Genomic DNA, 55,177 nt, shown 5'->3' on the forward strand with positions numbered 1-55,177 from the left:
ATGCGCAACTCGACCTGCTCGCGCACCAGCCGGTGCGGCACGCTGTAGTAATGGCCGTCGAGTTCAACGTGATAGTCGATGTTGACCCGGGCGCGCTTGAAGCGGGCGATGGGCATGCGAGCCACAGGCAGGGGTTTGAGCAGCGGCCGATCCAAGGCCGCGAAAGCGCTGGCCCGGCAGCCGGGCAGTTTCTTGAACGGGCGAGCGTTCAGGTCCGCCAGCAAGGCTCGGACAGCGGCGTTGAGCTCAGCCAGGGTGAAGAAGCGCCGATGCCGCAGCCGCGCCAGAATCCAACGCTCGACGATCTGCACGCCGACCTCCACCTTGGGCTTGTCGCGGGGATGAGCCGGGCGCGCCGGCAGCATCGCCACGTCGTAGTGGTCGCAGAACTCCTCGACCAAGCGGCCGGGCGTGGCCTCGTAGCGGTCGGGCCTGGCGATCAGGGCGCGAGCCTGGTCCGGCACGATCAGCCGAGGCACGCCGCCCATGAACTCGAGCGCATCCATGATGGCGCCGACCCAGTCGGCGGCGGTCTGTGTCGGTGTGGCGCAGGCGAAGGTGTAGTTCGAGGCGCCGAGCACGGCCACGAAGATCTGCGCAAATCGGATCTCGCCGGTGGCCGCATCGACCAGCGGCACGGTCTGGCCGGCGTAGTCAATGAACAGGCGCTCGCCAGCCGGGTGAACTTGGCGCATCGAGCGTTTGAGGCCGGTGACCCAGGCGCGGTACTTCACGCAGAAGCTGGTGTACTTGTAGGCTTGCGAGCCGGCGTCGGTCAGGCCGCGTTGGTACTCCTCCCAGAGCAACTGCAGGGTGACGCCGGGGCGCTTGAGTTCCTGGTGGATGAGAGCGAAGTCGGGTTCAAGCTGGGTGCTGGAGCGAGGTACAGCGGGGCCGTACAAGCGGGCCTCCAACGCGGCATCGTCCAGCGTCTGAGCGACGGCCCAATCGACACCGGCGGCGCGGGCCTTCATAACGACGCTGTTGACGGTCGACTTGGCGATGCCCAGAACGCGCGAGCATTCGCGCATGCTCAGGTTTGACTCTAGGTGAAGCCTTAGGGTTTGTCGTAGTTGGCGCATGTGAATCCTGGGAGTGGGCATGAGAGACCGAAAAATCGGTCAGCATGCCCACGGTTCAGGTCACTTGCGCGCGCTCGGGGTGTCCGGGATCAGTTTGAAACGCTGTCCGCGATCAGCCTGAAATGGTGTCCGCCTTCGTCTGAAACGCTGTCCGCGTTCCGCTGAAATGGGTGGCCGCGATGGGCTGAAATACGCACCCAAAGCCGAAACTCGAGATTGGTGACGAAGGGCGGGACCATTCTTCCCTTCCTGATCGAAGCGCTGCTGAACCTCGACCAGGCCGAGGAAGCCCTGGCACAGATCGACGCCTGCCTGCCCAAAGCACGTGAGCGCCAGGAGCTCTACCTGCTGCCCGAACTCTGGCGCATACGCGCCCAGGCCTTGGCGGCCCAAGGCGCGCCGCGCATCGAGATTGAACTGGCACTGGACCAGGCCGTGACATGGGTGCCAAACTGCTCTTGCAACGCAGTGCCGCCCAAGCCCTGGCACTCATCAATGGCAATTCAACGCAAATTCAACGCTAGGCCGGCAAACTCTCGCTCAATTTCAGGCCCGTCGACAACGACGCGGGTCACAGCGAGGGGATGCATTGATGCTGACAAGACCAAGACAACACAGGAGGCGAGCAGCCGCCTTGGCGCTGGCGGGCCTGAAAAGGCCGGGGTCGGGTCTCAAGTCTAAAAGCCTCCCGGCCTTTAGACGCCTCTCTTGCCAACGGGAAAAAGGTGATCCCGGCCGCAATGTGTCCTGGTCAAGTTTTTTCGCACACGCTGATAAAGACGCTATCCGTAGCGCGTCTCCAAGGAGCTGCTCAGCCACCTGGCGGACAAAGTGAGCAGCCAGTCCATCGGCGCAGGCCATGCGGTGCTGCGGCTGCACTTCGATCACTGAATGACACCCTTTCAACCACTTGCAACAAGGTCATCTGCCCATGAAATTCCTCGCCCGCCCCTTCACCCTAACGAACCTGCCCGCCCTCAGCGCGGCCGCGAAATAACCCATGAACAGCTTTATGAAGAAGACCTTTAAGACGGCCGCCTTGCTGGGCGCAATGACCTTGGTGGGGGGCGCGCAAGCCGCCGGCGTATCCGGCCAAGGCTCTTGGCAATCCACGCTGCTAGCGCGTGACCTGGACGGCAACCTCGCCAATGGCCCGGAAGCCTTCTACGACACCACGCTGCAGATCACTTGGCTGGACAAGGTGAAGCAATATGGAGACTCGTGGGATAACGCCAAGACTTGGGCAGCTGGTTTAAACGTCAACGGCGTGACCGGTTGGCGCTTGCCCACCATCATGGACACCGGTACAGCCGGTTGCGACCTTAGCGGAGCCGGTGGCACCGATTGTGGCTATAACGTCCAGACCAAGAGCGGCGCGCCAACCCAGTACGAATCCGGCCAGACTGTCTACAGCGAGATGGCGCATCTGTTCTACGTCACACTCGGCAACAAAGGCTACCGTGCTCCCGGCACTGGATATGCCCAAGATGGCTGGGGCCTGACCAACACCGGCAATTTCCAGAATCTGAAGGCCTCCCACTACTGGTCCGGTACGGGGTACGCGCCGTATCAGAATAGCGCGTGGCGCTTCAATACCCACTACGGCAACCAGGACTTCGACGTCTATTTCATGAGTGCCTACGCGCTGGCTGTACGGCCCGGAGATGTGGCCGCCACGGTGCCGGAGCCTGAGACCTATGCACTGATGCTGCTGGGTTTGGGGGCAGTGCTGGTGGCACGTCGTCGGCGGGCACTTTGAGGCTTTGACGCTTTGGTCTCTTTGGGTCTTTTGAGGGGGTTTGGGGGCGCTAGCCCCCAATCTTCTTTGTTGCACAGTCATGGCACGTTACGAACATCTGCCGATTTACAAGGCGGCGCTGGACTTGACGGTGCATGTGGAGAAGCTGGTGGCGGGTTTCTCGCGTTACCACAAGTCAACGCTGAGTACGGTGTTCAGATGTGCTTGCTCGGGAGAGCTGGCACATCCTCTTACCCTTTAACGATGGGTTTGAAGCTTGGCGGCGAATGCCCGATATGGGCACCGAGTTGCCAAGTAGCCAGAGCCCTCAAAAAGTCCGGCACTGCGCCAAGCCTACAGGTCGAATAGGCGCCGTCTAGCTGACGTTCGGTTCGCCGACCGTCTTGGCCAACAATGGTTTACCGTCGATCATGCGGCCTCAAGTTCGCGCCCCAGTACAGTCCATCGCAAAGGTCGCCTGCACGGCTGCGTCGCCCGTTCCACTTACCGGCCGCACCCTTGCTCGGAACTCGTCTCCGCTCGGGGTATGCTTTTACGCAGCTGCTCGGGAATCTCTATGTTCAATCGTCCGCCTGATGACCTACCCATCTATCGCCTTCTGACTGGCAAAGACGACGCTGCGTTTTGCCGACGGGTGAGCGAAGCGCTCGCGCTGGGTTACCGGCTGTACGGGTCGCCTTCCGCCACCTACAACAGTGAACACGTCGTCGTTGCTCAAGCAATCGTCTGGCCTTGTCCGGAGAGCGATCGGTAGCAGTCAGACCTTACGCTCTGATTCGCAGCCCGCGCTACTTAATATACGTAGACTGGCACGTTTGAGGTCTGCCCTGAGCTGGCCGCTCCGGGCCCTGAGTTACCACGCAGCCAGAGACCCTGAAATGCGCTTGCATGCGCCAGGCCAACTTAGAACAAGAAGCGCGCCTACCGCCGGATAAATAGCCGGCTCACTGCTTAGCGACTCAGCTCGCGCGGTGACGGCGAGCAACAAAACCCATGGCCAACAAGCCAGCCATGAGCATGGCGTAGCTTGAGGGCTCAGGTACGGCTGTGACGGCGGCGGTGAAAACGCGCACATGGTCACCGGGGTTGCTGGCAGACCAGTTCAGGCTGAGTTGGCTGCCTGAAAAACTGGTGTTCTTCTTGTCGCCGCTTTCCAGGCCGACGGCGTCCGGATATTTTTTGCCGTAATGCGGGGCGCCGATGAGACTGCTCTCCGAGTTCAAGAGCTCTGACTTGGATTGAAAGAGGTCGGTGATCGTGGCGTGAAAGTCGACCGTTGCCTTGATGCTGCCGCTGTTTTTAGGGTCAAAGAACAGGAACCAGGAGTCCTTGCCACCCAGCACCGATCCCTCGTAAACCCAGTACAGAGTCTTGTCTTTTTCCGCCGCGAGCGGGTCCGTGCCTGTGAATTCAGCAAACGAAGTACCGTTCTTCATGCCGGTGGCGGTAGGTGTTGAGGCGGCTTGAGCGGCGCCGGCCAGCAAGAGGCCAAGGCTCAGGGCAGAAAGGGCAACGGTCTTGATCATGATGGAGTCTTCCGGGTGGTTTTGATGCAATTTCAAAGCGCCAAGAACTTGTCGAACAAGCGTTTTGCGCACTGGAAGAATGATGCAATGCCCACTCCAAAGGCAGTACCCCCCATCTCAATGGCGGGGCACGGACCTCTGTGAACTAGCTCACAGGAATCGTCAATAAGATCCGTTGAGGCTGCGAACCAGCAGCCCTTCAGCGTTCGCCGTCCCAATAGTCCAGGGTGTTGCCGCGCCGCTGGATGAAGCCGGGGTCCTTGGAGAAGAGCGCGATCTTGCCGGAGTCGGGGTACTCGCAGACCTCGAGCCGGTCTTGCGTACTGATGGACAAATACTTCAGCTCGGCGTCGGAGGTATTGATGATGTGATGCAGGAACTCAGGGCCACAGGGAATGCAGATTACGTCACCGGCTTTGATGCGTAGCAATCGCCCATTGAAGGCCAAGGCATTGGCGGCAAAGCCTTTTGGGACGAGGCCGCCCCTGTAGTTGCTCACAATGTCAGCTATGGGGAGGCCAATCTTGCGATTGCTGTGTCCGCTTCGCATTCTCTTTGGTCGGCCTAAGGCCTGCATCGAATGGCAGCTACGGGCACCGTGCTGGCGCCACCCACTGCGCATCCGAATAGCAGCAGCTGACCTAGAGCGTGAGGCCGCAACATCGCCCATAAGCCGACGTTGACCAAAACGGCCGGCGAACCGAATGTCAGCTTTGCGGCGCCTGTTCGAACTGTAGGCTTGGAGCAGGCCCAGACATTTCGAGGTCACTGTCCGCGTAGCAACTCGGTGCCCTGAGCTGACTTGCACCGCAGCCTGATTTGGCCCTTCGGCTGACCAAACTTGCCGGACCAACACGTAAAAGAGACTAGCCCCCCTCAGTTGAGGTGTACAGGTGACGTTAAATACCAATTACAGTCCAGCCCGTAGCGGGCATGGGGCAATAAGTCAAAGGTGAGGCACCCCCCAAGAAGGGCTCGCGTTGGTGACATCACTGCCTCACGATCTCAGGGATTTCTGTCAAATGCACTTCAAAACCACCCTCCTCGCAGCCGCCGTGCTGCTCACCGCAGGCAGCGCACACGCTGCATTGTTTGACCGTGGCAACGGCATGGTCTACGACAACACGCGCAATATCACGTGGCTGGCCGACATGAACTACGCCAAGACCAGTGGTGCCTCTAGTGACGGTCTGATGACTTGGGAAGCCGCCACGAAATGGGCTGGCACGCTGAGCTACGGTGGTTATAGCGGCTGGCGCCTGCCGACCCTCAAGAGTCCGGATGCCAGTTGCAGCGGCTCGAGCTCGACCTTCGGTTATAGCTATGGGTACAACTGTACCGGTGGTGAATTGAGTGGCCTGTTCGTCGCCGAGCTGGGCATCAAGCGTGGAGAGTCCGTCTTGAATCCGACTGGGGATACGGACGAGCAGAAGGCCAACCTGAAACTGTTCAAAAATGTACCGCCACTGTTCACAAATTTTAAGCCCGTCATTTACTGGTCCGGGTTGATCTTCTGTCCTGATTGCGCGTTTCCTGGCGCTTTTGACTTCAGCGCCGAAAGCGGCGCGCAGAATCTCGTCTCAATAGCCGCATCCCGGTATGTCGTAGTCGTTCGCGATGGCGATGTGACCTCTGCGGTGCCGGAGCCTGAAACCTATGCGCTGATGCTCGCCGGTCTTGGCCTTGTCGCTGGCATTGCTCGCCGTCGCAGCAAACTGCAGTAAGCCTTGGGCTTGCCCTGCGTATGAAAAAAACCGGCCCAAGTGGTCGGTTTTTTTATGCGCGGATGCGAAGTTCAATTCCTGCCAATTCATCCCTGCCCAATACCGATTCGTTCGACTGCTTCTGGAACCCTGCCGGCGCCCACTCTGTGCATCCGAATGACAAGAACTGGCCGGAACCGTGAGGCCGCATCGTCGCCAGTAAGCTGCCGTTGACCAAAACGGTTGGCGACCCGAACGTCAGCTATGGGGCGATTGTTTAAACTGCTGGTCTGACGCAAGCGGGGACATTTCGAGGACCGCCACTGCGTGGCAATTCAGTGCCCATTGCTGTCGCCCATCGCGCGAGACCGTTTGACGCTGGTAGGCACATAGCGGCTGTAGCACATTTCTATCTGCCGACTCCAGAGCGGTCGGTGGCACCGGGGATCAACGCCTTCGCCCGCATGGAGCCCGTGGGAATGGGCTTGATGCTGAAGGCAGCCACATCAGGTAGCGTGTTGACCAGCGCCTGCGCATCGTGCAGTCGGCTGCTGGAGATGAGTGCGTTGATCTGGCCCAGCTCTACTGCCGGCACCGCGCGATCTTCGTAGACGGTTTTCAGGGAGGCATTGGTTTTTTCCAGCCCGTACAGCCCCAGAGCACCGATAGTGACCAGCAGCGCACACGGTGTACCCACCAAAATAAGCAGGCGTGTGGAAATTTTCTTGGTTTTGGGTAACTCTGAAGCAGTGATTGGGTAACTCTGAAGCAGTGATTGGGTAACAGCCTCTGCTATTCTTCAACGTATTCTCCGCATGCACTACATAACACTTGCATGACACCGGTTGTTCCCTTTCAGACGCTGCTTGACTGCTTGCCTTACAGCATTTTCATCAAAGATGCTGGCAGCTGCCTGCTCTACGTCAGCCCAGCTTGCGCTGAAACGTGGGGTGTGAAGGCCAGCGAAATCGTGGGCACCCGCGGCGAGGGCTTTTTCCCGGAGGACCAGCTGGAGAGTTTTTGGGCGCTAGACCGCCAGATACTGGCGGGAGGGAACCCAGTCTCGTTGCGGGAAGTTTTTTGGTCTGCGCGCTACCAGAGCAACCGGCTTGGTTTCACCACCAAATCACCGGTCTGCGATGTGCATGGCTCTCCACAGTACCTTGTCTGCACCACGCTGGACATTACCGATGAAGGTCAGGCGCAGGAGCGCGCCAAGCTGCTGGAAACCGTGATGCAGGCAGCATCGGTGGGAGTGGTGATCACCGGGCCGGACCGCCGTGTTCTGTCGAGCAACCCGGCTTTCTCAAAAATCACGGGTTATGACCCTGAAGAGGTGCTGGGGCGTACCCTTGCATTTTTGCAGGGTGAAGACACTGACGCGCAGGATTTGGCGCGCCTGAGTGATGCATTGCGGACTGCTGTGCCTTTTGAGGGTGTTTTACGCAATTACAGCAAGGACGGCAAGGGTTACTGGAACGAGCTCAGTATTGCCCCGGTACTCGCAGAGGACGGGGCGCTCACCCATTTTGTAGGCGTGAACCGGGACATTACCGAGGGTCGCGAGGCGCGCCACTTGCTGGAAACCCGCGAGCGGCAGTACCGCGAGCTGGTGGAAAAGCTTCACCTCGGGCTGGTGGTGCATGAGCCGGATGGCCGGATCAAGCTGGTGAACCCCCGGGCCCTGCACTTGCTGGGCCTGTCCGAGGCGCAGATGCTGGGCACCACTCCCATACACCCGCAGTGGCAGCTCAGCACCACCGATGGCGCGCCATACCCGCCCGACCAGATTCCCTCCACACTGGCCGCTGCCACCGGCAAACCGGTGCGCAATGCCATTTTGGGCGTTTACCGTCCCGTGCGACAAGACACAGTGTGGCTGCAAATCAATGCAGACCCGGAATTGGACATCCAGGGTCAGGTGGTGCAGGTTGCGGTCACTCTGGCAGACATTACCGAAATGCGCGAGACGCAGAGCAATTTACGCGCTGCTCAAGAGCAGGCAGAGCAGCTCGCAGGGCATTTGCAGGCGGTTTTGGACAACATGGGCGACGGTGTGATCACCATCGATCCGCAAGGATGCATCCTGTCATTCAACGTGGCGGCTTCCGCCATTTTTGGCTACACGACGCAGGAGATAGTGGGTCAGCCCGTACACAACCTAATGCCACCACCGCACAAGGAGCTGCACGACAGTTACATGGCGCATTACGCCGATACGGGTGCTCCGCGCGACTTGCACGGCCAGCGCAAAAACGGCCAGGTGTTTCCCATGAACCTGCGGGTGTCCCAGATCGATCGGGCAGGAGTGCAGTTGTTTGTGGGAATCGTGCGCGACATTACCGAACGCAAGAAAGCAGAGATTTCCTTGCGGGCGAGCGAGACCCGGCGCAAGGTGGCTACCGACTCGGGCCGATTGGCCGTCTGGGAGGTTGACATCGCGTCCAACCGGCTGATCTGGGACGACAACTGCTTCGTGTTGTACCGGATGAGCAAAGAAAACTTCACAGGCAAATTTGAAGAATGGGCGAGGACCATCCATCCGCAGGACTTAGACGCGGTGATGCAAACCTATCAACAGGCAATAGCGGGTATCCGCGGCTACCACCTCACTTTCAGAATTTTGTGGCCCGATGGATCTGTGCGTTTCATTGAGGCTCACGGGGACGTCATACGTGGTGACGATGGCGTTGCCACGGGCATGATTGGCGTCAACTGGGACATTACGGAGCAAAAGAGCAGTGAGGACGCGCTGCGCGCCTCGGTGGTCGAGAAGTCCGCACTCCTCAAAGAAGTCCACCACCGGGTCAAGAACAACCTGCAAGTCATCACCAGCCTGCTGCGCATGGAGGCCGGTCGCAGCTTGGTAGCCGATACCAAAGAGGTACTCGGTGACATGCGAGGTCGCATCCGCACCATGGCGCATTTGCATGAGTCTCTGTACCGTTCTGGCACCTTTGCGTCAGTGGATTTAGGGGTCTATCTGAGTCAAGTAGCGACGCAGGCGTTCAAGGCTCAAGAGCTACACCGCGACTCGGTGCGGCTCACTTTGAGCTTTGGCTCCGTGCAGTCTGGTATGGACCAAGCCCAAGCGACGGGGCTGCTGCTCAACGAGTTGATCTCCAATTGCCTGAAACATGGTTTCCCCGAGGGACAAACAGGTGAAGTGAGCGTGGAGTTCCAACCAGCCAACGACCAAGCAAACCCCCTTGATGTCCGCTGGTGCTTGTGCGTGCGGGACACTGGTGTGGGCCTTCCGGCAGACTTTGAGGAAAAGAGACAAGCCTCGCTCGGTCTGCAACTGGTAACTGACCTGAGCAATCAGCTCGGAGGAACCTTGGTGATTGACTCGGTTCCCGGTGCGGGCGCTCGGTTCAATCTTGTATTTACTGTTCAAACCCCCGCAGCGCTGGTGATGCCGACATGATCAAGCGCAAAATTTTGGTGGTTGAAGACGAACGGCTCATTGCCCGGGACATTGTCATGCAACTTCGCATTCTGGGCTATGAACCCCTTGGCCCTATAGATACCGGCGAGCAAGCCATCGAAATGGCTGGAGTTTTGAGGCCAGACTTAGTGCTGATGGACGTGCACCTGGGCAACGCCATGGATGGTATTGAAGCGGCCCAAGCCATTCGCACACAGTTTGAGGTTCCAACGGTTTTCCTGAGCGCTTTTTCTGGTGAGGCGAATAGCGTCAGAGCCGAACTCGCAAAACCCGTTGGCTATTTGGCAAAGCCCTTTGAGGACTATGAGTTGCGCGAAGTTATCGAGGCGGCGTTCAAATTGGGCTGACCACGCGGTTCGGCTCCAGCCTGAATGGGCATGTGCACTTTCATGTGTGCGCGGTCGTTGGTGTGCCGAGACCTTTGGGCTTCCCTGAAGCGGGTATTCGTGGCCGTCAGCAAACGCTGCATCGTTGACTTAGCGGTCGGTACTTTGGATGCCCGCAATGGGCATATTCTGTTGAAAAAGTCCCCACCTCGATCAGTCTTAATGCCGTACAATTTGGACGTTAGTAAAAGTGATCTTGGAGGGCGCCGAGATGATGGGACGACAAGCGAGTGGGCAAGATCGGTTGTTCTATTCGTTCAACCTCGAAGACCACATTCCCCAGAATCACCTGCTGCGCGGCATTGACTGTTGCCTTGACTTCGCTGGCCTGCGGGAGCACTTGGCCGAGCACTACAGCCAGATCGGCCGCCCGTCCATTGACCCCGAGTTGATGCTGCGTATGCTGGTCGTGGGGTACTGCTACGGCATCCGCTCCGAGCGCCGGCTGTGCGAGGAGCTTCACCTCAACTTGGCTTACCGTTGGTTCTGCCGCTTGAGCCTGGAAGACGCCGTTCCCGATCACTCCACCTTCTCGAAGAACCGCCATGGGCGCTTCCGTGACAGCGGCGTGTTCCGTTGGTTGTTCGATGAGGTCGTGCGTCGCTGCATGGCAGCCGGGCTCGTCAAGGCCGAGGGCTTTGCAGTAGACGCCAGCATCGTGGCGGCCGATGCCAGCAGCCAGCGTGGTGTGGCTGGCACCGAGTCGGTTGACTGGAAGGATCCAGCACTGAGCACACGCGCCGTGCGCGAGTACCTGGAAGGATTAGACGCCGAAGCCCTTGGCAAGGTGCTACCCAAGAAGATTTCACTGACCGACCCGCAAGCAAGCTGGACGGCAGCAACGGGCGGCCCCGCGTTCTTCGCCTACTCGACGAATTACCTCATCGATGCCGAACACGGCGTGATCATGGACGTCCAGGCCACGCCGGCCCACCGCACCGCCGAGGTCGAGTCGACCAAACTGATGGTTGATCGAGTGCAGGAGCAGTTCGGCCTCAAGCCCGAGCGATTGATCGGCGACACGGCCTACGGCACGGCGCCCATGCTGAGTTGGATGGTGGACGAAAAGGGCATCGAACCCCATGTGCCCGTCTGGGATCGCACGCAGCGCGATGACGGCACGCTCTCAAGCAACGAGTTCACTTGGGACGAGCAGGCCAAGGAATACACCTGCCCACAAGGCCGCCCGCTGCGCAGCCAGTGGCGCGTCTTCAAGATTGAGCGCAGTCACATCACCAAGGCCGACACCGTGATCTACCGCGCCAGCCAACAAGATTGCTCAAACTGCTCCGAGAAGCAGCGCTGCTGCCCCAACACTCCTATGCGCAAGATCGTTCGCAGCGTTCACGAAGCCGCCCGAGATGTAGCGCGCAAGATTGCCACCACCGAGCAGTACCGGCGTTCACGCTGCCAACGCAAGAAGGTGGAAATGCTGTTTGCCCACCTGAAGCGAATCCTGCGGCTGGATCGCTTGCGCCTGCGAGGACTCAGTGGCGCGATGGACGAGTTCACGATGGCTGCGGTGGTGCAAAACCTGCGTCGTTTGGCGATGCGAGTGCCGCAAGGCCCACCGCAACAAGGCACAGGTGCGCCCGCTTGAGGCGAAACCCCACCGAGTAACCTCAAAACCGGGTCTAAAGACCTGGTTCAGACGAAGAAAAGGTGAGTTGCGCGCCTTCGCCTTCACGTTGGCAGCAGCACGTTCGTGCCCATCAACGACTTTTTCAACAGAATAGGCACGCTGCTGCCACTGACTATGAAGGACCGCGCGACTCCTATCGAGTCGTTAGCGCACATTCGGCGGGTCAAGCAGCGGCCATTCGGCTGAAGTTGACCGAGGACTTCGTGAACTCCTCACCTGAATGACCGCTGCACATTCGAGACCCAACACCTACCAGCATGGCTCGGACCGAATCGAGCCATACTCCTGCCGCGTAGACATGGCTGGAGGGGAGTAGGTCGCTCGCCCAAAAGTCGTTTTGGTTCAACGCGTTTTGAGACTATGTTTTGCCATGGGTCGTGTCCCGCAAACGCAGTTTTGAAACTATGTTTTCAGTTTTGAAACTTTGTTATCCGACTCCTGCTCGCTCATGACGCTTCGCTACCAAACCATTCCCGTCACCGCCTTTCAGCAGAACTGTTCTTTGGTTTGGTGTGATGAAACCATGGAGGCGGCCGTCATTGATCCAGGTGGCGATTTGCCGCGTATCCTGGCTGCGGTGCAGCAGCGCGGCCTGACGCTCAAGGCGATCTGGTTGACACATGCCCATATCGACCATGCCGGCGGTACGGGGCAGCTCGCGCGCGAGCAAGCTTTACCCATCATCGGCCCGCATACCGGCGATCAGTTCTGGATCGACGGCCTGGCCAAGCAGAGCCAGATGTTTGGCTTCCCGCCGGCCGAAAGCTTCACGCCGACGCGCTGGCTGCTTGACGGTGACAGCGTCAGCATCGGCAAGCAAACTTTGCAAGTGCGCCATTGCCCGGGTCACACGCCGGGCCATGTGGTGTTCTATTCGCCCGAGATCCAGCGCGCCTTTGTTGGCGATGTATTGTTTGCGGGCGGCATCGGCCGCACAGACTTCCCCGGTGGCGACCATGCGACGCTGATTACGTCGATCAAGCAGCGCCTTTGGCCCATGGGCGATGCGACGGTGTTCATTCCCGGCCATGGCCCCGAGAGCAGCTTTGGCGAGGAGCGGCGCAGCAACCCCTATGTGAGCGAGCGCTGAGTCGGCATCAATCGTTCGTCGCCAGCTGCGCCTCGGCGATCACGGCCGCCAGCCAGTCCATCACGACCCGCACGCGCCTGGATAGATTTCGGCGATTGGCGTAGAGCAGATTGATAGGCATGGGCGGGGCCGTGAGCTTGGGCAAGACAGCGACCAAGGTGCCGCTGCGCAGCGCGTTCCTCAGCAACGCATCGCGTTCGCCCAGCACCGGCACCTGTATCAGGCCCAGGCCGGCCAAGCAGGCGGCTTGATAGGCATCGGCATTGTTGACGGTGATAGCGCCCGGCAGCGCCAAGCTGCGCGGCTGGCCGCGCTCGTCGAGGTAGTCAAAGCCACCCGGCTTGGCGCCCAGCGTGTTGACGAAATGCACCAAGCGGTGGTCTTGTCGTGGGTCCGTCAGGTCGGCCAATGAGGCGGGCACACCATGCCGGGCCAGATAGGCGGGGCTGGCGCAATTGAGCATGCGCATCAGGCCCAGCGGCCGCGCGATCAAGCTGGTGTCGACCACGCTGCCGACGCGCAGCACGCAGTCAAAACCTTCGCGCACCAGGTCCACCCGTCGCTCGGTGCTGCTGATCTCCAGGCTTAGCAAGGGGTGTGCCTGCAAGAGCTCTGGCAGGCGCGGGATGACAAGATCGCGGGCGATGCTGCTGCTCATATCGACCCGCACGCGGCCGCTCAAGCCCATCGCTCCGGGCTGCTGCGCGAACATCGCCTGCAACTCCTCCATATCGGCCAGCACATCCTTGCTGCGCTCGTAAAAGGCTTGCCCGTCCTGAGTCAGCTGCACGCGCCGCGTCGTCCGGTGCAGCAAGCGGGCACCGAGCTGGCTTTCGAGTTGCTGCACGGCACTGGACGCGCTCGCTTTGGGCAGGCTCAGGCTCAGTGCTGCCTGCGTGAAGCTGGACAGCTCGGCCACGCGGTGAAAGATTTGCAGGCGCTCAAGCGGGTTCATTGGTCGATTTTTGGATAACAGACAAATTGAATTTTCTGAGTTTATGCTCAAACTTGACTTCAATAGACTGCGCTGCATCCCAATGTAGGAGTCACCAATGAACGCAAGTAGCAGCCCCATCAACCCCATCAATCCGATCAACCCGATTGCCCTGATCACCGGCGGCAGCCGCGGCCTCGGCAAGAACACCGCCCTGCATCTGGCCGCCCAGGGCTGCGACATCATCCTGAGCTACCGCAGCGCCCGCGCCGAAGCCGAGGCGACCGTCGCCGCCATCCAGGCGCTCGGCCGCCGCGCCGTGGCGCTGCCGCTGGACATGGGCAATAGCGCCGGCTTCCCGGCCTTTGCCGTCGCCGTCAAGGCCGTACTGGCGCAGATCTGGCAGCGCGAGCGGTTCGATCACTTGGTCAACAACGCCGGCATGGGCCACCACGCCAGCCTGATGGAGACCAGCGAGGCGCAATTCGACGAGCTGATGAATGTGCACCTGAAGGGGGTTTTCTTCCTGACCCAGAAGCTCTTGCCGCTGATCAATGACGGTGGGCGCATCGTCAATATCTCCAGCGGCCTGACCCGCTTTGCGCTGCCCGGCTACGCCGCCTATGCCGCGATGAAGGGCGGGGTCGAAGTGCTGAGCCGCTATCTGGCCAAGGAGCTAGGCCCGCGCGGCATTGCCGTCAACACCTTGGCGCCGGGCGCAATTGCGACCGACTTCGGAGGCGGCGCTGTGCGCGATAACGCGCAGCTGAACAGTTATGTGGCGGCTCAGACCGCGCTCGGCCGCACAGGGCTGCCGGACGACATCGGCGGCGCGATTGCGGCGCTGCTGGCGCCCGGCAGTGGCTGGATCAATGCCCAGCGCATCGAAGCCTCGGGCGGCATGTTTGTGTAGTCCTGCGGGCGATCAAGCGGCCGCCCATTGCGGCGTCTACTTCTGCAGCCCCTTGGGCGAGGACGCCAGCCAGGATTGAAACAAGCTGTTGAGCACGAGGTCAAAAGCGCCACCGACGAAGTCTTTGGACTCACTGTTTTTGGCGTCAAGGCGCTGCTTATCAGCGAGTCGGCGCAGCTCGGCGCTTTGGCGGCCGGCACCCACCTGCTGCAACTCGCGCGCGCGCTGGTCGTAGCGATCGGCCTGCTCCTTCATGGAGTCACTGGCGCTTTCAATCACGATAGGGCCTCTGGACGCGCAAGCGCTCAAGTTGAGGGCGAGCAAACAGGCTGCCAGCGTGGCTGCCGTTGACTGCTTGGGCTTTGTGCGGGAGGGGCTGATTTTTCTCATGGTCATGTGATGCTAGCTCCCCTCGCGCTCAAGCGTAAGCCTGGGCTGACGTGTGCTGCAGGGCGCTCCTTTCAGGTGCGGACGGTGCTACTTTTCACTCGCGTGGCCTGCTGTTGCTGGGCATCCTCTATGCTTGAGGGTGTTTTTGTTTCAAGCTTTACTCGCGAAAGTTCTTGCTCCATGTTGTTCGCTATTCGTTTTGTTGACAAGGCCAACTCCCTGCCGCTGCGCCAGCAGATGATGGCGGCCCATATCGCCTGGTTGGATCAGGAGCGTGAGCATGTGTTGGTGGGCGGCTCCTTGCGGCACTCGCCGGAGCAAGCACCGGTGGGCGGGCTGTGGGTGGTCGAAGCCGACAGCAAGGCCGCCGCCGAGTTGCTGTTGAAGCAAGATCCGTTTTACACCGCCGGCCTGCGGGAAAGCTGGGAGATCTTGCATTGGAGCAAGGCTTTTGAAGATCGCAAAGTGCCGGTCTGAGCTTGGCAGCTTGCCTATTGGCCCACTTGAAAAACCAGACCCCCGGAAAGAGAGCCGTCATGAAGCCTGTTTATCAAGCCAATTCGAGACTCGATCTCAGTTTCACTCGCGTGGTGGACGTGCCCAGGGCTTTGGTTTGGCGCGCTTGGACCGAGCCGGCGTTGCTCAAGCCCTGGTTTTGTCCACTGCCGTGGACGACGATTGACTGCGAGATCGACTTGCGTCCTGGCGGCGTCTTCCGCACCGTGATGCAGTCCCCAGAAGGTGCTCAATTCCCCAACCAGGGTTGTTACCTTGAAGTCGTGCCGAATGAAAAATTGGTATGGACCAACGCCTTGCTGCCAGGGTTTCGTCCCAGCTTGCCGGCGGCCACCTGTGGCAGCGAGGACGCAAACTTCATGTTTACCGCCATGCTAGAGCTCGCCGATGACGCGGCCGGTACGCGCTACACCGCGACCGTCATCCATGCGGACGAAGCCGGCAGCAAGAAGCACGCCGAAATGGGTTTCGAAGCTGGTTGGGGGGCCGCGCTGGATCAGTTGGTCGCGATGCTCAAACGCGGCGTTTGAGCGGGCCTAGCTTGGCAAGCCGCTTCAAGCGGCCAGCCAAGCTCTTGGACTTTTTTACCCAGCGTGTCTTTAGCGGGCGCAGCATCTCTACTGGCTAAGTACCCATTTTGCGAGTTGCTTGGCCTCAGCCTCGCTGACCAAGGGCCGTTCGGCTTGGTCGGGCATGGTGGCCTTGTTCCAATGCGGTCCCCCGGTGGCGTTACTGCCTTGGCGAATGGTCGCGACCAGCTTGGCTTCGGCATCTTTGTTGCCTTTCCAATGTTGGGCTATTTTTTGGAATGAAGGCGCGGCGCCATCCGGCTTTGTGCTGTGACAGCCGAAGCACTGCTTGTCCTGCGCCATCTTCTCGCTGGACATGGCGTCCATTGGGAAGGCCGATGCCATTGCGAGGCAAAGAATCAGAGGAGTTTTCATCAGTAATCTCCGTTGGTCTGTGGGCCTTGATCAGCGTAGGAGTGCCAGTTTTTCAAGCTTTGAGCAAGATCAAGGAAGCTGACATTGCTTTCAGGCGTTGCGGCAAAGCAGGCTAGGACAGCGGTGCTTAAAAAAGCAGCAAAACAGGTTTTCGCCGATGGCTGCTGGGTTCTGGGCATCGCTCAAGTGGCGCTCCCCAGACTTATCCACAGCAGGCAGGGATAAGTCGGGCTTGGGTGCTGCGCTTGAGCTACTTGGCAAACTCCAAACTTGCACGGGGCTCTTGGATTTCAGCGGCTTTGGCATTGCGCCCGCATTGCCAGGCAGCCCTGAATTGCTCAAGACTGGAGTCCGGCCGGTCCAGCGCGCGCACGAGGCAGGCTGCGGCCGCGCCGGTCGCTGCGCAGGCTTCGACTTGCTCGGCCTCCAGCAGGCCGCCGATCGCCACCACCGGCCGGCCGGCCATGTGCACCCACCAGCCGAGGTTGCCCAGACCCTGCGGCCGCCAGGGCATGTCTTTGGTGGTGGTGGGCCAGATGGGGCCGCAGGCGATGTAATGCGGATTGAGTCCACGGGCGCGCGCTAACTCCCAAAGACTGTGGCTGGAGATGCCGAGTTTGATGCCGACCTTCAAGAGCAGCTTTCTTTCGTCGGTAGCCAAGGCCGCCCAATCTTCCTGACCCAGATGCAAGCCGACGCCCGGCTCCTCAAGCGCCAAGCGCCAATGATCATTGATCCAGAGCTGGCAGCCGAGATGGTCTGCGACCGCTGTTTGCGCCTCGGCCACGGCAGCGCGCAGCTCCGCCTGGGTGTTCTCAGACGTGGCAGGCTTGATGCGCAGTTGCAGCTGCTTGATGCCGGCGGCGGCCAACTCGGCCGCTCTTTGCGGCCGCTCGGTGATCGCATACAAACCCCAATCGAGCGCGTCTTGTGCCGGCGCGTTCAGAACCTGCGCCCAGCGAGCGAGCGTGCCAGCATCCAACTGCTCACCGTCAAAGCTCATCACCGGCATGGCCGCTGGCTCGAAGACGAAGTTGGCCGAGGCCCGCACAGGCCCAGCGCCCGCGCCGGCCGCATGGCCCTCGCGCACCGCCACCCAGGTCGCCATTTTCGCCAGCACCACCGCATCGGCGCTGACAAAGCCGCGCGCCATAGCGGCGGCAGCGGCTGTGGCGAAACTGCAGCCGCTGCCGTGATGATGGCCTTGACGTAGGCGGGGCAGGGCCAGATGGCCGCTGGCCTGGGGGCTGTTCAAATAGTCGAGCGCCAAATCATGTTGAGGGCCGGCGTCGTCGCCGCCGGTGATGCATATCGTCTCGGCACCCAGCTCCTTCAAACGCTCGGCCATCAATGGCCGACTCAGTGCATGGCTGGCCAGGCCCAAGAGCAGCTCGGCCTCGCGGCGGTTCGGCGTGATCAGCTGCGCACGCGGCAACAATTGTTCGCGGTAGGCCCGCAGCAATGAGGCGTTAGCAAAAATCGAGGCCGGACCACCGGCGCTGGCGCCCAATACCGGGTCCACAACCAAGGCCACCGGCCTGTCGCGGCGCAGCTCATCCAGCACTTCGCAAAGTGCATGCACGGCGTCGACCGAACCCAAAAGGCCGGTCTTGATCACGCTGGGCCAAAGATCGACGGCCAGCGCCTGCATCTGCGCCAGCAGTTGATGGCGCGGTAGGGGGAAGACAGCCTCGACGCCGCGGGAGTTTTGCGCCGTCACCGCCGCCACGATTGGGCAGAGGTGCACGCCGAAAGCGGCCGCCGCGCGTGTGTCGGCGGACAGGCCGGCGCCGCCGCCGCTGTCGGTGCCGGCCACGCTCCAGATGATGGGCGGCTGCGGATCGTCAAGCCAGCTCATTTCGGATCTCCCAGCAAAAAAGCGTGGCCGCTGACGGGCGTTGACGGTACGGCAAAGTCCTGGCTGCTCATCAAGCCCGCGCGAAAACCCTGACGGCCGGCCCGTACGGCATCGCGAAAGGCGGCGGCCATCAGCACCGGCTCGCGCGCCTGCGCCACCGCCGAGTTCAAGAGCACCGCGTCGAAGCCCAGCTCCAGCGCCCGCGCCGCATGCGAGGGTGCGCCCAGGCCGGCGTCAACGATCAGCGTTGCGTCCGGCAGGCGCTCGCGCAGGCTGCGCAAGGCAAAGGGGTTGAGCAGGCCCTGGCCCGAGCCGATCGGTGCGCCCCAGGGCATCAAGACTGCGCAGCCGGCGTCCAGCAAGCGGCGGCACAAGACCAGGTCGTCGGTGCAGTAGGGCAAGACGGTGAAGCCGTTTCTGACCAATTCAGCGGCGGCGGCCAGCAGCTCGAAAGGGTCGGGCTGCAGCGTGTGCTCGTCGCCGATCACCTCTAGCTTGATCCAGGCGGTGTCATAGAGCTCGCGCGCCATGCAGGCCAATTGCACCGCCTCTCTAGCTGTGCGGCAACCGGCGGTATTGGGCAGCAGGCGCGCACCCTGGGCCTTTGCAGTCTGCAGGGCGCTGGCGACAAAGCCGTTGTCACCGGCCTGCAGGCTGCGCTTCAGCCCGACCGTCAAGACTTCGGTTTGTGAGGCCTGGATCGCCTCGCTCAAGGTCTGCGGATTCGGGAAGCCGGCGCTGCCCAGCAGCAGCCGGCTGTTCAGAGAGAAATCGCCAATCTTCCAAGGGTCAGGTTTTGCCTCGTGCAGCATTTGAATCAACCTCCTACGATGGGTTTGAACAGCAGCACTTGGTCGCCATCCTTGAGCAAGGCAGCGGCGCGCGCCGAGCGGGCGATGAACTGGCCGTTGAGCGCTGTCGCGACGCTCTCGGGCGCCAGGCTCAGCTGCGTCAACAGGTGTTCCAAGGGCGTTGCGGCGGGAATTTTTTGGAGCTGACCGTCCAGCGAGACATTGATTTCTTCTGCGTTCATTGCGTTTCCAAATTGGCCAGTCCGCTGGCCAGCAACAGCTCTTGCACCAAGGCCGGCGCTAACAGCCAGCCGTGGCGGTACAGACCATTGAGCTGCAGCAGGCCCGGCTCAGCATGAGTGAATGGGCGGTTGTCGTTCAAGGCGGGGCGCAGATTGACATCGAGCCGGCTGATGCGGGCCTCGGCCAGCGCCGGCATCACGCTGTGCGCGGCCGCCATCAACTCGACGGCCGATTGCAGGCTAACGGGGCTGCGATCCGCGCTCTCGATCTCGCTGGCGCCGAGCACGAGTTGATCGTGGCTGCGTGGCACCAGATAGACGCGGTGGCGCGGGTGCAGCAGGCGGACCGGCCGCCTCAGGCCATGGGCGGCCAGGCTCAGCGTGATCACTTCGCCACGCACACCGCGCAGCGGCAATTGGGGCTTGGCGCCGAGGCCGCGTGCGTCGATGACGCAGTCGAAGTTCAGGTCATTGCCGTCGGCCAGTCTCAATCGGCCGGGTTCGACTGCAGTCACAGGTCGACCCCAATGCCAGTGCGCCTTGCTGTCTTGCTGCATGGCCGCCATCGCCTCGACGGGGTTGATGAAGCCTTCGCCGGGCAGCCTCCATGCACGGAGGCCGGGCAGCAACGCCGGCTCCAGCAATGCCAACTCGGCCTCGGCCAAGCTTTGCGCGGCAGGGAAGCCGCTCACCTGCAGGCGCGCCAAGACGCGCTGGGCAGCACCCAGGTCCTGACGATGCGCGAGCAGGAGGCTGCCATCCATTTGCAAGGTTAGCGGGCCGGTGAGCCGGGCGGCGATCAGCGGCCACAGGCGCAGCGACTCGAAGCCGCGCGCTGCCACCTCGGGCTCGGCCGCGTCCAACTCGGCCAGCGGGCTGAGCATGCCGGCCGCGCTGAAGGCGGCCGCACCCAGGCCGTCAAAGCGCGGCTCGGGGCCGGGGCCGGCCTCGAAGACCTCGACAAGGTGGCCGGCGCGACCCAATGCCCAGGCGAACAAGCGCCCGACCAGCCCCGCGCCGGCAACGCCAATCGACAGACTCATACCGCCTGAATCGGGATGTAGATCTCGCTGCCCAAGGCCTTGAACTCGGCGCTCTTCTTGTCCATCTCCGCGGTGTACTCGCGTACATCCTGGGTGATCTTCATCGAGCAGAACTTCGGCCCGCACATCGAACAGAAATGCGCCACCTTGGCGCTGTCCTTGGGCAGGGTTTCGTCGTGGAAGTCGCGCGCGGTTTCGGGGTCGAGACCGAGGTTGAACTGGTCGGTCCAGCGGAAGTCAAAGCGCGCCTTGGACAAGGCATCATCGCGCGCCCGCGCCCCCGGATGACCCTTGGCCACATCGGCCGCATGGGCGGCGATCTTGTAGGCCATCAGTCCGGCCTTAACGTCGTCGCGATTCGGCAGGCCCAGGTGTTCCTTGGGCGTCACATAGCAAAGCATCGCGCAGCCAAACCAGCCGATCATCGCCGCGCCAATGCCACTGGTGATGTGGTCGTAGCCGGGCGCGATGTCGGTCGTCAAAGGGCCCAGCGTGTAGAAGGGCGCCTCGTCGCAATGTTTCAATTGCTCGCTCATGTTTTGCTGGATCAGGTGCATGGGCACATGGCCGGGGCCTTCGATCAGCGTTTGCACCTCATGCTTCCAGGCGATCTTGGTCAGGTCGCCGAGCGTGCGCAGCTCGGCAAATTGCGCCTCGTCATTGGCGTCGGCCAAGCTGCCCGGGCGCAGGCCGTCGCCGAGCGAGAAGGTCACGTCATAGGCCTTCATGATTTCGCAAATCTCTTCGAAATGCGTGTACAGAAAGTTCTCTTTGTGATGCGAGATGCACCACTTGGCCAGGATGGAGCCGCCGCGCGAGACGATGCCGGTGCGGCGCTTGACCGTCATCGGAATGAAGGGCAGGCGCAGGCCGGCATGGATGGTGAAGTAATCAACGCCTTGCTCGGCCTGCTCGATCAGCGTGTCGCGGAACAGCGCCCAAGTGAGGTCTTCAGCCACGCCGCCGACCTTCTCCAGCGCCTGGTAAATCGGCACGGTGCCGATCGGCACCGGGCTGTTGCGGATGATCCAGTCGCGCGTGGTGTGGATGTTGCGGCCGGTGGAGAGGTCCATCACCGTGTCGGCGCCCCAGCGCGTGCTCCACACGAGCTTCTCGACTTCTTCTTCGATCGAGGAGGTGACGGCCGAGTTGCCGATATTGGCGTTCACCTTGACCAGGAAGTTGCGCCCGATGATCATCGGCTCCAACTCGGTGTGGTTGATATTGGCCGGGATCACGGCGCGGCCACGTGCCACCTCGTCGCGCACGAACTCGGGCGTGATGACGGCCGGGATACTGGCGCCGAAGGAATTGCCGCGCAGGCGGGCCTCGCGCTCGGCGTCTTGCTCGTATTCGCGCATCCAGTCCAGGCGCTGGTTCTCGCGGATCGCGATGTACTCCATCTCTGGCGTGACGATGCCGCGGCGCGCGTAGTGCATTTGCGTGACGTTGGCTCCGGGCAGGGCGCGGCGCGGCTGGCGGCGCAGGCCGGCACTCATCTGCATCAAGGCCTCTTGCTGGGCGATGTCGCGCAGGCCGTCGTCGATCAGCTGGATGGGCCGGCCCTGGTACAGCTCGGTGTCGGCGCGCGCCGCCACCCAAGGTGCGCGGGTGGCGGGCAGGCCTTGCTTGACATCGATCTTGGCGGTGATGTCGGTGTAGGGGCCGGAGCAGTCATAGACCGTGATCAGCTCGCCGTTGGTCAGGGCAATCTCCCGCATCGGCACGCGCAGCTCGGGGTTGCGCTCGCCCTTGAGGTAGGTCTTGCTGGAGCCGGGCAGGGGCGCGCGGGTCAACTCTAGGCTGCTGGCTAGGCTGTTCAGGCCCGGTTCGGTGATGCTGTTCATGGTCGGTTCTCGCGGTGGCTGTGAAGCGCTGCGAGGGCCGGCTCGAGGGTCGCTGTGGCGTTGCGAGGAGGCCGGTTGCCCCAGGGAGTTCGGCCGGCATCCTCAGGCGGGAGGCGTGGCGGAACGGGTCTGCGGGCGGGCTCTTCTTACGCCGGTATCAACCGGATCAAGTTCAGCGGGTCTATGGCTTCCACCACATCTCAGCCCGGCGCATAACGAATTACCTCTATATGCGCAGCAGGGCACCCCGGAGCGAAGCGCAAGTATAGATGAGCCGTGAATTACTTCGCGTTCCGCAGGCGCCTCTACGGACAAACCCGCAGCTCATTTGCGGGGGGCTGCTCCCTACACTGCCAGCCTTGGCGTCGTCGTGTCGCGCCCTCTTTTCTGGAGTGTTCTTCATGAGACGCTTGAGCTGCCTGGGGCCGGGCTTGCCCTGCTTGATGATGGTTCTGCTGCTTGCGGCCGGCAGCGCTCGCGCTCAGGCTGATGGGCCGCTCAAGCCTGAACTCAGCGCCGAGGAGCGTGCGCAGCGGCAGGCCGAAAAGGTCTTTACTTTCATCAAGCTGCAGTCGGTGAAGCCTGCGGCCAAACGGGCGAGCACGGATGCCCTGCCGGCCACCACTTCTGCCAACGCGCCGGCCAGCCCGCCGCTTCAGCCTGCCAACACCGCGCAGGCCAAACCCGCAGCGAACAAGCCGCTGGCCAAGCCGGCCGTCGCGGTGGCAGCCGCAGCGGCTGGCGCAACTAGCGCTGCCGTCGAAGCACGTCCTTCGGCGCATGCCGGCCCTGAGTCGCCGCCGGTACTCTTGGCTGCGGCCCAGCTGACAGCGGCGGCGGCGCAGCCGGAGCCCTTGCCACAAATGCCCAGTGAGCCGGCCGAGCCCGAGCCGCCTGCCTTGCAACTGCTGAGCAAGGTCGAGCCCGAGATCCCGCGCCAGCTGCAGGCCGACTTCAGAGGCGGTGCGGTGACGGTGCGTTTCATGGTGCAGGCCGACGGCTCGGTCATGCAGGCGCAGGCTCTGCAAGCATCACACAAACGGTTGGCGCTGGCTGCGGTCACGGCGGTCAATCAATGGCGTTTTGCGCCGCTGCCTTTGCCTCGCGAGGCCACGGTGGAGATTGCGTTTGCGGTGGAGTAGTGCTGCGGCTTAGGCCGAAGCAGCCGCTCAAGACGCTCTGAGTAAATCGGCCAGCACGGCCGCAATGCCAGCCGATGTGGCCGCCAGCAACACCAGACCAATGAAGCTGCCGATAGCTTTGCCGCGCTGCTCGCTCGGCCGGGATTTCGCCAGATAGTAGGGTATGGCAAGCACCGAGGCCATGATTATCGCGCCGCCTAATAAGCTACTTCCACGGTACTGGCGTGCCTGGGCATCCTGGCGGTACCAGAGGTAGCCTATCAGCATGAACAACAAGGACGAGACGACATCGAAGGGTTTTTGCATCACCAGGCCAAAACTTCCCGCCGTGCCTTCGGCCAAGCCGCACAGCACTGACAAGGCCAGCAGGGCGAAGACGCTATTGCGCAGACTCATGGCATGGCATGGCAGGGAAGTTGTTGACGAGGCAATTTTGCACTAGGCGACCCCGACTGTTTACGGACAGGTTCTAAGACTCAGTTCCGGGCTTGGCAATTCGATAGAGCAAGCGCCAATGCGTCCAGAAACACCCGGGTGCGCAAGGGCATCAAGCGTCGCTCAGGGAAGAATGCCCAGCAGGCGGCGGCAGGCAAGCACCAGTCGGGCAAGATGCGCAACAACTCGCCGCGAGCCACATAGTCTTGCGCGAAAAGCTCAGCCACTGCACCTTGCCAGCTTTGCGCCATCGCCGTTGTTGAACAAGGCGAGGCGGCGCGCGGCCAACTGGCTTTTTCACAAGCGGCTCGTCGTGGCTGTGGTCAGCGCAGTTCAGCAGTGGCAATTCGCGCCCTTGTCCACTGCACGCGAGGCGTCAATGGCCATTGCCTTTCAGGTCGAGTATCGACCCCCGCTCCCTAGTATTAGGGGCTGTTTATTGATGCTCGGCGGCTAATATATGGTTCGCCAAAATAACGAGTTAGCTGTGACTTATACCTTTGGCTTTCGCTCGACGAGGCGTCCGATTAAATAAAGAAGGTGTTGCCATGAAGTGTATGAATCGACTCACGTGCTCGGTGCTGATGGGGGCAGTGGCTGTGCTGGCCTTGCCCGTACAGGCTGTTGTTGCGCTTCCTTCGTACTACAAATATTCATACGTGCATGGAACATTGACCGACTTGAGTGCGGATCAAGTTGCGCAAGGTGTTCCGGGCAATATCTATGCTTTGCCGACCGTTTATGGCGACGGTTCGAGCGCGCAGTCATGGACTTCTGTCGGTGTGGAAGACTCTCAAGTCAAAGCGTTGACGCAGAATGGGGAGCACAAATACAGCTACAACGGCGAAGCGCAAATCGATGCAGGTTTTGGTCTGCATGCAAAGGTTCAAACGCTGACCAGTGATGCAGGTCGCAGCAGTGCGACGACCTTGTTTGGTAATGCGTTTGCAGGGTGGGGCGATCGCTGGTACGTCGCGCCAACTGCAGACCATCTGGAAAACTCCGCAGGCTTGTTGAATCTTCATCTGAGTTTGGATGGCCAATTGCTGTCCGATCGGCTGAGCGGCTCGACGCATCCCTATAACAACTTTGCGTCCTTGGTGGCGCTGGCTTACCGGTTGACGAATACCGGCGTAGCGTGGCAGGGCGCCGGTGGCGTCTATTTGGATGGTCAAACCGCTTGGCAGTTCAGCTCCCCCAGTTGGCATGATTGGAATCCCCCCATAACGGCCAAGCCGGTGGCACCGTTTGCAGGGGCCGGGGCAGTTGAAGTTGAAGTCTTGATGCCCTTCCTCTATGGGCAGGCCTTTTATCTTGAGCTGCAATTGAATCTTTTGGGCCAAGGCAACAGCACACTGGACTTCGGTCACACCGGCAAATTGACGGCGGTGGAGATGCTGCAAGGCACCAGCCTGGAAACCGGCTACGCCTCAGAAAACCCGAATGCGCCCGCGCTTTTTACGCAGCTGCAAACCAATAATCCGGTATTGAATCCGGTGCCTGAGCCCGCCTCGGCCTTGTTGCTATTGCTTGGCATCCCTGTGCTGTGGGCTGGCCTGAAGCGTAGGCATGAGTAGACCGAATTGAATTCTCTGCCGTTAGTCGTTTGCTGGGATAAAGAAACTCGGCGCGAGCTTCACGGCGATGATTGACCTGGGCAACTCGACAAGGCGAGCGCCACCGCTTCCAAGAACACCCGAGTGCGCAGCGGCATCAAGCGGCGCTCGGGGAACACGGCCCAGCAGGGTACCGGGGCCAGGCACCAGTCGGGCAGGATGCGCAGCAACTCGCCGCGAGCGACATAGTCCTGGGCGAAATGTTCGCCGACGGCGGTGATGCCGACGCCGGCGCAGGCCATCTTCAGCAGCAGATCAGGGGCGTTGACCAGGCTGCGTTGGCGCGGCATGCCCTGCCAGCTTTGCTCCGCGTCAGTGCCTTGACCTTTGTGTAAATGCCAAGGCATCGGTTCCCCGGATCGGCTCAAGATCATCAGCCCGTGCAGGTCTTCCAAGGCCGCGGGTAGCAAGGGCTCGCCGTGCGTGCGCACGTAGGCGGGCGAGGCATAGAGACCATTGCTGAACAGGGCCAGGCGGCGTGCCGCCAATTGGCTGTCCTCGGGCAATGGCCCCATGCGTACGGCCAGATCAATGCCCTCGGCAATCAGGTCGACGCGGCGTGGCGAGAGGTCCAGCGATAGCTGCACCTCCGGGTAGTCCAGCGCGAAGCGACTCAACATGTCGCTGAGGGCCAGATTGGCCAAGTCGCCCGGCATCGAGACCCGCAGTCGGCCACTGGGGCGTTGCTGGCGGTGCAGTGCCAGGGCCAGGGCGCCATCAACTTCGGCTGCCAAGGCTCGTGCGTGCTCCAGCACGCCGGCGCCAAATTCGGTCAGCGTCAGGCTGCGGGTGCTGCGCAGCAAGAGTTTCTCGCCGAGCCTGAGTTCCAGCGCGGCAAGCCGACGTGACACGGTTGATTTGGGCAGTTTCACCCGCTCGGCGGCGCGGCTGAAGCTGCCGGCATCGACCACGCGGGCAAACAGCAAGAGGTCGTCGGCGTCCAGACTCATCGCTTGATTGGGTTTGATTGGTGCATTGGTGGAACGATGTTATCCAATTTGAGGGCTTCCGTTGCATTGAGGCTATCAATACAGTGAGGCCATCGTCAAAACAAGACGCCACACACCGCAAAGGACTCGCCATGAACATTCTGCAAATCAACTCCAGTGCCCGCCGCCTGCAAGCCAGCGGAGAGGGTTCTGACTCGACTCGGCTGGCCAATGAACTGGCTGCGGGCTTGTTGCAGCAAAGCCCTGCCGAGGCGACAAAGCTTGAGGTCCTGGATCTGGCGCTGACGCCGCACCCGGCACTGGATGAGGCCGCCCTGCAGGCCATGTTCACGCCGGCCGAGCAGCGCAGCCCGGCGCAAGCCGAGCGCGTCGCGCTGGACATGGGCTTGGTGGAGCAGTTGCGCCGTGCCGATGTGTTGCTGCTGGCCGTGCCCATGATCAACTTCGGCGTGCCGGCGCTGCTGAAAAACTGGATCGATGCGGTGGCCAAGGCCGGCGTCACCTTCCGCTACACCGCAAACGGTCCCGAGGGCTTGCTGAGCGGCAAGAAAGTCTATGTGCTGCTGACGCGCGGCGGCATCTACCGTGATCAAGCTGCCGATACCATGGTGCCCTATCTGCGCACGGTGCTGGGCTTTTTGGGGCTGAGCGACATCAGCTTTGTCTATGCCGAGGGTTTGGCAATGGGCCCCGAGGCGGCGGCCCAGGGCTTGGCGGCGGCGCGCGGGCAGATTCAAGAACATATCGCCAGCCCCGTGCTGGCTTGATCCGAAGTTCCAAGAAAGAAGAGGCTGTTGCGATGAAACTCAATCCGATTGTTTTGCAAGCCCCCCGCGCTGTTGAGCGCCTGATCGCGGGCCAAGCCACCAGCGACGGCGCCGGCGTCAAGCTGACCCGTGTGCTGACGCAAAACCTGCAGCGCCGGCTCGACCCTTATCTGATGCTCGACGCCTTTGGCTCGGACAAGGCCGATGACTACATCGCCGGCTTCCCCGACCACCCGCACCGAGGTTTTGAGACCATCACCTATATGCTCGAAGGCCGCATGCGTCACCGTGACTCGGCCGGCAACGAAGGCTTGTTGGGCAATGGCGGTGTGCAGTGGATGACCGCCGGGCGCGGCGTCATCCACAGCGAGTTGCCCGAGCAGGAAGAGGGCCGCATGGAGGGCTTTCAGCTCTGGTTGAACCTGCCCAGCTTCGAGAAGATGCGCGAGCCCTGGTACCGCGACATTCCCTCGCCGCAGATCCCCGAGTTCGAAGTGGATGGGGTCAAGGTGCGGGTGATCGCCGGTGCGAGCCATGGCGTAGCCGGCGCGGTGCAGCGCGAGCACACCGAGCCGCTGTATCTGGACCTGCATCTGCAGCCGGGTGCGCGCTTCAGCCAGCTCTTGCCCGACACGCATAACGTCTTTGTCTATGTGTACCGGGGTGAGCTGGCCTTTGCGGGCGAGGTGCAGGTGCCGCAGCAGCGCATGGCCATCTTGGCTAATACGCCGGGCTGCGACGGGCTGAGCTTCACGGCCGGCGCGGCGGGTGCGCGGGCGATTCTGGTGGCCGGCAAGCCCTTGGGCGAGCCGATCGCGCAGCACGGCCCTTTCGTGATGAACACGCAGGCCGAGTTGATCCAAGCGGTGCGTGACTTCCAGGCCGGCGTTTTGGCCTGAAGAATTTTGCCTTCAATGCCGGCTCGCGAGGGTGCAGCGGGTATCCTCGCGGCCTGTGTGGTTTCATGGGGCTATTGCCTTGCCGGCGTCTTTGCGCAATGCGTTTTTTTTGAGCATCTCCCTCGCTTGGGGCCCTTTGCCGGCCTGGGCGGAGCCATTGCGCTTTGTTGTCGACACCAGCGTGTCATTGCCCTATGCCAAGTTTGAGAAGGGTGAGCTCAAGTCCGGCCTCAGCCACCAACTTGGCCTTGATCTCGCCAAGCGCTTGGGCCGGGAGGCGGTGTTTGTGCCTGTCGCACGCAAACGCATCACCGCTGCCTTGGAGCGCGGTCAGGCCGACCTGATCTGCGGTTACGCCAGTGCCTGGTTGCCGGGGCCGTTTCAGTGGAGTCAGCCGGTCGCGCAGCATTTTGAATTGTTGATCACGCGCGCCGATATGCCGCCGCCGCAGCGCCTGGAGGACTTGGCCGGCCAGGCGATCGGGACGATTGCAGGCTTCCGCTACGTGACGCTGGAGCGCCAGCTGGGCCTGAAATTCAGCCGTGATGATGGCCCCGATGCCGAGGCGCTGCTGCGTCGCCTGGCGGCCAAGCGCGTAGCGCATGCGATCGTCAGCCGCAGCTATCTGGACTACCAGCGTCAGGTCTTGGGCTTTGATTTGGCGCTGCATCCGCCCTTGCTGCTGGAAAAAACCGATCTTCGTTGTGCCTTGTCGCTCAAGAGCGCCTTGCCCTTAAAGCAGCTGGACGAGGCTTTGCAGGCCATGCACAAGGATGGCTCCCTGCATATTCAGCATTAGGATGAGTCATTTCAAGCCCGCCAGCGCTTGAGTAGCAAGGCATTGCTGACCACCGACACGCTGGACAAGGCCATCGCCGCGCCGGCAATCACCGGGTTCAAGAAGCCGAAGGCCGCCAGCGGAATGCCGATCACGTTGTAGGCAAAGGCCCAGAACAGGTTTTGTCGAATCTTGGCGACGGTGCGGCGCGACAGATCAATCGCCTGCGCTACCAGGGCCGGGTCACCGTGCATCAGCGTGATGCCTGCGGCCGCCATCGCCACGTCGGTGCCGGTCGACATAGCCAGGCCCACATCGGCGGCGGCCAGGGCCGGCGCGTCGTTGATACCGTCGCCGACCATGGCAACGCGTTCTTGGTCGGTGTTTTTCAGTTCTGCCACGATACGTGCCTTGTCTTCGGGCAGCACCTCGGCGCGTACCTCGGAGATGCCCAGTTGGCTGGCGACCAGGGCCGCGCTGCCTGCGTTGTCGCCGCTGAGCATCACGCAGCGCAGGCCCATCTGATGCAGCGCCTGCACGGCGGCTGCTGCTGTCGGTTTGATGTTGTCGCCAAAGGCCAGCAAGCCCAGCAGACGCGGGCTGCTGGACACCTCGGCCAGCCAGGACACCGTGCGGCCTTGCGCTTGCAGGCTGTCTGCCAGCGTCTGCAAGGCCTCGGTCGACACGCCTAACTCCTGCATAAAGCGGCTGCTGCCGAGGCGAAGATCCAGCGAGCTCAGGTCTTGTTCTTTCAGCCGGGCCGCTACTCCCCGGCCCGCCACGGCGCGCATCTCAGTGCTCGGGGGAACCACGATGTTCTGCGCCGCAGCCGCAGTGCCGACCGCGCGGGCCAGCGGGTGTTCGCTGCCGGCTTGCACGGCCGCCGCCCAGCGCAAAAGCTGCGCCGGCTCCACGCCATCGGCCGCATGCAGGGCCAGCAGCTCGGGCTTGCCGACCGTCAGCGTGCCGGTCTTGTCAAAAGCCACGACAGTCAGCTTGGCCGCCAGCTCCAGCGCCTCGGCATCCTTGATCAAAATGCCGTGGCGGGCCGCAACGCCGGTGCCGGCCATGATGGCGGTCGGCGTGGCCAGGCCTAAAGCGCAGGGGCAGGCAATCACCAAGACGGCGACGGCGTTCAGCAGCGCCTGCTCCCAATTGCCTTGCAGCAGCCCCCAGCCCAGCAAGGTGAGCAGGGCCAAGCCGATCACCACCGGCACAAAGACGGCGCTGACCTGGTCGACCAGGCGCTGAATCGGCGCCTTCTTGGCCTGCGCGGATTCGACCATGCGCACGATGCGTGACAAGGTGGACTCCGCGCCCAGCGCGCTCACGCGCAGCAAAAGCAAGCCCTCGCCATTGACGGCGCCGCCGACGACCTTGTCGTGTACGGCCTTTGCGACGGCCAGGCTCTCGCCGGTGATCAGCGACTCATCGACATGCGAGGCGCCTTCCAGCACCTCGCCGTCCACCGGGATGCGCTCGCCCGGCCGCACCACCACCTCGTCGCCCAAGCGCAGCTGGCCCAGCGGCAGCTCGATGTCCTCGCCGTCGCGGCGCACGCGGGCGGTATCGGGCTGCAGCTTTTTGAGCGCACGAATGGCCTCGGTGGTCTGCCGCTTGGCCCGCGCTTCCAGCCATTTGCCCAGCAAGACCAGGGTGATGACCACGGCCGCCGATTCAAAGTAGAGCTGCATGCTTTGCGGCCCGCGCAGCCACAGCTCGTAGACCGACAAGGCAAAAGCCGCGCTGGTGCCCAGGGCGACGAGCAAATCCATATTGCCGCTGCCGGCCCGCAGCGCCGCCCAGCCGGCCTTGTAAAAGCGCGCGCCCAGCCAGAACTGCACCGGCACGGTCAAGGCGAGCTGCCAGTAGCCGTTCAGCATCCAATGCTGACCCAGCAGCATGCCGGCCATGGGCAGCACAAGCGGTGCGCTCAGCAGCGCGGCGATCAATACCGGCCAGCCGCTGTGCTGCCAGCTCGGCTTGGGCGGAGAGGCGGCGCTTTCGGCATCCACCAAGCGCGCCTCATAGCCGGCCTTGGCGATGGCCGCGATCAGCGCTTGCGGCTCAACGGTGCTGAGCATGCGCACGCTGGCCGCCTCGGTGGCCAGATTGACCTCGGCCGACAAGACGCCGGGCTGCTTGAGCAGTGCCCGCTCGACCCGCCCGACGCAGGAAGCGCAAGTCATGCCGCTGATTTGCAGGCTCAGGCTTTGTTCCGGCAGGCTGTAACCGGCCGCCTCGACGGCGGCGCGCAGCAGCGGCAGCGTGATCTCGGCGGAGCCGCTGACGCTGGCCGTCTCGGTCGCCAAGTTGACTTCAGCGCTGCTGACGCCGGGCACGCGCAGCAAGGCCTTCTCCACCCGCTTTACGCAGGAGGCGCAGGTCATGCCGGCGATGGGGATTGTGAGGGACTGGATGTTCGAGGTCTTCGAGGGATTCATCATGACTGGATACTAAGGCTTGGCATGATGAGCAGGGCAAGTTCCGCTCGATTCACAGGCTGGTCCGCTTCGGCTGATTTGTCTTCCCCGCACCATGCCGGGAGTTCGCCCCGGCGGGCGACCTTCTTTCTTGGGCGGCCAAGAAAGAAGGCAAAGAAGCCGCCCCTGCCGCATGGCCCTTCGGGTCCGCTGTGGTGCTCAGGTTCGCCGGGCCGCGCCCAACTCACTTCGCTACGCTGCGTTCAAACAAGGGGCGCGAATTCAGTCTTTGAAGTCGCTACGCGACGCCCGGCAAACCTTCCGCTCCTCGCCCATGCAGAAGGGGAATGCGAAAGAACTCGACTCGCTGCGCGTCGCCTCGAACGGTGCTGCGCTGCACAGGTCGATGGTTTGAGGGGCGGGGCCTGCCTTAACATTCAAAACCTGACCCCGAGTCTGTGATGCATTTTCAACTTGGATGGAGCTGACTTGTATGTTCGCAAGGTTCAAACCTGACGTTCGCACGGTAGGTTTTATAGCATTCACAAGCTTGATGGTCGCGGCCTATACCGCAGCTATGAAGGGTCCATGGTTGGTGCCCGGCGGGCCGCTGCCGAGTTGGACGATGGCCGTCGACCTGCTTCTTGTCCTGCCTCTGGCTTGGCTGCTGCTGAAGCCGCGCGACTGGCGCGCCCGCTGGCCTGTATCACTGGGTCTGGCAGGTGCGGGCTTCCTGCTGGGTCGTTGGCTCGCGCCTAACGGAGATCCGTTGTGGGCATTGCTGGGCGACGTGCGCTGGCTGCTTCTGGGCTTGGTAGTCATGGCCGAGCTATGGTTGTTGAGCGGTTTGATCCGCCAAGTTTGGCGGGCTCGACAGGAGGGGAACGCCGAGGTCGTTGCAGCTCAGGAAGTCCATCGGGTGTTTGGTGAGGGCATCACAGGCCGCCTTATGCAGCTGGAATCACGCTTGTGGGTGTATGCGCTGATGCGGCGCCCTGCCGCTGCACCATTCCCTGGCGATCAGCACTTTGGTGTGCACCGGCAGCACGGCAATGCGAGCAACCAGATCGGCTTTGTCATCGTTATGGGAGCCGAGTTACCTATCATGCATGTTTTGCTGCACTTGGCCTTTGACGCAACCGTCGCCTGGGTGGTGACTGCTATCAGTGCCTACGGCTGGCTTTATCTTTGGGCAGAGTACCGCGCTACCCGCTTGCGTCCAGTCAGCTTAGACGCACAACTGTTGCACTTGCGTTATGGTCTATTGATCGATGCCACTGTGCCGCTCAAAGCGGTGCAGGGCGTTGAGCTGCTAGCGCCGCGAGTACCAATTCCGCGTGCCACGCGGCGCCTGCGCCTGGAGGGTATGGGGCGCGCTAACGTGCGCCTGCGCTTGCAAGCTGGCACCAGCGTGCGCTTGCCCTGGGGTGAGCGTGATACAGACGAGATTGTGCTTGGCGTTGACGAGCCCGAGCGCTTCATGCGGGCCGTCAGCGGGGCCCTGAACACTCCAGATGCGGGCATTCAGGGCTCGGTCTAAATTTGAGCCAAGACCTCGAAACCTGCACGGCTGACGCCAGACACGCGCAGCAAGGCTTTTCCACCCGCTTTACTGCTGCTGTTGCTGCTTCTGCTTCTGCTGATGATCATCGGGCTTCGATTCTGGCCTCAGCCATGAGGGTCGGGCAGGGCTGAGCTGAATTGAGTCGATCTAAGCGCCGCGCCCCCAAAAGAATTGGGTCAACACCCGCTCACCGCCGGGCAGGCCCTTGATGGTGAAGGATACAGGGCTGAGTTCAAACAAGATACCGCCGCTGCCACAGAAGGTGCTGCCCATTGGCGTCGGCTGCTTGATGACGCGATAGACCGCCACGCCGTCGAGTTCGGCCGTTTGCTGGCCCTTGAACAGCTCTTTGGCTTCGTCGGCTTTGATGTTCATGCGGGCGAGCTTCTCGCCACTGATATGGCCCCAGAAGTTGCCGATCTCGCCGAAGTCAAAGACCTCCAACTTGCCGCTGATCTCACGGCGGAAGCAACTGGCGATGGGGAAGGGCCAGTCCCGGTGGCCGCTGCCGCTGGGTCTGATGGCGGCGCTTTTCAGATGGGCGAAGACCGGGCCGATCACCAGCGTCTCGTTGTCAAAGGAGTAGGAGCTGCGGTCGGTCTTGAACTTGACCTGCGCGCTGACCAGCGGCGGCAGTGGCTGCGGCGCGCCCAGGGGCTTCAAGCGCTCTTGCAGTTGCTTCTCGAAGCGTTGCTTGAACTCTTGAATAGCGAAGGGGTCGCGGTAGTTAATGCCGATCTGCTCCCACACCAGTTGCGAGCCGATCTGGCTTTGATAGGCGTTGCGCAGCATGCGCTCGGTGGCGGCTTTGCCAATGTACTGCTCGTGCTGTGCGTAAAGCTGTTCGAGGTCAAGCGGGGCGGGCTCGGCGGCGGCAGCCGTAGCGGCGGTGGTGACGCTGAGCGCGGCAAGCAGGGTGCTGAGGATCCAGTGACGGTGGAATTTCATGGGGCGAGAGAGGTCAATACAGGGGAGGTCATCAGTGTAGTGGCGGCCTTTGATCCGCTACAGCTGATTTGGTGTACCTGCACGATGCCGGGCCGAACTCCCGGCATCGTGCCTGGCGACCACGTCAGCCATACTGGCAAATCCTGACCCTCACACGCTGATCCCTCGCCGGTTTATGCTCAGTCCTGCTCAACCCAAAAGTCCCCACCATGTACGAATTCAAACTCCCCGATATGACTTGCGGCCATTGCGTGGCCGCCATCACCAAGTTGGTGGCGACCGTGGATGCCGAGGCCAAGCCCTTGTTTGACCGCGAGGCGAAAGTCTTGCGGGTCGAAAGCGAAAAAGGCCGCGACGTCTTCGTCGCGGCCTTGACAGAAGAGGGCTACCCGCCCGCTGTTTAAGGTTTGAGGCTTAAGGCTTCAGGCCTCAAACACGCTTTAACGCCGTCGTATCAATCGGCAGTTTGCGCACCCGCACGCCGGTAGCGGCAAAGATGGCGTTGGTCAGCGCCGGTGCCAGCGGCGGCGTGCCGGGTTCGCCGATGCCGCCGGGTGCCTCTTTGCTCGGCACGATATGCACTTCCACCTTGGGCATCTCGCTCATGCGTACGACCGGGTAGTCATGGAAGTTGCTCTGCTCGACGCGGCCGTCTTTGTGCGTGATCTTGCCGTACAGCGCCGCTGACAGCCCATAGCAAATCGCGCTTTCGATCTGGTGCACGATGGTCAAGGGGTTGACCGTCATGCCGCAGTCAACGGCTGCGACGACGCGGTGCACCTTGGGTGTGCCGTCTTTGGCGATCGAGATCTCGGCCACCTCGGCCACATAACTGCCGAAGCTCTCGGCTACCGCAATGCCGCGGAAGATGCCCTTTGGCGCAGGCTTGCCCCAGCCCGCTTTTGCCGCAGCCAACTCCAGCACGCCGCGCAGACGTGGCTGCTTAGAGAGCATCTGCAAGCGGAACTGCAGCGGGTCGGCTTTTGCCGCATGAGCCAACTCATCGACAAAGCTCTCCAGGAAGAAAGCATTTTGCGAATGCCCGACCGAGCGCCAGAACCAGACCTGCGGGCCGGGCTCGGCCTGCCCATAGGCAATGCGTTGATTGGCGATGTCGTAGTGATGATCGGCCAGGCCCTCGACCGCCATGGCGTCCACGCCGCTTTCCGGCAGTTTCATGAAGCCGGAGCCGGCCATGATGGAGGGCGAGCCGATGTCGGCGCGCAAGAGGCTGACACGGCCCTTGTCATCGAGCGCGCCTTCAAACTTGACCACCGAGGCGGGGCGATAAAAGCCCGCCGCCATATCGTCTTCGCGCTCATAGATCAGCTTGACCGGGTGGCCGCTGAGCTTGGACAAGAGCGTGGCGCTGATGGTGAAGTCATGCGCAAAACGGCGCCCGAAGCCGCCGCCCAGCAAAGTGGTGTTGACCTGCACCTTGTCGGTCGGCACGCCGGCTATCTTTGCGACGATTTGCTGCGTCGGCCCCTGGCCCTGGGTGCCTACCCACACCGTGGCCGCGCCGTCGCGCACCCAGGCGGTGCAGTTGAGCGGCTCCATGCAGGCGTGGGCCAGATAGGGCACCTCGTAGCTGGCCGACAGTTGTTGCGCGGAGTTGGCGGCGGCGTCTTTGAGATTGCCACTGTCCACCGCCACGGCGCTGGCTTTGCCGGCTGCATCCGACAGCATGGCTGAGACTTTGTCGGTAGACAGATCGGCGCCAAGGCCGGCCCCCAAATCCCACTGCACATTGAGGGCCGCGCGGCCCTTTTTCGCGGCCCAAAAGCCCTTGGCCAAGACGGCCACGCCGTTGTCCAGCGCGATCACATGCTGAACGCCCTTGACCGCGCGCGCCGCCGCTTCGTCGCTGCTCTTGACCTTGGCACCAGCCACTGGCGCGCGCGCCATCACGGCCACCAGCAAGCCGTCCAGATGGGTGTCTATGCCGAACTGGGCCGAACCGTTGACCTTGGCTGCACTGTCGAGGCGGCGGGTGGGCTTACCCAGGATCTTGAAGTCCTTGCTGTCCTTCAACTTGGGCGAGGCCGGCACGGCTTGTTGGGCCGCGCTTTCCACCAGCGCACCGTAGGAGAGCTTTTTGCCGCCGGGGCCGATCACATGGCCGCGCTCGGTGCGCAGCGCGGCCGCATCGACCTTCCAGGCCTGCGCCGCAGCTGCCACCAGCATCTCGCGGGCCGCCGCACCTGCCTGGCGCAGCGGCGTCCAATGCGCACGCACGGTGGTGCTGCCGCCGGTGCCTTGCATGCCGAACAGCGGGTTGTTGAAGGCTGTGTCGGCAGGGGCTTGCTCAACGCCGACCAGCGCCCAATCGGCGTCCAATTCCTCGGCCACCATCATCGGGATGGCAGTCAGTACGCCCTGGCCCATTTCGGATGAGCCGCAGAGCACGGTGACGCGGTTATCGGGCGTGATGCGCAGCCAGGCACTCGGCGCAAAGGTGTTGCTGACGGATTGGGCCAGTGCACGCTTGCTCGCCAAGGGCAGCGCGAAAGACAGCATCAAGGCGCCGCCGGCACTGCTCTTGAGGAAGCCCCGACGGGAAGTTTGCGGCAGTGTTGAGGTGGTATCCATCTTCATGCGCCTTTCTTCAGCGTGGCGGAGGCATCGTGGATGGCGGCGCGCACCTGGTTGTAAGTGCCGCAGCGGCAGATATTGCCGCTCATGGCTTGGTCGATGTCGGCGTCACTGGGCGACTTCTTGGCCGCCAGCAGCGCGCAAGCACTCATGATCTGGCCGCTTTGGCAGTAGCCGCATTGCGGCACATCGATCTTGACCCAGGCGGCTTGCACCACCTTGCCGGTCTTGCTGGCGCTGATGCCTTCGATCGTGGTGACCTTTTTGCCAACCGCCGCAGACAGCGGGGTGGAACAGGCGCGTACCGGCTGGCCATCCAAATGCACGGTGCAGGCACCGCACAAGCCCATGCCGCAGCCAAACTTGGAGCCAGTCAGTTGCAGGTCTTCACGCAAGGCCCACAGCAGCGGCATATCGGGGTCGGCGTCCACGCTGGCGGGTTTGCCGTTGACGTTGAGATTGATCATCGTGAGTCCTTGCGAATGCAAATAGTGAGGCTTGGCCGCGCACTTGGCTCTTGGCACTTGGCTCTGGGCATGTGCGCGGCAGATGCCCGCTGCGCAGCATACACAGAGTTCTCTCAGTTTGCTTGCGCTTGGGCCGCTGCCCGCCCTGGGCCTTGACTTCTCTTCTGGGCGAGACTCGCTGCGTCGACATAGGGCTGCAGATCGCCCATCTCCAGGTGCTCGACCACCAAGCAATGCTTGACTTGAATGGCAATGACGAGCGGTATCACGCTGCGCACGACCGGCTGCCCAGGTGGCGCAAAACTCCAGTCCGAAACGCCGATGAAGACTGCCTGTTCGCCCGCGAAAAAGCTGCGTTCGAGTTTGAAGCTGTGCGTTTCGATATAGGGGTAGGTGGCTTTGAAGTAGCCGATCAGCCGGCTCTTGCCTTCTTGCCCCAGTTCACCAAAGACGAGCTTGGCGCTCGGGTCCCGAAAGCTGATCTGCTCGTCCATCATCTCGCCAAGGTGCACCCAGTCTTGCTGAATATAGGTGTGCAGATAGGCCTCGGCAATCGCCTTTGTCTTGGCCGAGGCGGACTGGTAGTCCGGCCTTGTCGGGCTATGGGCGGTCTGCGGCTCCTGCGCCGCTTGGGTCGGCACAGTCAGGCTGGCGAGTAGGCTCAGGCCGAGGATCAGCTTGGGCAGGAAGTTGTGTCGTCGTTGCATGGTCAAGTGAGCTTGGGATGGCTGGCGAAGCGGTCACTGTGGCGCGAAGTCGGGCCGCAAGTGAAGGGTTTGGGATGAAACACCGGCCCCGAGCCAGCGAGCCCAGGCGCCTGCCGGCGGACTGGTAGTCAGATCGAATAAAGTGCTTGCACCAGCACTTGCCTGGCGGCTTTCATCACGCCCGGCTGAACATCTCCCGACCATGTCTATCGCTGCTCACATGGCTGCCCACACGGCTGCCCACACCTCTGTCCTTGCAGCATTGCCCGAAGCGGATGAAGCGGCGAAGGCGAAAGTGGCCACGCGTGGCATGCTGCTTGGCAAAGCGGTGCATGGCCTTTTGGTGTGCACCGGCTTGTGGCTGTTGATCTGGTTGTTGATGGCCCTGGCGCAAACGGCAGATGCCGCCAACACGGGGCGCACCAGCCTGAGCCTGCTGCAGGTGCTGCGGCTCAGCCTGTCGGCCTTTCCGCCCTATATCCTGTTCAGCTGGGTTTTGTTCCTGCATGCTTGGCGCCGGCCGCAGCAGTGGGCCAGCCCGGAGAAGCAAATACGCGTGTTCATGGTCAGCATGTCGCTGTTCGCGCTGTTGTGGCTGAGTTACTTTTGGCTTTTGGAGCTGCTGCGCGAGGGCGCGCTGCCGGATGCATGGTGGGCCCTGGTGCTGCGGAACCGGTGGTATTCGCTTTTCTATGATCTTGTGCTGGCGGGTGGCGCCTTCTCGGTGCAGGCCTTTGTGATTTCTAAGGCCAATGCCCGGGCGCGCGAGGCCGCCCGGCAACGCGAGCAGTCCGACCATTTGCGCTTGCGCTTGCTCTTGTTGCAAGGGCAGCTGGAGCCGCATTTCTTGTTCAATGCCTTGAACAGCATCTCGGCCCTGGTGCGCGCCGCCGATCGCGGCATGGCCCTGACGGCCTTGACCCGTGTCAGTGAATTGCTGCGTTATGCGCTGCGGGCCAGCAAGACCGAGTGGGTCTCGGTGCAAGATGAAATGAACTTCACGCGCGACTATTTGCAGTTGCAAAGCCTGCGCTATGGAGAAAGTTTGTCCGTGCAATGGCAAATCGATGAGGCGGCCTGGGAGCGGGTCGCTTGCCCGCCCTTGATGTTTCAGCCGCTGGTAGAGAACGCCATTCACCATGGGCTGGAGGCATGCGACGGTGAAGGTCTTGTCGCCTTGAGTCTGAGGCCGGACGGCGACGGGCTGCGCCTGACGCTGCGCAATCCCGTCGGCGCCGAGGCCCCGCGGCAGCGTGGCCACGGCCTTGGGCTGTCGGCGACCCGCGAGCGTCTACAGCTGCTGTACGGAGATGCAGCCCGACTGCTGACCCGGCAAGAAGCGGGCAGATTCACGACCGAATTGATCCTGCCCTGGCGAGAGCTGCCGGAGTAGCCGCCCTATGAGTATTCGAAAATGGACCGCCCTGGTGGTGGACGACGAGGCCCTGGCGCGACGCAATCTGCAGTTGGCGCTGGCTGAGCATCCCAATTGGCATGCGGCGGAGCTCTGCGCAAGTGCCGCCGAGGCCCGCGTGGCCATGGCCGGGCGCGATTTTGATTTGCTCTTGCTGGACATTCAAATGCCGCGCCAAAACGGGCTGAGCTTTGCAGCCGAATTGTGCGATGGCCCCCATCCGCCTTTGCTGGTTTTTGTGACCGCCTATGACGAACATGCGCTGGCGGCCTTTGACGTGTTTGCGCTGGACTATCTGCTCAAGCCTTTTGATGACCAGCGCTTCGCTGCCATGCTGGCCCGTGTTGAACAGATGCTGACGCTCAAGCAAGGTGCAGCCTCTGCGCAGGCCCAAGCCCAAACCCAAGCCCAAGGGCAGGCGCTGAGTGGCTTTTTGCATGAGCAGCGCAGCTTGGCGGGGGGCGAGGCTATTCCCGCTCTGAGCTTCTTGAATGTTCGCTCGGTGGGCATGCTCGAGCGTATTGCGGTGGCTGATATCGAGTGGATCAGTGCCGCGGGCAACTATGTGGAGCTGCATCTGCGCGCGGCTGAGGGGGGCAACAACAGGCCGCGCGTGGTGCTGCACCGCGCGACCTTGACCGCCCTGGAGCAGCGCTTGCCCCGCCAGCAATTCATGCGGGTGCACCGCACGGCCCTGCTGCGCCCCGAAGCGCTTGCGCGCCTGGAAGTCAGCGGCGACGCCTGCTACGAAGCCACCTTGCGCAGCGCCGACAAAGTGCCGGTCAGCGAGCGCTATGTGAAGCAGCTGCGGGCTTTGTTGGGCTAATCCTTAGATATCAATCTACCTTCAAGCTGACGCCCAAAGTCCCCGCAGGCGCTTGTGCCAAGGCCTTGATCAAGCCGTGCAGGCGTTCGGTCTGCGCGGCCGAGCAATTGCTGGCTCGCAGGGCCTCGCGCAGCCAGGCGGCTTGTTGCTGAGCGCCTTGCAGTGCGGCCCCGCGCCCTTCGAGCGCGTCTTTCAGGGCCTTGAGTTTGAGCTGTCGGCGGGCGGCCTGCATCTCGGCCGAGGCCGGCAGATCCAAGGCGGCTTCGAGTTGCAGCAAGATCTCGTCGAGCTCGGCCGTTGCGGGCAAGCGCTGCTTCAGCGCTTGCTCCCAGTCATCCGGCAGAGCCGGCAAGGCGGAAAATCGCTGTGCAAACTCGGCCTCGTCCGGTGCTGACTGAGTAGATTCTTTCGCTTCGCACAGCTTGAGCTTGGCGTCCAATGCTTCACATTGAGCTTGCCAGATCATTTGGCTGCGCCCGTCAAGAATTTGCAGCGCCGCCGCATGGGCCGCTTGCAAGCGGGCATCCAGGCCTGCCGCCAGCCCGCGCGGCAACTCACCGCCTTGGCGCCAGCTGCGGTCCACCTCGGCCAGGGTGCGTCGAATCTCGGCGTCAGGCGTGGCGACCGTCAGCGCGTCCAGCCTTGCCAGCAAGGCCTCATAAGCGGCGAGCGTGCCGGCCAGCTCGGCATCGCGCGCATCAAATGCGGCCGAGCGCTGAGCGAAGACGGCGTCGGTAGCGGCCTTGAAGCGCGCCCACAAATCGTTCTCGCTGCCGCGTGCCAGCGGCAGGCTGCGAGCTTGGCTTTGCCATTCGGCCTGCAGATCGCGCACACGCTGCGTGACGTCGCGCAGCTGAGGGTTTTGCTGCAGTTCTTGCAGCAAGCCCTCGGCCTGCTTGATCAGCTGCTCGCGCTGTGCCTCGGCGCTGCGGCGGGCTTGTTGCAAGGGCGCTTCGAGGCGCTCCAGGCTGGCGCGCTGGCGTTGCAGCAGCGCTTCGCGCTTGGACATCGGGACGGTGTGCTCCACCGGCCCGAGCTGGCGCCAGGCGAGCTGAAAGGCCGACAGCGCCCGCAGGCATTCTTTCCAATAGTGGGCGGCGCTTTCACCGGCCAAGGCTGCGAAGCCGGCCTCGGGGGCGGCGAAGCCGTCCAGTTCGGTCAAGAGCTGTTCGCGGCTGGCCAGATTGGCTTCGCGGGCCAGCTTCAAGTCGGCCAACTGTGCGGCCACTGGCTCATTGGCCGTTTGCAAGGCCGCATCAAAGCGTGGCCACAGGGCATGGCCCGCGCCGGCGCTGAGGCGGTCCACCTCTTTCCAGCGCTTGCGCAGGTCTTGAATCGCCTCGCGCTGCGCTTTCAGATTGAGCTTGGCCGGCTTGCTGGCCGGCGGCGCTGCTTGAACGTCGGTCGTTGGCTCAGTCGGGGCGGGGGTGTCTTCAGAGCTGCTGGCTTCGGCAGGCTCCGTTGGCTCTGCAGCAAGCAGGGCAGCAGGCACGGCAGCAGGTGGGGCGGCCGCCAAAGTGGCCTGTGCTAGGCTTTCGGCCTCGGCCACCAGGGCGTCGAGCGCGAGGGCGCCGCCCCATTGCTCCCAGTCGCGCAGGCGGCTGCGCTCGGCCAGCAGGGCGTGGTGGCGCTCGCGCAAGCCCTCATCCAGCGAGGCGGGCTTGATGCCCGTCAGTCCGGCATCAATCTGCTGCAGCAAGGCCTGCATATCGCTGAGCAGACCGGCCGCTTGCGCCGCTTCTGCTTGCGCCAGCAGGCTTGCAAACTGTTGTGCTTGCTCTGGCGTCGCGTCGTTCAGCTGTGCGGCTTGCTTGCGGGCGGGTTTGGCGCGCGCCGGTGCGGCTGTGGCCTCGCTGGCTTGCGCTGAGGTTTCGGCGGGCCGCTGAGCGCGCTGCTGGGCTTGGCGCCACTGCTCAAAGCGCTGCGTCAGCACGCGCGCTAGGGCGGCATCGGCCATCGATGCCAAGGCCTGCCATTGCTGGCTGGGCGAAGCGGCGGGTGGCTCGGCTGGGGTGGCCACATCGGCGGTTTCTGCAGCCGGCTCGCTTGCCGGCTTGATCGCTGCGGCATACAAACTCGCCAAGCAGGCCAGCCGCGCTTCGATTTGCTCACTGCTGAGCAAGGCGCTGGCCAGTTGGGGCAGCAGCTCAGTGCAGGGGGCGGCGTGGGCGTCGGGGCAACGCGCTTGCAGCGTTTGCAAGGCTTGGGTGTGCGGGCCGGCGCTCAACTCGCCGCTCAAGCCGGTGGCTGCGGCTTGTTCGGCGGCCGCTTGCCAGTCACTCAAGGCCTGACGGGCATCAACGGACCAACGCAGCACCTGCTGAGCCAACTCGCTGCGTTGGCGCAAATTGTGGTTCAGCGCTTCGCTCAAGCCACGGAACTGCGCAATCTGCGCGGGCTCCAGCAGTTCGGGGTCGAGTGCTTGCCAATCGCGGTCCAGGCTGCTCAGCTGATTGACGGGCAAATCGGTCTCGGCCTGCAGGGCTTGGGCGCTGGCGATCAGGGTTCGAGCGCGTGTGCGTGCTTCGCGCTGGGCGACGGAGGCCTCAAACCGGGTTTTGGCGGCGCGGTGCAAGCGCTTGTCTTGATTGCGGAATTCGCGCTCTGCTTGCTTCAAAGTGGTTTCGCCCTGCAGTGCGTTGATGGCGGCCAGCTTGATGTCCAGCACCGGCGCGGCCACGGCAAGAGCCAGCAAAGCGGCGTCATCGCCTAGCGCGGCCTGCAGGCGGGGCGCCCAGTCCGCTTGCGCGGCGGCTAATTGTTGAGCCTTCTCGCTGGCTTTCTGAGCAGCCTTCTGGCTTGCTGCTTGAGCGGTCTTCTGGGCCGCTTTTTGGGCGGCCTGTGGTGAGGCTTGTTCGGTGGCTTTGCGTGAGGCCGTGGTGGCCTTGGCCGGGGCGGCGGTGCGCCCAAATTTCTTAAAAATCCAGCTCAGCATGTGGTCGCGGCGCAAGTCGCCGGTCAGTTTGTGGGTTTGTCTTCGGGCACGCATCCTGCGCGCCGCCGCCCGGAGTGTAGGCGGGCGGGCGTTTGGGCTTGGCAGCGGGTGGGCCGGCTGGACGAGACGCGCCGCGCTTGCGAGCCGCTTGGGCACAACGGGTCTCCCTCTGTGCCCGCTTGTTTTGATCCCCTGCATCCCCTCCATCCTGGCCAAGAATTTTTCTAGCCTCACAAAAAGGCGCGTATCGAGCCTGACCTTGCCGCGTGTAACGTTGGTGAAATCAAAACCAAGAAATTGAGCCGGGATGGAGGGGATGCAGGGGATGGAAGAGATCGGTAGGGATTTTCAAGGCCTTAGGCCGCAGCTTTAGATGCGCCGGGATGACTAGAAATGCGAGATTACATTTACGGTTTGAGCATCGAGCTTGATGCAAATTGACTCATCGAATGTACAAATTTCTTGCCTTCATCACTCTGCTTGTCGTTCTGTTGACGCCCTTGGCGCTGGATGCTGCGACGCCTGTTTTCAAGTGCAGCCAGAAGGGTTCGGTCACCTACCAAAGCGATCCTTGCCCTGTTGATGGTCCGCGAACGGTGCCGACGGTGGAGCAGCTCAACGCGGAACGGCTGAAGATGAAGCAGCAGCAAGAGACCGCCAGCAAACTCTCAGGTTCTGTGGCAAGTGAACACAAAGGACTGGTATCAGCGCGGCCCGGCGCACCATCCAGCTCCCAGACCTCGCAAGCCAAGGAGCCGCAGCCGTCGGCGCCGGCGGCTCAATCAAACCGAAGGTGTGATGGGCGCCAGTACTGCTCGCAAATGAGCTCTTGCGAGGAGGCCAAGTTCTTTCTCAAGCATTGTCCAGGCGTCAAGATGGACGGTGATGGCGATGGAATTCCTTGCGAAGATCAATGGTGCCGCTAGCAATGTGAGCCCAAAACGCAAAGGTCGCTCATCTGTCGGGTGAGAATTTGACGTTGACGCAAGCCAATTGCAGCGGCGCCAGCCCTTTCAAACAAGATCAAACCCTCTGCGACTGGCGCTCAGTCTGTGTCACTGTAAACTTATACAGTGATTGTTCAGCCCACCTTCAGCCTGATTCCTAAGCGCCAGCACCTGACTCGCCTGATGAAAATTTGGGCGGCGGGGGCTTGTTGGCCCGTTCGCGACGGGGTGGAGCTTGACCTGGTGGCGGCCGGTTGGGTGGCGCTGACTTCAGCCCAGACGGGACATCAGGGCCATGAAACGCTGCGCTTGACCGAACTGGGCGTGCATTGCTTGGCCGAAGCTCGCCGACTCAACCGGCGCGCCTTGAGCGCGCATGACGCTTTGGCGGCGCGGATGACGCGTGAGCTGCTGCTGGCCGGGCGGGTGGTGTGGCGCGAGTTGTCATTGCGTGCGCAGGGGCAAGGGCAGGGTGAAGGTGAGGCCGGCGCTGAAGCGCAAGGCCAGCACGACCCCGATGCGGAGTTCCTGCTGGCACCCCAGACCCTGGCCGCAGCTGTGCCTAAGCCGCAGTGGCGGGTGGCGCGGCCGGATGTGTTCTCGGTGCGTAACACCTCGGTCGAGGACTATCTGCAGCCGGTGGTGCATGAGATCAAGGTCAGCCGGGCCGATTTGCTGTCGGATCTGCGCCATGCGGCCAAGCGCGATGCTTATCAATGGCTGTGCAGCGAGTGCTATTACGTCTTCCCGGTCGGCGTGGCCGAGGCGGCGGAGATCCCCGAGGCGTTTGGCGTTTGGGTGCTGCACGGCGCCGTCGAAGATGGCCGTTTGGAGTTGCTGCGCCCGGCCCGCCACAAGCCTTGCAAGCTGCCGTTTGCGGTTTGGCTGGCGCTGGCCAAGGCGACGCCGGCGCGGCTGGAGGAAGATCCGGCGCAGCGTCAGTTGGCCTCGTCCAGCGAAGGCGACACGACTTGAAGCCTTACACGGTAGCGGTGCGGGCGCTGTGCGAGTTCACCACCAAACAAGGTGATTTGGACCTGCGCTTCACGCCCGCACCCTGCGCGCAAGAAGGCATTGAAGGCCACGCCCTGGTGGCCTCCAGGCGCCCGGCGCACTACCAGGCCGAGCTGGCCTTGAGCGGGCAATACCAAGACTTGCTGGTGCGCGGGCGCGCCGATGGTTTTGATGCGCAGCTGGGCCGGCTGGAGGAGGTCAAGACCTTCAAAGGGAAAATCGAGCGCATCCCGGAGAACCATCGCCTGCTGCATTGGGCCCAGCTGAAGGTTTACGGCGCGATGCTGTGCCGGGCGCAGGGCTTGGCCGAGGTCGAGCTGGCGCTGGTGTATTTCAATATCGGCTCGCAGCAAGAAACGCTGCTGTGCGAGCGCCACGCGGCCGCCGATTTGCAGGTCTTTTTCGAGACGCTTTGTGGGCGCTTTCTGGCCTGGGCTCAGCAGGAGCTGGCCCATCGCGGCCAGCGTGACGAGGCGCTGTCGGCCTTGGCCTTCCCGCATAGCGACTTCCGCCCCGGTCAGCGTGATTTGTCCACTGCGGTTTATCGCGCGGCCCAAACCGGCCGCTGCCTGATGGCCCAAGCGCCCACCGGCATCGGCAAGACGGTGGGCACGATCTTTCCGCTCCTGAAGGCTTGCCCCGGTCAGCAACTGGACAAGGTGTTTTTCCTCACTGCCAAGTCGGCCGGCCGAGGCTTGGCGCTGGAGGCCTTGCATCTGCTCAAGAAGAGCGTCAGCAAGCTGCCCTTGCGGGCGCTGGAGTTGGTGGCGCGGGACAAGGCTTGCGAGCACCCGGACAAGGCCTGCCACGGCGAGTCTTGCCCGCTGGCGCAGGGCTTTTATGATCGGCTGGGTGCGGCGCGGGAGGCTGCCGTAACGTTTTCAACCGACGGTCTGCTCGACCGTGGCGCCCTGCGTGAAGTCGCGCTGGCGCACAGCGTTTGCCCCTACTACCTGAGCCAGGAGTTGGTGCGCTGGAGCGATGTGGTGGTGGGGGACTACAACTACTACTTCGATGTCAGCGCCTTGCTGCACGGCCTGACGCAGGCCAATCAGTGGCGGGTGGCGGTCTTGGTGGATGAGGCCCACAACCTGGTCGAGCGCGGCCGCAAGATGTACACGGCCGAGCTGGATCAGACCAGCTTGCGGGCGGCAAGGCTGGCGGCGCCGCCGGCCTTGAAGAAGGCTCTGGACCGGCTGCACCGGCAATGGAATGAGCTGAACAAAGCCCAGCTCTCGCCCTATCAGGTGCTGGACGGCTTGCCGCTGAAGTTTGTCGCTCATCTGCAGTTGCTGAATTCGGCGCTGGCCGACTACCAGGCCGAGCATCCCACCGAGGTCAATGCGGCGCTGCAAGGTTTTTACTTCGAGGCGCTGCATTTCACCCGCATGGCCGAGTTGTTCGGCCCACATTCTTTGTGTGACTTGAGCAAGGCTGATACCGGGCTGGCACGAGCTGGCTCGGTGCTGTGTTTGCGCAATGTGCTGCCGGCGCCCTTTCTCGGGCCCAGGTTCACGGCGGCGCGCACGACGATTTTGTTCTCGGCCACCTTGCAGCCCATGGCGTACTTTGCCGACATCCTGGGCCTGCCCGCCGACACCGCTTGGGTCGATGTGGCCGCGCCTTTTGAAGCCAAGCAGTTGCAGGTGTCGGTGGCGGCGCATATCTCCACCCGCTACCAGCAGCGCCAGGCCTCCTTGCCGGCGATTGTCGAATTGATGGCGCGGCAGTTTGAGGCGCAGCCCGGCAACTACCTGGCTTTCTTCAGCAGCCACGACTACTTGCAAGAGGCGGCCGCCTTGTTTGAATCCCTGCATGGGCAGATATCGATCAGCAAGCAGACGCGGCGCATGACGGAGCAAGAGCAGCAAGCATTTTTGAGTCGCTTGACGCCCGACAGCCTAGGCATCGCTTTCGTGGTGCTGGGCGGCTCGTTTGGCGAGGCGGTCGATCTGCCCGGCAAGCGCTTGATAGGCGCCTTCATTGCCACGCTGGGCTTGCCGCAGGTGAATCCGGTCAACGAGCAAATCAAGCTGCGCCTGGACCAGTTGATGGGTGGCGGCGCCGGCTACAACTACACTTATTTCTACCCCGGCTTGCAAAAAGTCGTGCAGGCGGCTGGCCGGGTGATACGCACCGTCAGCGATCAAGGGGTGCTTCATCTGATGGACGACCGTTTCGGCCGCCGCGAGGTGCAGGCTTTGTTGCCGAGGTGGTGGCAGGTGGCGCCGGGAGGGCGCAGCTAGTTAGGAACTGGCTGCGTTTCAGCCTTGCGCCAAAGCGGCCGCCAGCTCCGTGCGCATGCGGCGCAGGCCCAGCAGCTCTTGATCGGGGGCTTGCAGCGCTGGCCAGAGCAGGGCGACCAGATCGCGGGCACTGCTGTCGATGTCGATCTGGCGCCCGCCAATGACAACCTCCCACAAGATATGCTCCATCGGCCCAAAGACCAGCGAGCGCAACAGGCGCAAGGGGATGTCCGCACGTACCTCGCCGCTGGCCTGGCCGCGCGCCAGCAAATCCATCAAGGGCGCGGTGTAGCGGCGCTGCAGCGCGACAAAGGGCTCACTCAGCTCTTGGCCCGATTCACCCTTGGTGCGCCCCTCCGACAGCACCAAGGCGCACAGCCCCGTGCCCTGGATCAGGAATAGGCGCAGATGGGTGTGGACCATGAACTCCAGCTGTTCGCGCACCGTCGCCTTGAGTGGCAAGCCTGTCTCGATGGCGTCGATGATTTCGTCATACCAGTCGCCAATCACCCGCATGCACAACTCGCGCTTACTGCGAAAGTAGGTGAATACGGTGGCCTCCGAGATGCCCAGGCGCTGTGCAATCTCGGTGGTGGTGGCGCGTTCGTAGCCGCGCTCGGAGAATACTTCTCGCCCCACGCGCAAAATATCGCGTACCCGCTGTTCGGCCTTGGCGCTGGCAGGCGAGCGGCGTTGGGGTGCTTTGATGGGGCTGGGAATGGTGGTCACGGGCGCTATTTTGCGCATTAATTGAGTAAAGCTCAAGTCTTGCTTGCATCAAGCATCACTCTGACCTATTCTTCGGGCCTCGCGTGTCGGCTCGGCCGATCGTGAGCTATTTTTGTGAAATTTGTGAGTTGCACTCAGAAAACCGGGTGCCATCGCTTTCAGGAGGCTCCATGCCCGTTCTCAGCAGCAAGCTCAATGCCCGTTCCGCAGACTTCAAATCCAACGCCGCCACCATGCGTGGTCTGCTGGATGATCTGAACAGCCGGTTGGAGCAGATTGCCCAGGGCGGCGGCGAAGCGGCGCGGGCCAAGCACATCGCGCGCGGCAAGTTGCTGCCACGCGACCGGGTCGAAATGCTCTTGGACCCTGGCACGCCGTTTCTGGAGTTGGCTCCGCTGGCCGGCCTCAATATGTATGACAACGCAGCTCCCGGTGGCGGCATCATCGCCGGCATCGGCCGCGTGGCCGGCGTGGACTGCATGATCGTCTGCAATGATGCGACGGTGAAGGGTGGCACTTATTACCCCATCACCGTCAAAAAGCATTTGCGCGCGCAGGAGATCGCCGCGCAAAACCGCCTACCCTGCGTCTATCTGGTCGACTCGGGCGGCGCGAATTTGCCCAATCAGGATGATGTGTTCCCGGACCGTGATCATTTCGGTCGCATCTTCTTCAATCAGGCCAATTTGTCGGCCGCCGGCATCCCGCAGATCGCCGTCGTGATGGGCTCCTGCACGGCAGGTGGCGCCTATGTGCCGGCGATGAGCGATGAGACCATCATTGTCAAGAATCAGGGCACGATCTTCCTGGGCGGCCCGCCTCTGGTGAAGGCGGCCACCGGCGAAGTGGTGACGGCGGAAGATTTGGGCGGCGGCGATGTGCACACGCGTCTGTCCGGCGTGGCCGACCATCTGGCCAATAACGACACCCATGCGCTGGCGATCGCGCGCCAAGCCGTGGCTGGCTTGAATTGGCGCAAGGACTCGCAACTCTTGATGCAGGCACCGCGCGCGCCCTTGTTTGATGCCGAAGAATTGCACGGGGTGATCCCTACCGACACACGCAAGCCCTTTGATGTGCGCGAGGTGATCGCCCGCGTCGTGGACGGGTCCGAGTTCGAGGAATTCAAGGCTCGTTACGGCGCCACCTTGGTCTGCGGCTTTGCCCATATCGAGGGCATGCCGGTCGGCATCGTTGCCAACAACGGCATCTTGTTCACCGAGAGCGCCAACAAGGGTGCGCATTTCATCGAGCTGTGCTGCCAGCGCAAAATCCCTTTGGTCTTTTTGCAGAACATCACCGGCTTCATGGTCGGGCGCAAATACGAGAACGAGGGCATTGCGCGCGCTGGCGCCAAGATGGTGACGGCGGTCGCCTGCGCCCAGGTGCCCAAATTCACCATCATCATCGGCGGCAGCTTTGGCGCCGGCAATTACGGCATGTGCGGCCGCGCCTTCTCGCCGCGCTTCTTGTGGATGTGGCCCAACGCGCGCATCTCGGTGATGGGCGGCGAGCAGGCCGCTTCGGTGCTGGCCACGGTCAAGCGCGACGGCATTGAGGGCAAGGGCGGCAGCTGGACGGCCGATGAAGAAGAAGCCTTCAAGGCGCCGATCCGCCAGCAATACGAAGACCAGGGGCATCCCTATTACGCGTCGGCCCGGCTGTGGGACGACGGCGTGATCGACCCGGCAGACACGCGCCGAGTTTTGGCTCTGGGCTTGAGTGCTGCACTGAATGCGCCGATTGCCGAGACCAAGTTTGGTGTCTTCCGGATGTGATGTGTAAAATACACAAATTTAGGTAACTCCGTACACATCATGCGCACCAATATCGAAATCAATGATGATTTGATGGACCAGGCGATGAAGTCGGGCGCGTTCAAGACCAAGAAGGATGCCGTCGAGGCCGGCCTGCGCCTGCTGGCGCGGCAGGCGGCCTACCGTGAAATCCTGGCCCTGCGCGGCAAGCTGCGTTGGGAAGATGCGCCTCGGGCTGCCGAGTTGATCTTGAATGAGCCCGCAACAGGCCATCCGGTGCGGCTGAATGAAGCCTTGAGCGCGAAGCCGGGTATGCCATGATTCTGGTCGATTCCTCGGTCTGGATAGATTTCTTCAACGGCCGCGATACCGTCGGCGTGCGCCGCCTGAGCGAGTTGCTGGAAGATGCCGGTGCGCCCTTGGCGCTGGCCGATCTGGTCTTGTTCGAGGTCTTGCGCGGCTTTCGAGACGAGCGCGATTACCTGGCCGCCAAGCGGGCCTTGGGCGCGCTCGATGTGATCGAAATGGGTGGTGAGGAGAACGCGCTGCATGCCGTCGAGCATTACCGTGCGTTGCGCGCCGGTGGTGTGACCGTCAACAGCCCGGTCGATGTCTTGCAAGCCAGTTTTTGCATCAGCAACGATTGCGCCCTGCTGCACGCGGATCGCGATTACGACGCGATGGAAACGCTGCGCGGCCTCAAGGTTTGGAAGCATTGACGATGGCTGCTGTGCGCACCACAAAAGTTTGCATCGCCTTGCTGGCGGGCCTGTTGTGCGGCCTGTTTAGCGGTCTGCCTAGCGGCGCGCGGGCCCAGGCTTTGATCGACCCCGCCACCTTGAACAAGGATATTCGTGAGGCGGTGCTGCGCGTGCCTGTCAGCGTGCAGGACGCGTACGGGCGCGATATTGCCGGCGATCTGCTGGTCACTACTTTCAAACCAAACGGCCCCGGCCCCTTTCCGCTGCTCATCATCAGCCATGGCCGCAACAGCGACAAGCGCAGCGAATATGGGCGCCAGCGTTTTGAATCGGCCGCGCGCTTTTTCGTCCGCAAGGGCTTCGCCGTGGCCTCACCGCTGCGTCTGGGTTACGGCGAGTTGGCCCAGCTCGGCGACCCGGAAAGCAGCCAGAGTTGCAGCAAGCCCATCTACGCGCCGGCCTTGAACGCTGCTGCCCAGCAAATCATCGCGGTCGCGCGCGCCATGGCCGCACAAGCAGATGTGGACGCCAGCCGTCTGGTGCTGGTCGGGCAGTCGGTCGGCGGCATCGCCACGGTCGCCGCAGCAGCGGAGCGTCCGCCGGGCTTGGTGGCGGCGATCAACTTTGCCGGCGGGCATGGCGGCAGCCCGACCCTGCGCCGGGGCGAGCCTTGCCAGGCTGAGCAACTCAAGCGCCTGTTTCAGCGCTATGGCGAGTTCAATGCCCGCGCCGACTTGCCCACACCAACGCTTTGGATCTATACCGAGAACGATATGTATTTCGCCCCGCACCATAGCCGCGACTGGGCCGAGGCCTACCGTCATGGTGGCGGCCTGGTGGACTACCGGCTCTTGCCCGCCATCGGGGACGATGGTCATCGCCTGTTCGCGGCGGCCAATGATGTGTGGCAGCCCTTGGTCGATGAGTTTTTGGCCCGGCAAGGCTTCACCCAGACCGGCCTGATGAAAGCGCCGCCCGACACCGACTTCGCGCCTCTCAATGACGTGGAAGCCTTGCCGCTGCGCGGCTGGTCTGCGCAAGAGGGCTATAAGAAATTCCTGATGGCCAAGAAGCCGCGTGCTTTTGCGCTTAATACCGAGGGTGAATTTGGTTATGCCAGCGGCGAGGACGTGCTGTCGCGCGCGCTGGGCTTTTGCCAAAAGCGCAAGGGCAAGCCGTGCAGTTTTTACGCCGTCGACGACAAAGTGGTCTGGAGACCCCAATGAATAAGAGCAAGTATCAAACCTTGGTGGTGCAACGCGGCGGTTTTGGCCCGCATACCGCTACCGTCAGCCTGCACCGCCCCGATGTGCGCAATGCCTTCAATGAAGTGGTGGTGGCCGAGTTGACCGCCGCCTTTGCCGAGTTGGGCCAAGACAGCAGCGTGCGCGCCATCGTTTTGGCTGCCGAGGGCAAGGCCTTTTGCGCTGGCGCGGATCTCAACTGGATGAAGGCGATGGCGCATTTCAGCTGGGAGCAAAACCATGCCGACGCCGCCCTGCTGGCCGAAATGCTGTGGACGATTTACAGCTGTCCGGTGCCGGTGATTGCGCGGGTGCAGGGTGATGTCTATGCCGGCGGCGTCGGCCTGGTGGCGGTTTGCGATGTGGTGGTGGCGGTGGAGTCGGCTGGTTTTTGCCTGTCTGAGGCCAAGCTGGGCTTGCTGCCGGCCACCATCGGGCCCTATGTGGTGCGCGCCCTGGGCGAGCAGGCTTCGCGGCGCTATTTCGTGACGGCCGAGCGCTTCAGCGCCGCCGAGGCTCATCGCCTGGGGCTGGTGCATGAGTTGGCCACGCCCGAGTCGCTGGATGACAAGGTCGGCGCGATCGCCGCTGCCATCGCCGCCAACGGCCCGCACGCGGTGCGCGCCTGCAAGCGCTTGGTGCAAGACGTCGCCCACGCGAGCCTCACGCCCGCGCTGCGCGACGACACCGCCCGTCGCATTGCAGACATTCGCGCCAGCGCCGAGGGCCGCGAGGGCGTGCAGAGCTTTTTGAACAAGAGCCGGCCCTCCTGGCTGGCCTGAAGTCCAGATCACTTCTTCAGATGACGATTTCTACTCAGAAAGACTGGCAGCAGCGCAGTCTTGCCGCCGTTTGGCACCCCTGCACACAGATGGCGCGTGCGGCCGTGGTGCCGCCGCTGGCGATTGCGCGCGGCGCCGGCCCTTGGTTGTATGACTTTGACGGCGCACGCTATTTCGACGCCAACAGCAGCTGGTGGGTCAATCTGTTTGGCCACGCCGATGCTGGCCTCAATGACGCCATCAAGCAGCAACTCGATACCTTGCCGCATGTAATGCTGGCCGGCTGCACGCACGCACCTGCAGTGCGCCTGGCCGAGCGCCTGAGTGCGCGCACAGGTGGAGCCTTAGGACATGTCTTCTTCGGCAGCGACGGCGCCAGCGCGGTCGAGATTGCGCTCAAGCAGAGCTTTCACAGCTGGCGCAATCTGGGGCGCGGTGACAAGCGCGAGTTCGTCTGCCTTAAGAACGGCTATCACGGTGAAACCATAGGTGCGCTGGCCGTCACCGACGTGGCGGTATTCCGCGACGCCTATGACCCGCTGCTGATGCGCGCGCATATTGTGATGTCACCCGACTCCCGCCTCGCTAACGAAGCCGCCGCGCTGACTGCGATGCGCGACTTGCTGGCCGAGCGCAGCGCCACGATTGCCGCCGTCATCGTCGAGCCGCTGGTGCAGGGCGCTGCCGGCATGGTGATGTATTCGGCCGACTACCTGCGAGCCTTGCGCAAGCTTTGTACCGAGTTCGAGGTGCACCTGATCGTCGACGAAATCGCAATGGGTTGTGGGCGCACCGGCACCTTCTTCGCGTTTGAGCAGACGCAGCCGCAATGCAAAGCCGACTGGCCTGACTATATTTTGTTGTCCAAGGGGATCACCGGCGGCACCTTGCCGCTGTCCTTGGTGTTGACAACCGAGGCGGTTTTCCAAGCCTTTTGGAGTGAGGACGTGACGCGCGGCTTTTTGCATTCGCATTCCTACACCGGCAATGCGCTGGCTTGTGCGGCAGCGAATGCGGTCCTGGATCGCTTCGATGCGGGCCAGCTCGAAGCCAATGCGCTGCAAGCGCGCTTGTTGGCCGAGGCCTTCGCGCCGCTGGCCGCGCATCCGCGCGTCGCCCATTTGCGCCAGCTCGGCATGGTGCTGGCTTTTGATGTGCAAGACGCCGGCCTGCGCTTCGCCGAGCGCTTTCATCTGGCGGCGCGTTCCCACCAGCTGTTGATTCGGCCGATTGGCAACACGGTCTATCTGATGCCGCCCTATGTGATCGACGCCGCCGCTGCCGCCTTCTTGGCGCAAGCCGTTCGCCTGACGCTGGACGAAGTCTTGGCGCGGCCGGCCAACAAGGCCGTCAGCACAGAGGACGATGCCCATGTTGCTTGAGCACCTGAAGGCCAAGCTGGCCACCATCGAGGCGCAAAGCCTGACCCGCTTTTTGCGGCAAGCCGAAAGCCCGACCGCGCCGCGTCAGCAGGTGCGCGGCGCTGACGGCCGCACGCGTGAGCTGTTGATGTTCTGCTCGAACGACTATTTGGGCCTGGCGGCCGAGCCGCAAATCACCGCCGCCTTGATAGAAGGCGCGATGCTTTACGGCGGCGGCTCCGGCGCCTCGCCCTTGATCAGCGGCCACAGCCATGCCCATGAGCAAGTCGCCGAGACCCTGGCCGTTTGGATGGCGCCGCACATCCCCGAGGCCAAGGCGCTGGGTTTTTGCACCGGCTATATGGCCAATCTGGCCGTCGTCACCGCTTTGGGCGACGAGCAGACCGAGATCTTCTCGGAAGCCTGGAACCATGCCTCGCTGATCGACGGCAGCCGCCTCGCGCGCGCGCAAGTGACGCGTTATCAGCATGCCGATGTGGCGCAGCTGCGCGGGCTGCTGGCGGCCAGTCAGGCCAAGGTCAAGCTGATCGTCACCGATGCGGTTTTCAGCATGGACGGCGACTTGGCGCCGCTGCCCGAGCTGCTGGCGCTGGCCGACGAGTTCGACGCCTGGCTGATTGTTGACGATGCGCATGGCTTTGGCGTGCTGGGCGAGCGGGGCCGCGGCTCGCTGGAGCATTTCAAACTGCGCAGCGAACGCCTGATTCTGGTCGGCACGCTGGGCAAGGCGGCCGGGCTGGCCGGCGCCTTTGTGGTGGCCCACGCCACCATCACCGATTACCTGCTGCAGGCCGCCCGCAACTACATTTTTTCGACCGCCTCGCCGCCGGCCGTCGAGCATGCCTTGCTGACCAGCTTGGGGCTGATCGACAGCGAGCTGGGCGCCGAGCGCCGCGCCAATCTGCGCCGCCTTCAAGCGCAGCTGCGCGTCGGCATAGCGGCGATGTTGGCGCAGCACCCGGCCTTGGGCTGGCGCCTGGCGCCGTCCGACACCCCCGTCCAGCCCTTGATCATTGGCGGCAATGCCGAGGTGATGGCGCTGGCCGCCAGGCTGGAGAGCGAGGGCCTGCGCGTGCCGGGCATACGCCCGCCGACCGTGCCGGCCGGCGAGGCGCGACTGCGCATCACCTTGTGCGCCACGCATACCGAGGCCGATGTGGCGCAGCTTTTGCAAGCCTTGGCCGCGGCCGCCGCAGATATGGATGTCGGCACGCCATGAAGGGCTTTTTCATCACCGGCACCGACACCGAGGTCGGCAAGACCTGCATCACCGCTGGTTTGACCCATGCGTTCACGCAGCTAGGCCTGCGCGTGGCGCCGATCAAGCCCTTGGCTGCCGGCCAAGAATGGCTGGACGAGCAATGGGTGAATGAAGATGTGCAGCGCTTGCACGCTGCCCAAAGCATAGGCATGACGGCGGAGCAGGTCGGCCCGCTGCAATTCCGCGCGGCCTGCGCGCCGCATATTGCTGCCACGCTTGAAGGTCGCAGCATTGACCGGGCTCCCTTGCTGGCCGCGATTCGTGCCAGCGCCGACTTGGGCCAAATGGCGCTGGTCGAAGGCGTCGGCGGCTTCCGTGTGCCGCTGTGTGCTGGCTGGGATACGGCCGATATGGCGGTGGATCTGGGCCTGCCCGTCGTGCTGGTCGTGGGCCTGCGTCTGGGTTGCATCAACCATGCCTTGCTGACGGCCGAAGCGATTCGCGCCCGGGGCTTGAAGCTGGTCGGCTGGGTGGGCAACGTGGTGGACGCCGACATGCCGCATCTGACCGACAATCTGGCCGCGCTGGGCGCAT

At 62.6% G+C, this 55,177-nt stretch carries 54 protein-coding genes and 1 riboswitch (1 of these 55 cut by a window edge); of the genes, 32 read left to right on the forward strand and 22 right to left on the reverse strand.

What is annotated here, in order from left to right; all coding sequences use genetic code 11:
* Positions 1-1,103, reverse strand: a 1,103-nt coding sequence (gene istA, locus PRZ03_RS09425) for an IS21 family transposase (RefSeq protein WP_273600081.1), incomplete at its 3' end; no start/stop codon positions are given.
* A 198-nt stretch (positions 1,104-1,301) separates the two neighbouring features.
* Here istA and PRZ03_RS09430 point away from each other — a divergent pair.
* From PRZ03_RS09430 to PRZ03_RS09445, 4 genes are all read left to right on the forward strand, one after another.
* A complete protein-coding gene (locus PRZ03_RS09430) occupies positions 1,302-1,763 on the forward strand; it encodes a hypothetical protein (RefSeq protein WP_273600082.1) in 462 nt (153 codons plus the stop codon).
* A 331-nt stretch (positions 1,764-2,094) separates the two neighbouring features.
* Positions 2,095-2,841, forward strand: coding sequence for a PEP-CTERM sorting domain-containing protein (locus tag PRZ03_RS09435; RefSeq protein ID WP_273600083.1), 747 nt, complete (start codon positions 2,095-2,097; stop codon positions 2,839-2,841).
* A gap of 79 nt (positions 2,842-2,920) precedes the next feature.
* Complete coding sequence (locus PRZ03_RS09440) at positions 2,921-3,082, forward strand: hypothetical protein (protein ID WP_273600084.1); 162 nt, start codon at positions 2,921-2,923, stop codon at positions 3,080-3,082.
* 315 nt (positions 3,083-3,397) lie between these two features.
* The gene (locus PRZ03_RS09445) at positions 3,398-3,595 is read left to right on the forward strand and encodes a DUF1737 domain-containing protein (protein WP_273600085.1); all 198 of its coding nucleotides are present in this window, start codon (positions 3,398-3,400) and stop codon (positions 3,593-3,595) included.
* Between the two features lie 205 nt (positions 3,596-3,800).
* On the opposite strand, the gene PRZ03_RS09450 is transcribed toward PRZ03_RS09445, so the two are convergent.
* Together PRZ03_RS09450 and PRZ03_RS09455 are read right to left on the reverse strand one after the other, a co-directional pair.
* On the reverse strand, positions 3,801-4,367 hold the full coding sequence (locus PRZ03_RS09450) for a PEP-CTERM sorting domain-containing protein (protein WP_273600086.1): 567 nt from the start codon (positions 4,365-4,367) through the stop codon (positions 3,801-3,803).
* A 199-nt stretch (positions 4,368-4,566) separates the two neighbouring features.
* A complete protein-coding gene (locus PRZ03_RS09455; protein WP_273600087.1) occupies positions 4,567-4,866 on the reverse strand; it encodes a cupin domain-containing protein in 300 nt (99 codons plus the stop codon).
* Between the two features lie 523 nt (positions 4,867-5,389).
* Here PRZ03_RS09455 and PRZ03_RS09460 point away from each other — a divergent pair.
* Positions 5,390-6,091, forward strand: coding sequence for a PEP-CTERM sorting domain-containing protein (locus tag PRZ03_RS09460; RefSeq protein WP_273600088.1), 702 nt, complete (start codon positions 5,390-5,392; stop codon positions 6,089-6,091).
* A 388-nt stretch (positions 6,092-6,479) separates the two neighbouring features.
* Here PRZ03_RS09460 and PRZ03_RS09465 read toward each other — a convergent pair whose 3' ends face one another.
* Entirely contained in the window at positions 6,480-6,866 is a 387-nt protein-coding gene (locus PRZ03_RS09465) for an MCP four helix bundle domain-containing protein (RefSeq protein WP_338109606.1), read from the reverse strand.
* A 39-nt stretch (positions 6,867-6,905) separates the two neighbouring features.
* On the opposite strand from PRZ03_RS09465, the gene PRZ03_RS09470 reads away from it, so the two are divergent.
* From PRZ03_RS09470 to PRZ03_RS09485, 4 genes are all read left to right on the forward strand, one after another.
* On the forward strand, positions 6,906-9,497 hold the full coding sequence (locus tag PRZ03_RS09470) for a PAS domain S-box protein (protein WP_273600089.1): 2,592 nt from the start codon (positions 6,906-6,908) through the stop codon (positions 9,495-9,497).
* The gene (locus PRZ03_RS09475) at positions 9,494-9,865 is read left to right on the forward strand and encodes a response regulator (protein WP_273600090.1); all 372 of its coding nucleotides are present in this window, start codon (positions 9,494-9,496) and stop codon (positions 9,863-9,865) included. The genes PRZ03_RS09470 and PRZ03_RS09475 overlap by 4 nt, the downstream gene beginning before the upstream one ends.
* Positions 9,866-10,115: 250 nt before the next feature.
* Entirely contained in the window at positions 10,116-11,504 is a 1,389-nt protein-coding gene (locus tag PRZ03_RS09480; RefSeq protein ID WP_273600091.1) for an IS1182 family transposase, read from the forward strand.
* Positions 11,505-11,994: 490 nt separating this feature from the next.
* Positions 11,995-12,636, forward strand: coding sequence for an MBL fold metallo-hydrolase (locus tag PRZ03_RS09485; RefSeq protein WP_273600092.1), 642 nt, complete (start codon positions 11,995-11,997; stop codon positions 12,634-12,636).
* 7 nt (positions 12,637-12,643) lie between these two features.
* Here the strand turns inward: PRZ03_RS09485 and PRZ03_RS09490 are convergent, their stop codons facing one another.
* Positions 12,644-13,591, reverse strand: a complete 948-nt coding sequence (locus PRZ03_RS09490) for a LysR family transcriptional regulator (protein WP_273600093.1) — start codon at positions 13,589-13,591, stop codon at positions 12,644-12,646.
* Between the two features lie 97 nt (positions 13,592-13,688).
* Here PRZ03_RS09490 and PRZ03_RS09495 point away from each other — a divergent pair, with 97 nt between their 5' ends.
* Complete coding sequence (locus PRZ03_RS09495) at positions 13,689-14,483, forward strand: SDR family NAD(P)-dependent oxidoreductase (protein ID WP_273600094.1); 795 nt, start codon at positions 13,689-13,691, stop codon at positions 14,481-14,483.
* Between the two features lie 36 nt (positions 14,484-14,519).
* On the opposite strand, the gene PRZ03_RS09500 is transcribed toward PRZ03_RS09495, so the two are convergent.
* Entirely contained in the window at positions 14,520-14,879 is a 360-nt protein-coding gene (locus PRZ03_RS09500) for a hypothetical protein (RefSeq protein ID WP_273600095.1), read from the reverse strand.
* 174 nt (positions 14,880-15,053) lie between these two features.
* On the opposite strand from PRZ03_RS09500, the gene PRZ03_RS09505 reads away from it, so the two are divergent.
* The gene (locus PRZ03_RS09505; RefSeq protein WP_273600096.1) at positions 15,054-15,350 is read left to right on the forward strand and encodes a YciI family protein; all 297 of its coding nucleotides are present in this window, start codon (positions 15,054-15,056) and stop codon (positions 15,348-15,350) included.
* Positions 15,351-15,376: 26 nt separating this feature from the next.
* Positions 15,377-15,919, forward strand: coding sequence for an SRPBCC family protein (locus tag PRZ03_RS09510; RefSeq protein WP_409993950.1), 543 nt, complete (start codon positions 15,377-15,379; stop codon positions 15,917-15,919).
* 87 nt (positions 15,920-16,006) lie between these two features.
* On the opposite strand, the gene PRZ03_RS09515 is transcribed toward PRZ03_RS09510, so the two are convergent.
* The 6 genes from PRZ03_RS09515 to thiC all read right to left on the reverse strand — a co-directional run bounded on the left by PRZ03_RS09515 (position 16,007) and on the right by thiC (position 22,114).
* A complete protein-coding gene (locus PRZ03_RS09515) occupies positions 16,007-16,333 on the reverse strand; it encodes a c-type cytochrome (RefSeq protein WP_273600097.1) in 327 nt (108 codons plus the stop codon).
* Positions 16,334-16,583: 250 nt separating this feature from the next.
* Positions 16,584-18,191, reverse strand: coding sequence for a bifunctional hydroxymethylpyrimidine kinase/phosphomethylpyrimidine kinase (locus PRZ03_RS09520; protein WP_273600098.1), 1,608 nt, complete (start codon positions 18,189-18,191; stop codon positions 16,584-16,586).
* Positions 18,188-19,003 carry a thiazole synthase gene (locus PRZ03_RS09525; protein WP_273600099.1) on the reverse strand — a complete coding sequence of 272 codons (816 nt, stop codon included), beginning with the start codon at positions 19,001-19,003 and terminating at the stop codon, positions 18,188-18,190. Before PRZ03_RS09525 ends, PRZ03_RS09520 begins: the two co-directional genes overlap by 4 nt.
* A gap of 5 nt (positions 19,004-19,008) precedes the next feature.
* A complete protein-coding gene (gene thiS / locus PRZ03_RS09530; protein ID WP_263534755.1) occupies positions 19,009-19,224 on the reverse strand; it encodes a sulfur carrier protein ThiS in 216 nt (71 codons plus the stop codon).
* Positions 19,221-20,267 carry an FAD-dependent oxidoreductase gene (locus PRZ03_RS09535; RefSeq protein WP_273600100.1) on the reverse strand — a complete coding sequence of 349 codons (1,047 nt, stop codon included), beginning with the start codon at positions 20,265-20,267 and terminating at the stop codon, positions 19,221-19,223. The genes thiS and PRZ03_RS09535 overlap by 4 nt, the downstream gene beginning before the upstream one ends.
* Positions 20,264-22,114 carry a phosphomethylpyrimidine synthase ThiC gene (gene thiC / locus PRZ03_RS09540; RefSeq protein ID WP_273600101.1) on the reverse strand — a complete coding sequence of 617 codons (1,851 nt, stop codon included), beginning with the start codon at positions 22,112-22,114 and terminating at the stop codon, positions 20,264-20,266. The genes PRZ03_RS09535 and thiC overlap by 4 nt, the downstream gene beginning before the upstream one ends.
* 126 nt (positions 22,115-22,240) lie before the next feature.
* Positions 22,241-22,374: riboswitch (TPP riboswitch) on the reverse strand.
* Between the two features lie 141 nt (positions 22,375-22,515).
* Here thiC and PRZ03_RS09545 point away from each other — a divergent pair.
* Positions 22,516-23,256 (forward strand): TonB family protein, encoded by a 741-nt coding sequence (locus PRZ03_RS09545; protein ID WP_273600102.1) that lies wholly within the window; start codon positions 22,516-22,518, stop codon positions 23,254-23,256.
* A gap of 27 nt (positions 23,257-23,283) precedes the next feature.
* Here PRZ03_RS09545 and PRZ03_RS09550 read toward each other — a convergent pair whose 3' ends face one another.
* Complete coding sequence (locus PRZ03_RS09550) at positions 23,284-23,652, reverse strand: hypothetical protein (RefSeq protein WP_263534751.1); 369 nt, start codon at positions 23,650-23,652, stop codon at positions 23,284-23,286.
* An 80-nt stretch (positions 23,653-23,732) separates the two neighbouring features.
* Positions 23,733-23,918: a type 2 periplasmic-binding domain-containing protein gene (locus PRZ03_RS09555; RefSeq protein WP_273600103.1), complete on the reverse strand. Its 186-nt coding sequence runs from the start codon at positions 23,916-23,918 to the stop codon at positions 23,733-23,735.
* Positions 23,919-24,191: 273 nt separating this feature from the next.
* On the opposite strand from PRZ03_RS09555, the gene PRZ03_RS09560 reads away from it, so the two are divergent.
* A complete protein-coding gene (locus PRZ03_RS09560) occupies positions 24,192-25,268 on the forward strand; it encodes a PEP-CTERM sorting domain-containing protein (protein WP_273600104.1) in 1,077 nt (358 codons plus the stop codon).
* Between the two features lie 59 nt (positions 25,269-25,327).
* Here PRZ03_RS09560 and PRZ03_RS09565 read toward each other — a convergent pair whose 3' ends face one another.
* Entirely contained in the window at positions 25,328-26,257 is a 930-nt protein-coding gene (locus tag PRZ03_RS09565; RefSeq protein ID WP_273600105.1) for a LysR family transcriptional regulator, read from the reverse strand.
* Between the two features lie 131 nt (positions 26,258-26,388).
* Here PRZ03_RS09565 and PRZ03_RS09570 point away from each other — a divergent pair, with 131 nt between their 5' ends.
* The 3 genes from PRZ03_RS09570 (at position 26,389) to PRZ03_RS09580 (ending at position 28,722) form a co-directional block, all read left to right on the forward strand.
* Positions 26,389-27,024 carry an FMN-dependent NADH-azoreductase gene (locus PRZ03_RS09570; RefSeq protein WP_273600106.1) on the forward strand — a complete coding sequence of 212 codons (636 nt, stop codon included), beginning with the start codon at positions 26,389-26,391 and terminating at the stop codon, positions 27,022-27,024.
* A gap of 32 nt (positions 27,025-27,056) precedes the next feature.
* Positions 27,057-27,923 (forward strand): pirin family protein, encoded by an 867-nt coding sequence (locus tag PRZ03_RS09575; RefSeq protein ID WP_273600107.1) that lies wholly within the window; start codon positions 27,057-27,059, stop codon positions 27,921-27,923.
* A gap of 109 nt (positions 27,924-28,032) precedes the next feature.
* A complete protein-coding gene (locus tag PRZ03_RS09580) occupies positions 28,033-28,722 on the forward strand; it encodes a substrate-binding periplasmic protein (protein WP_273600108.1) in 690 nt (229 codons plus the stop codon).
* Positions 28,723-28,733: 11 nt separating this feature from the next.
* Here PRZ03_RS09580 and PRZ03_RS09585 read toward each other — a convergent pair whose 3' ends face one another.
* Complete coding sequence (locus PRZ03_RS09585) at positions 28,734-31,148, reverse strand: heavy metal translocating P-type ATPase (protein WP_273600109.1); 2,415 nt, start codon at positions 31,146-31,148, stop codon at positions 28,734-28,736.
* A gap of 553 nt (positions 31,149-31,701) precedes the next feature.
* Here PRZ03_RS09585 and PRZ03_RS09590 point away from each other — a divergent pair.
* Positions 31,702-32,664, forward strand: a complete 963-nt coding sequence (locus PRZ03_RS09590; RefSeq protein ID WP_273600110.1) for a hypothetical protein — start codon at positions 31,702-31,704, stop codon at positions 32,662-32,664.
* Between the two features lie 171 nt (positions 32,665-32,835).
* Here PRZ03_RS09590 and PRZ03_RS09595 read toward each other — a convergent pair whose 3' ends face one another.
* The gene (locus PRZ03_RS09595) at positions 32,836-33,636 is read right to left on the reverse strand and encodes a hypothetical protein (protein ID WP_273600111.1); all 801 of its coding nucleotides are present in this window, start codon (positions 33,634-33,636) and stop codon (positions 32,836-32,838) included.
* 209 nt (positions 33,637-33,845) lie between these two features.
* On the opposite strand from PRZ03_RS09595, the gene PRZ03_RS09600 reads away from it, so the two are divergent.
* The gene (locus PRZ03_RS09600) at positions 33,846-34,040 is read left to right on the forward strand and encodes a heavy-metal-associated domain-containing protein (RefSeq protein ID WP_273600112.1); all 195 of its coding nucleotides are present in this window, start codon (positions 33,846-33,848) and stop codon (positions 34,038-34,040) included.
* A gap of 25 nt (positions 34,041-34,065) precedes the next feature.
* Here the strand turns inward: PRZ03_RS09600 and PRZ03_RS09605 are convergent, their stop codons facing one another.
* From PRZ03_RS09605 to PRZ03_RS09615, 3 genes are all read right to left on the reverse strand, one after another.
* On the reverse strand, positions 34,066-36,234 hold the full coding sequence (locus tag PRZ03_RS09605; RefSeq protein WP_273600113.1) for a xanthine dehydrogenase family protein molybdopterin-binding subunit: 2,169 nt from the start codon (positions 36,232-36,234) through the stop codon (positions 34,066-34,068).
* The gene (locus tag PRZ03_RS09610) at positions 36,231-36,698 is read right to left on the reverse strand and encodes a (2Fe-2S)-binding protein (RefSeq protein ID WP_263534742.1); all 468 of its coding nucleotides are present in this window, start codon (positions 36,696-36,698) and stop codon (positions 36,231-36,233) included. The genes PRZ03_RS09605 and PRZ03_RS09610 overlap by 4 nt, the downstream gene beginning before the upstream one ends.
* A gap of 113 nt (positions 36,699-36,811) precedes the next feature.
* Positions 36,812-37,405, reverse strand: coding sequence for a nuclear transport factor 2 family protein (locus tag PRZ03_RS09615; protein ID WP_273600114.1), 594 nt, complete (start codon positions 37,403-37,405; stop codon positions 36,812-36,814).
* Positions 37,406-37,607: 202 nt separating this feature from the next.
* Here PRZ03_RS09615 and PRZ03_RS09620 point away from each other — a divergent pair, with 202 nt between their 5' ends.
* Both PRZ03_RS09620 and PRZ03_RS09625 read left to right on the forward strand, forming a co-directional pair.
* Positions 37,608-38,798 carry a sensor histidine kinase gene (locus tag PRZ03_RS09620; protein WP_273600115.1) on the forward strand — a complete coding sequence of 397 codons (1,191 nt, stop codon included), beginning with the start codon at positions 37,608-37,610 and terminating at the stop codon, positions 38,796-38,798.
* A 7-nt stretch (positions 38,799-38,805) separates the two neighbouring features.
* Positions 38,806-39,645, forward strand: coding sequence for a LytR/AlgR family response regulator transcription factor (locus PRZ03_RS09625; protein WP_273600116.1), 840 nt, complete (start codon positions 38,806-38,808; stop codon positions 39,643-39,645).
* A gap of 10 nt (positions 39,646-39,655) precedes the next feature.
* Here PRZ03_RS09625 and PRZ03_RS09630 read toward each other — a convergent pair whose 3' ends face one another.
* On the reverse strand, positions 39,656-42,634 hold the full coding sequence (locus tag PRZ03_RS09630) for a DUF349 domain-containing protein (RefSeq protein WP_273600117.1): 2,979 nt from the start codon (positions 42,632-42,634) through the stop codon (positions 39,656-39,658).
* A gap of 395 nt (positions 42,635-43,029) precedes the next feature.
* On the opposite strand from PRZ03_RS09630, the gene PRZ03_RS09635 reads away from it, so the two are divergent.
* From PRZ03_RS09635 to PRZ03_RS09645, 3 genes are all read left to right on the forward strand, one after another.
* Complete coding sequence (locus tag PRZ03_RS09635; protein ID WP_273600118.1) at positions 43,030-43,506, forward strand: excalibur calcium-binding domain-containing protein; 477 nt, start codon at positions 43,030-43,032, stop codon at positions 43,504-43,506.
* Positions 43,507-43,710: 204 nt separating this feature from the next.
* The gene (locus tag PRZ03_RS09640; protein WP_273600119.1) at positions 43,711-44,502 is read left to right on the forward strand and encodes a hypothetical protein; all 792 of its coding nucleotides are present in this window, start codon (positions 43,711-43,713) and stop codon (positions 44,500-44,502) included.
* Positions 44,499-46,787: an ATP-dependent DNA helicase gene (locus PRZ03_RS09645; protein WP_273600120.1), complete on the forward strand. Its 2,289-nt coding sequence runs from the start codon at positions 44,499-44,501 to the stop codon at positions 46,785-46,787. Before PRZ03_RS09640 ends, PRZ03_RS09645 begins: the two co-directional genes overlap by 4 nt.
* 18 nt (positions 46,788-46,805) lie before the next feature.
* Here the strand turns inward: PRZ03_RS09645 and PRZ03_RS09650 are convergent, their stop codons facing one another.
* Positions 46,806-47,534 (reverse strand): TetR/AcrR family transcriptional regulator, encoded by a 729-nt coding sequence (locus PRZ03_RS09650; RefSeq protein ID WP_409993951.1) that lies wholly within the window; start codon positions 47,532-47,534, stop codon positions 46,806-46,808.
* Positions 47,535-47,686: 152 nt separating this feature from the next.
* On the opposite strand from PRZ03_RS09650, the gene PRZ03_RS09655 reads away from it, so the two are divergent.
* The 8 genes in view from PRZ03_RS09655 to bioD are tightly spaced (at most 39 nt apart) and all read left to right on the forward strand, a layout consistent with a single transcriptional unit that may run on beyond the window.
* Positions 47,687-49,294, forward strand: coding sequence for a carboxyl transferase domain-containing protein (locus PRZ03_RS09655; protein WP_273600121.1), 1,608 nt, complete (start codon positions 47,687-47,689; stop codon positions 49,292-49,294).
* A gap of 39 nt (positions 49,295-49,333) precedes the next feature.
* On the forward strand, positions 49,334-49,594 hold the full coding sequence (locus PRZ03_RS09660; protein ID WP_273600122.1) for a type II toxin-antitoxin system VapB family antitoxin: 261 nt from the start codon (positions 49,334-49,336) through the stop codon (positions 49,592-49,594).
* Entirely contained in the window at positions 49,591-49,992 is a 402-nt protein-coding gene (gene vapC, locus PRZ03_RS09665; protein ID WP_273600123.1) for a type II toxin-antitoxin system VapC family toxin, read from the forward strand. The genes PRZ03_RS09660 and vapC overlap by 4 nt, the downstream gene beginning before the upstream one ends.
* Positions 49,993-50,003: 11 nt before the next feature.
* Positions 50,004-51,200 carry an alpha/beta hydrolase family protein gene (locus PRZ03_RS09670; RefSeq protein WP_273600124.1) on the forward strand — a complete coding sequence of 399 codons (1,197 nt, stop codon included), beginning with the start codon at positions 50,004-50,006 and terminating at the stop codon, positions 51,198-51,200.
* Positions 51,197-52,000 (forward strand): enoyl-CoA hydratase/isomerase family protein, encoded by an 804-nt coding sequence (locus tag PRZ03_RS09675; protein ID WP_273600125.1) that lies wholly within the window; start codon positions 51,197-51,199, stop codon positions 51,998-52,000. The genes PRZ03_RS09670 and PRZ03_RS09675 overlap by 4 nt, the downstream gene beginning before the upstream one ends.
* Positions 52,001-52,020: 20 nt before the next feature.
* A complete protein-coding gene (bioA, locus tag PRZ03_RS09680; RefSeq protein ID WP_273600126.1) occupies positions 52,021-53,382 on the forward strand; it encodes an adenosylmethionine--8-amino-7-oxononanoate transaminase in 1,362 nt (453 codons plus the stop codon).
* Positions 53,372-54,601: an aminotransferase class I/II-fold pyridoxal phosphate-dependent enzyme gene (locus PRZ03_RS09685; protein ID WP_273600127.1), complete on the forward strand. Its 1,230-nt coding sequence runs from the start codon at positions 53,372-53,374 to the stop codon at positions 54,599-54,601. Before bioA ends, PRZ03_RS09685 begins: the two co-directional genes overlap by 11 nt.
* Positions 54,598-55,177, forward strand: partial view of a dethiobiotin synthase gene (bioD, locus tag PRZ03_RS09690; RefSeq protein WP_273600128.1) — the 5' portion only. Its footprint extends 125 nt past the window's final position; the window shows 580 of its 705 coding nt (coding positions 1-580); it begins with the start codon at positions 54,598-54,600; its stop codon lies off the right edge, out of view. Before PRZ03_RS09685 ends, bioD begins: the two co-directional genes overlap by 4 nt.

The sequence above is a fragment of the Roseateles albus genome (assembly GCF_028595345.1).
Classification (GTDB): domain Bacteria; phylum Pseudomonadota; class Gammaproteobacteria; order Burkholderiales; family Burkholderiaceae_C; genus Paucibacter_A; species Paucibacter_A albus.

Coding starts and splice junctions, on each gene's coding strand:
- PRZ03_RS09435 (WP_273600083.1), top strand. CDS start 2,095: ATGAAGAAGACCTTTAAGACGGCCGCCTTGCTGGGCGCAATGACCTTG.
- PRZ03_RS09440 (WP_273600084.1), top strand. CDS start 2,921: ATGGCACGTTACGAACATCTGCCGATTTACAAGGCGGCGCTGGACTTG.
- PRZ03_RS09445 (WP_273600085.1), top strand. CDS start 3,398: ATGTTCAATCGTCCGCCTGATGACCTACCCATCTATCGCCTTCTGACT.
- PRZ03_RS09450 (WP_273600086.1), bottom strand. CDS start 4,367: ATGATCAAGACCGTTGCCCTTTCTGCCCTGAGCCTTGGCCTCTTGCTG.
- PRZ03_RS09460 (WP_273600088.1), top strand. CDS start 5,390: ATGCACTTCAAAACCACCCTCCTCGCAGCCGCCGTGCTGCTCACCGCA.
- PRZ03_RS09470 (WP_273600089.1), top strand. CDS start 6,906: ATGACACCGGTTGTTCCCTTTCAGACGCTGCTTGACTGCTTGCCTTAC.
- PRZ03_RS09475 (WP_273600090.1), top strand. CDS start 9,494: ATGATCAAGCGCAAAATTTTGGTGGTTGAAGACGAACGGCTCATTGCC.
- PRZ03_RS09480 (WP_273600091.1), top strand. CDS start 10,116: ATGATGGGACGACAAGCGAGTGGGCAAGATCGGTTGTTCTATTCGTTC.
- PRZ03_RS09485 (WP_273600092.1), top strand. CDS start 11,995: ATGACGCTTCGCTACCAAACCATTCCCGTCACCGCCTTTCAGCAGAAC.
- PRZ03_RS09490 (WP_273600093.1), bottom strand. CDS start 13,591: ATGAACCCGCTTGAGCGCCTGCAAATCTTTCACCGCGTGGCCGAGCTG.
- PRZ03_RS09495 (WP_273600094.1), top strand. CDS start 13,689: ATGAACGCAAGTAGCAGCCCCATCAACCCCATCAATCCGATCAACCCG.
- PRZ03_RS09500 (WP_273600095.1), bottom strand. CDS start 14,879: ATGACCATGAGAAAAATCAGCCCCTCCCGCACAAAGCCCAAGCAGTCA.
- PRZ03_RS09505 (WP_273600096.1), top strand. CDS start 15,054: ATGTTGTTCGCTATTCGTTTTGTTGACAAGGCCAACTCCCTGCCGCTG.
- PRZ03_RS09515 (WP_273600097.1), bottom strand. CDS start 16,333: ATGAAAACTCCTCTGATTCTTTGCCTCGCAATGGCATCGGCCTTCCCA.
- PRZ03_RS09520 (WP_273600098.1), bottom strand. CDS start 18,191: ATGAGCTGGCTTGACGATCCGCAGCCGCCCATCATCTGGAGCGTGGCC.
- PRZ03_RS09525 (WP_273600099.1), bottom strand. CDS start 19,003: ATGCTGCACGAGGCAAAACCTGACCCTTGGAAGATTGGCGATTTCTCT.
- thiS (WP_263534755.1), bottom strand. CDS start 19,224: ATGAACGCAGAAGAAATCAATGTCTCGCTGGACGGTCAGCTCCAAAAA.
- PRZ03_RS09535 (WP_273600100.1), bottom strand. CDS start 20,267: ATGAGTCTGTCGATTGGCGTTGCCGGCGCGGGGCTGGTCGGGCGCTTG.
- thiC (WP_273600101.1), bottom strand. CDS start 22,114: ATGAACAGCATCACCGAACCGGGCCTGAACAGCCTAGCCAGCAGCCTA.
- PRZ03_RS09545 (WP_273600102.1), top strand. CDS start 22,516: ATGAGACGCTTGAGCTGCCTGGGGCCGGGCTTGCCCTGCTTGATGATG.
- PRZ03_RS09550 (WP_263534751.1), bottom strand. CDS start 23,652: ATGAGTCTGCGCAATAGCGTCTTCGCCCTGCTGGCCTTGTCAGTGCTG.
- PRZ03_RS09565 (WP_273600105.1), bottom strand. CDS start 26,257: ATGAGTCTGGACGCCGACGACCTCTTGCTGTTTGCCCGCGTGGTCGAT.
- PRZ03_RS09570 (WP_273600106.1), top strand. CDS start 26,389: ATGAACATTCTGCAAATCAACTCCAGTGCCCGCCGCCTGCAAGCCAGC.
- PRZ03_RS09575 (WP_273600107.1), top strand. CDS start 27,057: ATGAAACTCAATCCGATTGTTTTGCAAGCCCCCCGCGCTGTTGAGCGC.
- PRZ03_RS09585 (WP_273600109.1), bottom strand. CDS start 31,148: ATGATGAATCCCTCGAAGACCTCGAACATCCAGTCCCTCACAATCCCC.
- PRZ03_RS09590 (WP_273600110.1), top strand. CDS start 31,702: ATGAAGGGTCCATGGTTGGTGCCCGGCGGGCCGCTGCCGAGTTGGACG.
- PRZ03_RS09595 (WP_273600111.1), bottom strand. CDS start 33,636: ATGAAATTCCACCGTCACTGGATCCTCAGCACCCTGCTTGCCGCGCTC.
- PRZ03_RS09600 (WP_273600112.1), top strand. CDS start 33,846: ATGTACGAATTCAAACTCCCCGATATGACTTGCGGCCATTGCGTGGCC.
- PRZ03_RS09605 (WP_273600113.1), bottom strand. CDS start 36,234: ATGAAGATGGATACCACCTCAACACTGCCGCAAACTTCCCGTCGGGGC.
- PRZ03_RS09610 (WP_263534742.1), bottom strand. CDS start 36,698: ATGATCAATCTCAACGTCAACGGCAAACCCGCCAGCGTGGACGCCGAC.
- PRZ03_RS09615 (WP_273600114.1), bottom strand. CDS start 37,405: ATGCAACGACGACACAACTTCCTGCCCAAGCTGATCCTCGGCCTGAGC.
- PRZ03_RS09620 (WP_273600115.1), top strand. CDS start 37,608: ATGTCTATCGCTGCTCACATGGCTGCCCACACGGCTGCCCACACCTCT.
- PRZ03_RS09625 (WP_273600116.1), top strand. CDS start 38,806: ATGAGTATTCGAAAATGGACCGCCCTGGTGGTGGACGACGAGGCCCTG.
- PRZ03_RS09630 (WP_273600117.1), bottom strand. CDS start 42,634: ATGCGTGCCCGAAGACAAACCCACAAACTGACCGGCGACTTGCGCCGC.
- PRZ03_RS09635 (WP_273600118.1), top strand. CDS start 43,030: ATGTACAAATTTCTTGCCTTCATCACTCTGCTTGTCGTTCTGTTGACG.
- PRZ03_RS09640 (WP_273600119.1), top strand. CDS start 43,711: ATGAAAATTTGGGCGGCGGGGGCTTGTTGGCCCGTTCGCGACGGGGTG.
- PRZ03_RS09650 (WP_409993951.1), bottom strand. CDS start 47,534: ATGCGCAAAATAGCGCCCGTGACCACCATTCCCAGCCCCATCAAAGCA.
- PRZ03_RS09655 (WP_273600121.1), top strand. CDS start 47,687: ATGCCCGTTCTCAGCAGCAAGCTCAATGCCCGTTCCGCAGACTTCAAA.
- PRZ03_RS09660 (WP_273600122.1), top strand. CDS start 49,334: ATGCGCACCAATATCGAAATCAATGATGATTTGATGGACCAGGCGATG.
- vapC (WP_273600123.1), top strand. CDS start 49,591: ATGATTCTGGTCGATTCCTCGGTCTGGATAGATTTCTTCAACGGCCGC.
- PRZ03_RS09675 (WP_273600125.1), top strand. CDS start 51,197: ATGAATAAGAGCAAGTATCAAACCTTGGTGGTGCAACGCGGCGGTTTT.
- bioA (WP_273600126.1), top strand. CDS start 52,021: ATGACGATTTCTACTCAGAAAGACTGGCAGCAGCGCAGTCTTGCCGCC.
- PRZ03_RS09685 (WP_273600127.1), top strand. CDS start 53,372: ATGTTGCTTGAGCACCTGAAGGCCAAGCTGGCCACCATCGAGGCGCAA.